The following is a 57,671-nucleotide window of genomic DNA, read 5'->3' as shown; positions in this document are numbered from 1 at the left end:
AGGCAAATAAATCAAATCTAAATTTTATCTCACAACAATATCTTTGAAAGAAACAATAAGCATACTCCAAACTTCTATCTAAATAATAATTGATACTGCGTAAAAGCTTAAGTTAGTTGATGGATTTAGGATAAGAAGCGGTTACCCCCAGAAGGCGGTCGAAAGGCTGGGCTTTAGCGGAGTAATAGCGGAGAGCAGGATGAAGCTCCTGGAAAATTTTAATGCTCGTTCTTTAAATTTTAACTCCTATAAAGCACTTATCGTAAACACCATTCTACTGTTATAAGTTGCAGCTGGAATTGTTACCGAAACTCCTGTAAGTTGTAATTGAATTGGGATATTTGAATATGATGCCAACGCTAATACTGCCACAATTCTGAATAACTCTATATCAACCGTTGTTACTATTTGATATGCTGTTCCACCTGTGATCGAGCATAAAACACAAAGTGTTGTTCCGTCACCCGTTCTTCTTGTATGTAATATTATATTAGAATTCCACGTTGGATTGGGTTCGTAGTGAACTGAAACCTTTCCACTACTCAATAATAGGGGAACACTTGCTGCCAATAATATTTGATTGGTTGCACTTTCATAAGTTCCTGTATAATTTGTTCCTGCCTCTGTGATTGAAGGAACTGTAACCGTCCAATTATTTCCTCCTACCGTTAAAGTTCTTTGTGCGCTTAAATTATGAAATGATATTATAGACAATAAAAATATTGACTTGAAAAATATTACTCGATTAAAAAAAGTAGATGAGATTCTCATTTTTGATATTTTATTCCGTAATTGTGTAGGTAATGACAACCGGAGTATTGGTTCTTGCCGATAAATTCCCGTAAGTATTTGCTAATAAACTTATAGTTAATCTGTGTCCGTTATTTGCTCCGTTTCCTGTAAAAGCTCCGCCAATTCCACTGATTATAGTTTGAGACGTTGTACTTAAAGTTATTTGGGCAGAAGGAATTCCCAAACTTCCTCCTCCACTTCCTGAAGCAGCAGCAGCTTGTATTCTTATGGTAATTCCTGGAAGAACTTGGTTTACTGACGCTGTGATTCTTCTTGTTAATCCACCTTGTGCAATTGCCGAAGTATAATTAATCCATTTTGTTGTATTGGAACTTGGTGCGACAACAGGCTTTCCTGCTTCAGTAGGTGCAGTAAAATTCAAAGTAATTGTTGCTGGTGTTTCAATATCCATCAAAGCCACTACAGGTAACGTTATTCCCACAGTTCGATTTCCAGTTGTTTGTGAAAATAGCTGACAAGAAATAATTAAACCGATAAAGAATGATACTTTAAAATAACTCATTTTTGCTTTTTACTTTCGTTGTAACTTACTTTGATGCTTTCCTGTTGATATTTTATTTCAGAGGATTGTTTAATAACGTTGATGGTTATATTTTTTGTTTCTGCAGATTTTAAATTAAATTCAAACTGATCAATTGGGATTTTATATCTTTTATCTAAGCCGTTTCTGTAAATTTTAACTTTCCAATCTCCTGGACGCAGATATGTAAAGTCAAAAGACTTCCCAATTACAACCATTTTTCTAAAAGTTTGATCCCCATTTGTAGTCTCAATAATCAGATCTTCTTTTTTCTTTTTTGATGTTTTAAGAGGAAGTTGTATGAGACTTATTTTATTTTCCTGTTCTGAATAATCAATTTTTCCCTGAATATTTGCCGCACTTGTTAATCCGAAGTTGAATATATTTTCTTGATTGGTTAATAGCAAAGAAGCTGGAACATTTCGATCCGCAATATCATTAATGTCTGTTGTAGAGCGGTCAATTTCTAAAACATAATCTCCGGGATTTACATTTTTAAATACAAAATTTCCGTTTTTGTCGGTTATCGAAAGATGATTGCCTAAAGTCAATCGAATTCCACTTACCTTTTTTACTCCTAAATTTTTAACATTTCCTGATAAAGTTGTGTATTCTGCAATCTTTTGAGTTGGAACATTCATTTTAAAAGTATAACGAAGCGAAAAAATAAAGTCTTTATTTCCCAATTCTCCGCGCTGTAAATTGTATCTCGCAGAAATATCAAATTCGTGATTGCGAAAAGCTTGTTGATGAAAAAGCAATTCAAAAAGATTTCTATCTGTATAATAATCTTCGGGCATATAATTATTCTGATAAAAAAGGCTGAAATAAGTTTTATCTGAAAACCTGCTTAAAACCCTGGCTCCGTAATAAAATTGCTTTTGGTTTTGTAATTGATATCGAGAAGTGACCGCATAACTTCCATATAAATTAAACGAAGTTTTAAATTTTTCGAAACTAATATTTGCAGTATAAAAACTCGAATTTCCTGAAAATCCGGTTAAATAATTGTCTGTTTTCCCTAATTGTCCTTCTAAATTTAATTGAAAAATTCCGATTTGCTGATCGACTGACAACTTGTAAAATCGTTCTCTATAATCAAATTCTCTTGGCATCAGCCGGTCTTCATATCGTTGTGAACCATTGTACAGCATCAAATTTCCGTTTTTGGAATATTTATATTGAATTCCATATTGCAGAAATTTTCGGTAAGGCGCAGCTAAAAATAAAGTGTCTCGCTGGAAATTTTTTGCATCCTGTACATAATTAGCGGTTAGATAAATCCGTTTCGATAATTGATATTGAAGATTACCGTTAAACGTGCTTGTATTGTTAAAATATCCTGCATATTCCGGACTAGCTCTCATGTACATCGCATTTCCTTTCAGCTTCTCATAGTTTGCAATTGTTTGAAGCATAAACGCAGTTCCATTTGTTTTCTCAGTTTTACTGTAAGATGTTTCTCCTGCAACTTCAAGATTTTTATTAAGCTTAAATTTTCCTGCAAGATATGGCAAGTGTGCATCTGAGTCTAGCTGAAGATTGATAAAACTGAAATTTGCATCTTCAGTTCTAGGAATTTTATATAAATAACCTGCTGTAATTTCTGATTCTTTGGCAATTTTAAGTTTAGAATATAAATTAAATGCCTCTTTAATATCTCTGAAGAACCTCGGATGATTGTAAAATCCACCAAAGCTTATTCTTTTCAAATCGAAACGAATTTCTGCGCCACGACCGTATCTTGCATATTCTGTAAGAAACGAAGACGAATAATTTTTGTCACCGAGATGAATAAATAAATTTTCACGTTTGTAATTCACAAAATATTCTTCATACTGTGTGAAAGAATTAAATTCTACAGGGTTTTTAGATAATGCTCGGAATTCTAAAAGATTTTTATTTTCCTGATCTAAACTTCCTTTTCCATAGATTTCACCCTGAAAACCGTCATCATATTTCCCTCTGTTTTTCATTCCTATAAAAGAAACTGACGCAGAAACCGGAAATCTGTGGAAAATATCATCTTCAATAGGTTTTACTGAAATAATTTTCACATTTGAATATGCCGTTTGATTTTCTTCAGGTCTGTCTTTAGAATAAACAGTTAGATTTAAATTTTGATATTCGTTTTTTCCTAAATCTGATTGGGTAGTTTTGGTAATGGTAACTATTTTTCCTTCTCCGGGAGCTAAAATTAAAGATGCTCCTTCATTTACAACGGCGTTTTTACTTTCTAAAACAAAGTCTTCAGCAATATTTCCATTATTTTTTAAAAGAAAAGTAGAAACAATTTTTTCTCCGGCTTTTACAAATTCAGGAAATTCTAAAGCTGTTAAAGACAATTTTCGGCTTCCGAGAACATAAAAATCTAAAGTTTGTTTAAATTTTTCATTTGTAGATTTTTCAGTTCCAAATAAAATCACAGAGTATTTTCCTTGAGGAGTTTCGGTTGCTATTTTTAAAGGAACAATATAAGCTTTGCTTTCATTGGGCAAAATTGTTATTTCTCCGTTTTTTAAAATAGGATTAATTTGAGGATTCGATGTTTCAACTTTCAAGTTATAGATTTTAGTATCAGAAGTTTTGTTTTCTACAATAAAAGAAATAGAAGTAGATGTTCCCGGTTGTAAACTATCTTTTTTCTGAGAAAAAGTGTGTACAGGGAAGAGTAGAATAAAATATATTATCCATTTTTTAGTCATTCTTTACTTCTAGTTCCACATTGAGTGCAAAAGCATTTTCATCTTCATCAGTTGCAATAAGTACAGCATTGTACTTATTTGGCGGCATTTTGCTGATATCAACATGAAATGATTTTGAGGTTTGGGGCAACAATCCCATTGCAAGACTTGAAAATGTTCCAAGCTTTTCTCCGCTCTTTTTGTTGTAGATTTCTATTGTTGCAGTAGGTTTGCAGTATAAATTTCCTTTGTTGGCAATAGCAATTTTTAATATTTGCCTTCCTTCTTCTTTTTCTATTTTTACACCTTCAAATTTCAAATCTGGTTTTGCTTTTTCAGAATCTATATCGGTAATTATCTGAATGGCATATCGAACAACTGAAGTGATATTAATTCCTTGTTTTTCATTGCTGGGTTTGATATTTTCTACAGGTTCTACAATCACAACACTCCAATAACTTCCAGAATCTGTAATTTGCTTCGGAACAGTAATCTCGTACAATATCTCTGTTTTTTCTTTAGCTTTTAAACTGATAAGATTGGTGTTGAGTTTAATCCAGTTTGTATTGGTTTTTATGTTCGTATTCGGTGCGGTGTAATGAATAGATCCATCAGATTGATAGGTGAAATCCTGTAAAAAGAGTTTTACGCTTTGAGGCTGATTACCTATATTTTCAATTGAAATTTTTCCGTTATAAACTTGTCCGTTTTCAACCTTATGATTGTGTGAAAGACCGTTTAGAATAACAATATTTGCCTGCAAAAAGCAAACTGAGAATAAGAGAGTAATGAGAAAGAGAGTACGCCTTATCATTTTTGATGTAAGTTTTAGGTTTAAAATAAAGACCATAGAAAACCAGGGAGAAACTTTATTGAAAATTTCTCCTTGATTAAAAGTTAAATTTCTGTCAGATTTTAGTTATCCGAAATTGTGTACGTTACCGTTGCAACGGCAGTGGTAGTCGCTTCAAGATCTGCATAGCTCGCAATTCCACCAACAGCAGCCAATGAATAAGTCAAATTATGACCATTGTTTGCACCATCTCCTGTATAAGCACTTCCGATTCCTGAGATAATCGTTTGATCTGCGGCACTCAAAGTTAATTGAGCTGCAGGATTTCCCAAAGTTCCTCCACCTGCTCCCGTTGCACCAGCTGCAGTTACATTGATGTCAATTCCTGGAATCAAGGCATCCAATTGTACCGAAACAGTACGAGTAGCATCAGCAACAGATTTAATGGATGAATAATTCAGCCATAATGTGTTGTCGGTTCCGGTTGGAGTTACAGGAAGTCCTGCTTCAGTTGGAGCTGTAAATCCTAGAGTAATGTTTTTGTTTGCTGCAGGTTCTATATCCACTAGTGCAACTTCGGGTACGGTAATCGAAATAGTGTGATTGTCGGTGTTTGTGTCTTGAGCGTTTAGATTTGCTGAGAAAGCAAGCGCTGCTAAAGACATAGCTAAACTAAATGTTGTTTTTCTCATAGTGTTGAAATTTGGTTTTGTGAAGTTAATAAAAATTCAAATAGATAGGAAATAATTAGCGATAAATTTTATTGTTAGTTATTCATTTACAATATATTATTATGTTTTAAAATAATATTTTGCATAGGTATTAAAAACGAGTGTGTGAATTTTATGACTAAAATCAATATCAAAAAAAATCTTACATAGAAATTTATGTAAGATTTTTTTATATTTTATTCTAGATTAAGACCAATGCGGATCGGTTACTGTAGGTTTTCCGGATTCTATTCTTCCGGCAAAATGCCAACTGTTGTTATCATTTTTTATTTTAATATCATACCAACCTTTTGTTTTGTCGAGATTGAAAATTATTTTTTCTTCAGAGGAATCCAACGCAATTTCTCTCTTTTTTCTTTCATAAAGATTTTCTAGACTTACGGTAAGATTTTCTTTGCCTAAACGGTTAATTTTTAATTCGACCTCATTTTTAGAAACATTATTAAATAACGTTATCTCAATATCTGGTTTTTTATTTCCTTTAAATTTCCGCACAAATCCATTCGGTCCAATAATCTCATAGTTGTAATTTGCAGAAGCTACCTGATGAGATAATTTTTCGTTTGAATAAAGTGCGTAAGAGAAATAATAATCGGGCGTATTAAATTTATTTTTATCATAAATTATCAACGGAACCGCAGTGTCTCTGAGATTAGTCATCGTAATCTCATCATTTTCAAAGTTGACGTTATAGTCGTACGGTAATGGGTTTGATGGTTTCATGCCTCTTTCCTGAATTTCAAGTAATGTGTTGTTGAGATTTTTTTCAGAATACCATTTGAGATTGGGTGTAGGTTTGTTTTTTGCTGAATTAATGGTCTTTGCGTAATCTTTTTGATCCAAATAATTCATTTTTGGAATTTTGCTCTCCGATGTGTTGAAAGCAGACGTCAAATCACCGCAAATTGCTCTTCGCCAATCGCTGATGTTTTCGACAGTTACATCTTTGTTATATTTTTTCTGTATGAATTTTTCTAAAAATTGTAATACCGAAGTATGATCCGAAACCTGAGAATTTACAAAGCCACCTTTCGTCCAAGGCGAAGCAATAATCATCGGAACACGAAATCCTAAACCGACTGTTCCTTCAATTCTTTCGTTCTCACGAAGATCATGAGTCGACATATATTCCTGGTTTTTGTTCACATATTCCGTTCCTTCTTTTCCGTTCATATCAACTGGTTGATTCGGATTTACAGGTGGTGCAAAAGGAATAACGTGATCGAAATAGCCATCATTTTCATCATAATTAATAATGAAAATTGTTTTCTTCCACGTTTCAGGATCTTTAGTTAAAATATTTAAAACCTCAGAAATATACCACGCTCCATACCAAGGCGAACTAGGATGATCGGAAAATCTTTCAGGCGCAACCAGCCACGAAACCAGAGGTAGCTTTTTTTCTTTGACATCTTTTCTGAATTGATGCAAAACATCTCCTTTCGGAACGACTAATCTTTCTCCGTTTTCGTCGGTTCCTACTTCTAAATTCCAATAATCGGGATCGTCAGAATTGATGGTGAAGGCTTTTTCATGAAGATTTTTTTCTTTTTGAGAAAGCTTTGCAAAATTATTGGGATGATATTTAATTAAATCTTCCTCCAGTTCTTTAATTAAATTTTCAAAACGTTCTTTCTGTTTCGGACTCTTTTCAATTTCAGATTTTAAATAAGCAATCAGATTCAGGATATTTTTGTGATAACCTTTCGAGAATTTCACATTAAAATTTGAAAACCATTCAATCGGATTATCGGTGAAATTACTCAACCACGATTCTTCTTCACCGGGCATTCCTTTTGGAAGACTAATTTCGTTCTGATAAATTCGCCATGAAACATTTTGTTCTTCTAAAATTTCAGGAAAACTTTTCCATCTTGCCTGTCGGTTTTTATCGTAATCAATGTTGTCATTAAAAACATTGGCTTTTACTTTTCCGTTTTGTTGCTCACGAATTGTTCCTGACCAAAGAAATAATCGGTTTGGTGTAGTTCCCGTTAAAGACGAACAAAAATATTGGTCAAAAATTGTAAATGAATCTGCTAACTGATAATAAAAAGGTAAATCTTCACGGTTATAATACCCTAAAGTCAAAGGCATTTCTTTGTAATCTTTATTTCCGGAAGCTTTTGCCTGAAGCCATTTATCATACTTCATTCCGTTCAGAGCATGTTGCTGGTCCGACCAGGAATGAGGAAGCGAACTCATCCAGGTAGATTTTGTGTTTTTTAAATCTAATCTTCCCGGAGCTGCATATTTTCCTTCATTATTTTTCTGAAAAAATACCGATTGACCATCTTCTTTTATAAAAGCAGTCTGATCTAAAAATCCGCGAACTCCTTTCAAGGCTCCGAAAGCATGGTCGAAAGATCTGTTTTCCTGCATTAATATCACAACGTGTTCTGCATCATAAAATGTAGATCCAGCTTTTGCTTCAATCGTTAAAGCTTTTAAAATAGCGGGATGCAGCATACTTGATGTTCCCAAACCTGCCATTAAAATGCCCGATTTTTCTAAAAATTCTCTTCTGTTCATCTTGAAAAGTAGTCGTAAGAAAGAAACCGCAAGTTATGATGATAATCTTACGGTTTCTTAAATTAAATATTACAAAATTGTTAGCTTTTTATTGTAACCACCAAGGTTTAGAATTAATATTATCCTGACCTCCGTATTGTGCTGATAAAGCAGTTTGAAGATTAGCGTTATTATAATTGTATTCCACTTGCGGATATCTGAATCTTGAAGGAGTCGTAACTCCGGTTTGCAATGGTAAATTTGGATAGCCTGTTCTTAAATAATCCTGATAAGAAGTCCATTGTGCTTGATGAAACATTGTCATGTATTTTTGAGTAATAATTTTTTCAAGCTGTGTTGGAAGCGTTGCTGAATTATTATAAACCACCAAAGAACTTGCTAAATAATTGTCAACACTAAATCCTGCAAAATAAAGATTCGGATTTTTTACATACGTCTGATAAAATTGAAAACTTGATTTAATTGCATTATCGTAGTGTGTTTTTGCAGATCCCGAAATCCAGCCTCTCGCTGTAGCTTCTGCCAAAATAAATTCAAGCTCAGGGTAACTTAGAATGGAAGAAGGCTCATTGGTGGGATCTTTATAAAAACGCTCATTTACTTTAGAAATATTCTTCGCTGCGACCAAAGCAGCATTGTCAGAATATGGCGAAGTCGGATTTCCGCCGTTGTAACCTGTAAAGTTGGTAATTGGCAAAGCTGCTTCTTTTGCTGACGTAGTCTGCTCAGCAAAAGTAAACAATCTCGGATCTTGTCTGTCTTTAAATAAGTTGATGAAAAAATTTGCCATGTACAAAGCTGAACCATAACCACTGCTGTTGAAAGTAGTATATCGGCTGTCTGCAACGTCTGCAAATTTCAATTCTCCATTATCTGCAATTGAAGTCATCAAAGTCTGGCTTCCTACAATTGAAGCAAACTCGTTGGCAACATTGTAACTTCCAACGGTTGTTTTTTTAGAAAGTGAAATCAAAATTTTCAGCCTGAAAGAATTGATTAATTTTTTCCATTTTGAAGCGTCTCCGTTATAAATAATATCTCCTGCAATCGCATCAGAAGTATTTATTAAATCGTTGGCTTCTTTTAATTCAGTTAAAATTCCGGACATTACCGCTTCCTGACTGTCATATTTTGGCTGAGTGATCCCAAATTCTCCTTTTATTGCTTCAGAATAGGGAATACTGCCAAATTTTAAACTTAAATTATAAAAATGATAGGCGCGGTAAAATTTACCAATCGCCTGATAATTTTTATTGTTGATTCTTTCACCTTCCTGCATCATTTTTACGGTATTCAAAAGATCTTCGCTGTAGGTGTTGAATGATGCGTCATTCCATTTCATGTATTGATAAACGTTTTCTCCATCAGTTCCGATCAGCATTCTCGAAGCATACATATTGTCGCCATTCACTCCGAAAGCCGATTTTGAAATGTAAGTAAGAAGATATTTAGGATCAATATTAGCTTGATCATTTGGGTTTTCGTTAATTTTATCCAGATTGGTTTCGCAAGATGAAAGAGAAAATAATCCAATGGCTAAAATTGCTATTTTTAAAATATTGTTTTTCATTTGTTTTGATTAAAATTTAAGATTAAAACCTACTCCGAACCATCTGCTTGAAGGATCTTGAATGTCATTCCCGGAGCCATTTGTCTGGCTTCCAATCTGGAAATCGGGATCTGAGTAAAGGTTTTTAGATTTTTTCCACATTGCTAAATTATATCCTGAAATATTTGCACTGAAACTTTTCACAAAACTATTAGGGTTCAATAAATGGGTGAAGTCATATTCTAAAACTACCGATCTCAGCTTAATAAAAGTTCTGTCGAAAACATTCGCAAACAATTCACTTTCATCTTCTGTAACTCTCGCCTGATAAGGATAATTTTGCGCCCAATCCTGAAAACTTATTGGTGTAGTATGCGGAGTATACGTATTGGTTGCCGAATTATAATTTACACCATCTGGTACGAAATAATAAGTTCCCGGATTTGCATATTCAATATCTCTGTAAGCTGTTGAGTTTGGATGTTTTCCACCCCACCACATTTTTTCTACAACCTGAGATCTCATTACACCACCGATGCTTCCGTCGATTCCGATATTTAAACTTAATTTTTTGTATTTGAATGTATTGTTAAAACCGAAAGTCCAGTCTGGATTAAAATGTCCTAAGTTTGATGGAGTTGTTGCTCTTGTCGGCATTCCGGTAGTAGGATTTAAAATTACTTTTCCATCCGGAGATTTTTGCCACGTCAAATCATAGTAGCTGTCCATTCTTTCGCCCAACTTAATGTTGTTGTAGTTTGGCATTCCAGCGTAAATTTCCGTTAATGTTTTTTCGTAAGTACTCCAGTTGATTAAAGATCTCCAAGTGAAATTGGTCGTTTTAACAGGAACTAAACCTAATGAAATTTCAAAACCTTTCGTAGTATATTCATTTCCGTTAACGTTTTGAGAGGTAAATCCTGAAGACGGCGTGCTCGGAAACTGAAGTATGTTATCATATTCTAAAGTTCTGAAATACGTTGCATCTAAAGTAATTCTGTTTTTCAACAAACCTGCACTTAAACCGATTTCGTAAGATTTTGTCTGCTCAGGTTTTAAAGAATTTTCATAGTTCAGTGTTCTTGGATAATAGAAAGTAGAATTTCCGTTGAATGCAACTCCGCTATTATTTAAATAATAATTTCTAATCGCATAAGGCTGAAAATCGTAAGCAACTTTTGCCCATGAAGCCGAAACTTTTAATAAATTAATTGCTTCAGGCATGGTAACCAAATTAGAAACAATGGTACTTAATGAAGCCGAAGGATAGAAATATGATCTGTTGGCTTTCGGTAAAGTTGAAGACCAGTCATTACGACCGGAAACGTTGATGAAAAATGCATTGTATAAACCGATATCTAAAGTTCCGTAGGTAGAATAAATCAGTTTTTCTTTTAAATAATCATAATATTTTACAGCACCGATTGAATTGTCTAAAGAATAAAGTTCGGGTGTTTTCAAACCGTCTGTTGAAGCATTATCTACGTCGTTTTTATAATAAAATGTTGAAGCTCCCGCATTGATGGAAAAATCAAAATTGTCTGAAATTTTCTTTTTGTAAGTCGCAAGAACGTCTGAGTTTAAATTCCATGTTTTGGTGTCATTTAAAATATAACCTCCACTTCTTGGCGCGCTGTAATTGAAATAAGAGTATGGACTTAAAATTTCCTGCTTGTTGTGATTTTCAACAATCGAAACTCTTCCTTTTATCGATAAATCATCTGTTGCTTTATATTCTAATCCGGTTTGAGCATTAATGATATTTGTGCGGTTTTGGTTTTTATATTTCTCCGTTCCAAACCAAGGGTTGTTGTACCAAGCGTAGTTCCAATTGGCTTGTGTTTTTCCTTCCTGTCCCGGAACCCAAAGATGATTTTTCAAAGCATTTCCGTCAACATCGCCTCCCATCCAAATCAAAATAGTATACATATGTCCACTTGGGTTGTAGTCATAATTTGGAATGTTTGGCGTAAAGGTTTGGTTGAAATTAAATTTAGTATCAAAAATAAATTTCTTCCCAAAATGATTTTCTGATGCAAAGTTGATTCCGTATCGTTGAAGAGAAGCTTCAGGAATTCTGTCATCATAGTTCATAAAGTTCCCCGAAAGTCGGTAAGAATCCTGATTATGTTTATAGCTGATAGAAAAATTATTATTATTAATCACCGCAGGTTTCATGAAAGTTTTTAAGTTATCATGAAATTTCCAGTCAATTGGAACTCTTTCGTATCTTGATTTATCGTCATAAGCACTTCCTGCAACAGTTCCATACCATTCAATTACTTGTCCGGTCTGTTTATCACGAATTGGACTGTTCCATTGAGCTATTTTTAAACCTGGAGTAAATTTTGGCCCCCAAATCATATCTCCGTCATTCACACCACCATCGGCTCCATCCCAGAATTCGTACTTTCCGTGAGAACCATTTCCATACTCTGTTTGAGTTTCAGGAAGATTGGTAAATCCTGCTGTAACCATTGTATTTTGAGAAAACTCGACTGAGAATCCTTGCTTTTTAGCAGTTTTAGTTGTAATTAAAACAGCTCCGTATCTTCCTCTCGAACCGTAGAGTGCAGATGCTGTTGCTCCTTTCAAAACATTGATATTTCCAATATTATTTGGATCTAAATTTTGAAAAACCTCTTTGTCAACAATTACTCCATCGATAACGTAAACCAAATTGGTATTTCCCCTTAAAGAAAATGCGGGAGCTTGCTGCATTCCTGTCGGATTGGAAACATTTAAACCAGCAACCTGACCAGAGAAAAGGTTTCCGATACTTGGAGTTGTGATGGTTTCAAACTGTTTGGTTCCTACTTCTTGAGTAGAATATCCCAGTTTTTCTTTCTTTTTTTCAATTCCTAAAGCAGTAATTACAACACCTTCAATCTGCTTTTCATTTACTTTTTTAAGAATTACAGAATAATTTTTTCTCGAAGAAACTTCAACTGTGTACAAAGAATAATCTGAAGAATAAAATTCTAAAATATCTTTCGGATTGGCAGAAATGGTAAAATTTCCGTTGTCATCAGAAGTTACAGTTTTGCCTGTATTTTTATCGGTAATATTTACTCCGGAAACTACTGTTCCATCTTCTGATTTTACGCTACCTGTAATGTTGGTTTCCTGTGCGCTGAGATAGAGCGGCAGTAATAATACGGTAAACGTGGCTAAAGTTTTTTTCATTTTCTAAATTTGAGTGCAAATTTAGAATGACACTATTACAGGAATTTTAACATGTCGTTAAGATAAAAACATAATTTCAATATGAGACAATGATAAAAATTAATATAATAATAAACGTGAAAATTGTGGTATGTAAAAGAAATTTTGTTTTTTTATAATATATATAAGCATCGATAAACGCTGAGTTTTTTGCTTAAAATCTACTCAGAATTCCCCAGTGAATTTTTATATCGTTAAACTTGAACGGATTTCCAAATTCGTTACCATTCGACAATTGGAAGCTCATCAAACCAATCGGAATAAAGAAATTGAAACCCAGACCGACACTATAAAGTTTCGGTTTTACGTTGAGCGACTTATTATTGAGCTGTCCATACTGCCCGAAAACATCAAAAAATGCCTGATTTCCGATGAGATAACGATATTCTAAACCTCCGTAATAGTAGAAATCGGCGGCGAGTGAATTTTCATTGAAACCCCGGAGTGAATTCCAGCCTCCAAAACGGTATAATTCGTTGGCAGAGAAATCGATTTTAGAATCCATCATCGCACCTTCAGCTTTGATGTTGAGGAAATGATTTCCGTTGATATGATAGTTGTATTCACCAAAAAAGTAAAACTGATTCTGATTGGCTTTTATGTTTTCGCCCGTATAATTTGTTGCCAGAAAATCATATCCAACATTTATTTTAGACTTGTAAAGAAAAAGATCAATGTCGGTTGGTTCAGTCATGTCGAAGTAAATACCAATCCCTTTTTTGTTGTAATCTTTCCCTTGAATATAAAGACTGTCGATAATTGTTGAGTTCTCAAAAGTTCCTCTCAGACCAATTTTCTGTCGGCTGTTAAGATGATAATAAAACGCAGGTAAAGCTTTCACATTAGCGAAAGTTGAATCTTGTCTGAAGATATTTACTTTCATATTTAAACCCACATTTGAGTTAAATAAATATGGGATATCGGTTTGCAAATCAAAAGTCTGACCTTTATCGGGGTTTCTTTGCCAGTATAAATTCACGGCTTCAAAACCGTTGAACATATTTTTAAAGTTTACATTTAAGGTTCCGTTTAGCGTAAATTTATCAGTTTTATCATTTCCAAAACCTATAACACCGTCAAAAGTATTGGTCTTTTTCTTTTCCATGAAGAGATAAATTTGTGTGGAATCTTTTGTGAAAAGCGTTTGTGGTTGCCGTTCTAAAGTGATGAAAGGGTGACTTTGGAAATTTTTATTGATGGCAATCAGATTTTTGTCATCGTATGTTTTTCCTTTAAATTCTTTCTCTAAATTTTTAATAAATCTTTTCGGGATTCTTGTGTAACCTTTCGCTACAAAACCGTCAATCGTTCGTTTATTATTTTTATTAATGTCGAGTTCTACAATCGGGAAACCGTTTTTCTGACCTTTAAACTGAGATTTTATTCTGCTGAATGCAAAACCGTCATCAATATATCTTTTGTTGATTTTTTTCTTCACTGAATCTAAATTTTTTGTGAAAAATTCTTTTTCAAGTTTAAACCGATCAACAATAGAATCTGAAAGATTGACGTAAGTTTCGTTGAAGTTTTTTCCTTTATCGTAGAAAATTTCTGTGGAATCGCCTTTTACTTTTACCTCTTTCAGGTCGGTGAAAAAATAATTGCTTTGCGCCAAAGAATCAAGAAACTTTACCGCTGAAAGTGAATCTTTTACCTTTTTCTTGACTTTTGTTTCTGTATCAATTAGGAAATAATGTTTCTTTTGCGCTTGTACAAAAACGCAAAATAGTATAAAAAATATGTTTAAAAATAATTTCAATTAATAAAGAAGTTTAATCTTTGTTTGTCATTCCGTAGGAATCTAAACTATCTATTTTAAATTCTTTGTTGAGATTCCTACGGAATGACAAAAGCCTGTTTTATTTAATCGGATTTTATTAAAATAAACATAATAAGTTTAACTGAATCTAAGCCAGTTTATTATATTTCTTCATTAAATTCTCATAAGTTCCTTGTGGAAGAATCCATTTCAAAGGAACCCCGATTTTCTGCCCGAATTTACCAAAATAATAATGAGCTTTCCACCTATTTTTAGTTAAAAGTTGGTCAATATATTCAGCAACTTCCAAAGGTTCGGTTCCATCGCCAACGTGAGAATTCATCAAAGCATACACTTTATCAAACACATTTTTATAAGGTTCAGAAACTTTTGTTTTAACTCTGTTTTCTGCAATATTGGTTTTGATATCTCCCAAATGAAGCGAGCAAACATTTACATTCCAAGGGTAAACTTCGTATCTCATTGCTTCTGTCACTTTATCTAAAGCAGCTTTTGAAGCTGAATAAAATCCGCGGAATGGTAATCCCATTTCACTTCCAATACTGGAAACATTGATGATTTGTCCGAATTTATTTTCACGCATTTTCGGCATTACTGCGCTCATCATTTGTACGGCTCCGACAAGATTTAGATTAAATAATTTTAAAATATCTTCTTTTGAAGAATCTTCCACAGAACCCACCATTCCCATTCCGGCATTGTTGATGAGAACATCGATTTTGGTTTCTGTTTTTAAAACTTCTGCTATGGCATTCTGAACGGCGTTATTATCTGTAATATCAGTCGGGATTGATTTGAAATATTGACTTTCGGTAAACTTTCGGCTCAAACCGTAAACGTTGTGACCTTTCTTTCCGAAATATTCTGCTAACACGAAACCAATTCCTGAAGAAGTTCCTGTGATGATTATAGTTTTATTCAATTTTTTCTAATTTAAAATGTTAAGCCAATATCTTCTCTTTCAATCATTCCTGTATCTTGTAGATTACAAATACAACCTTCTACAGTTTTATAATTACCTTTAATACGTGTTACTTTTCCTTTTTTATCTTTAATAATAATTCCAGCGGTGTAAACTTCGCCTTCTGCATGATAGGTTCTGAATAATAAATAATCATAACCATTATTATTAAATGAAAGATTGTCTATTTCCATTCCAGCATTTTGTATTCCTCCACCTCGCCAATAAGAATTATAATGAAATTTTTTCCAACTTTCTTTCGTTCTTTCGGCAGGAAATTCCATTTCAACTTTATTTTTAGTTCCAAAACGATACTGAATGTATTTATTGTTTTTATCTTTCACCAAAGACATTTTCTTTCCGTTTTTGGTTTCAAATGAATAAATAATTTCTTCATTAGGTAAAAGATATTGAGCCCAAAATGTCAATGGAACTAAGAGATATAGTATGATAAAGAGCTTTTTCATTTAATTTTGATTTAAAATGATCTTCAAATCTTCCCAAAACATCGGATACGATTTTTCTACCACATTTTCATCTTCAATATTTATATCTTTAATCAAAGAAAACGGCGCAAAACTCATCGCCATTCTGTGATCTTGATATGTTTTAATGGAAATGTTTTCCTGAGTTTCATTAAAACTAACTGATTTTATCGTAGAATTTGTAATTTCCGTCTCTGTTCCTAATTTTTGCAACTCATTATATAAAGCCAGCAATCTGTCTGTTTCTTTTACTCTCAAAGTTCCCAAACCTGAAATTTCAAAAGGAATTTTCAAAGCTGAAGCTGTTACGCAAAGTGTTTGAGCAATGTCCGGACAATTATTCATATCCAAAACAATCTTCTCCGGAAACTGAAAACTTTCAATCGGTTGTAGCGTTAATTGATGTTCTTCCTCCGTGAAAATTGTTTTAATTCCGAAAAAATCTTCATAAATTTTTGTAATCGCAGAATCTCCCTGTGTTGATTCTTTGTAAAAACTTTTCAGAAGAATTGTTTCTCTTCCCAATGCGGCGAATGAATAGAAATACGATGCAGAACTCCAGTCACTTTCTACTTCATAATTGACAATTGACGATTGACTATTCCTATCAAAGTTGAAAACTTTTATTGTATTACCTACGAAATTGTTTTTAATTCCGAATTTGGTTAAAATATCCAAAGTCATCTCAATGTAAGACCTTGAAGTCACTTCGCCAACAAGATTGATTTCTAAACCATTTTCCAGTTTTCCGGCAATTAATAGGAGAGAAGTGATAAACTGGCTTGAAATATTTGCGGGAACGTCAACTTTCGTCTGAGTAATTTTTCTTCCCGTAATTTTCAAAGGCGGAAAACCTTCATTTTCTAAATAGTCGATTTCAACTCCCAAATTTTGTAAAGCGGTAACCAAATTTTTGATTGGTCTTTCCTTCATTCTTCCTGAACCCGTCAAAATCGTCGTTTTTCCATCCTGAATGGAATAATAAGACGTCAAAAAACGCATTGCCGTTCCCGCATGATGAATGTCAACAATTTCGGTGTTTTGTTCAGAATATTTTTGTTTTTTTTCAAGGTCTTCACGAACCTCTGCCGAGGTTTCTGAAAGTGCTTTTTTTAGTAATTGTGTGTCCTGAGAATTGGATAAATTCCCGATTTTTATGTTTTGAAACAAACTTTCCAAAATCAACAAACGATTCGAAATACTTTTCGAACCGCTGATTTGTATGGTTTGGTTTCCTTTTAATTTTGATTTTTCTAACTTCTTCATTATTTCTTCTTTTCACATTTTATATGTCAGACAAAATATTAAAAAGCTAATATCTAAATTCTAACATCTATTTTAATTTTTCATTATTCTGATGACGATCTTTATCACGATCAGTTTTCACTTTCATTTTCTTATCAAAAGCTTCCTGTAAATTGACTCCGGTTTGATTGGCTAAACATAAAGTTACAAACAGTACATCTGCTAATTCTTCACCTAAATCTTTGTTTTTATCACTTTCTTTTTCGCTTTGTTCACCGTATCTTCTTGCGATAATTCTTGCAACTTCGCCCACTTCTTCCGTCAACATTGCCATATTGGTGAGTTCATTGAAGTAGCGTACACCAATTGTTTTTATCCATTCATCAACTTGCTGTTGCAGATTTGTAATTTCCATTTTTTTAAGAGACAAGTTAAAAGTTTATAGAATTAAGTTAATTTCATTCATCATTCATCATTCATCATTCATCATTCATCATTCATCATTCATATTACTGATAAGCTCCTAAAGTTGGGTTGGTTGTTCTTGAAGCATTCACAATATCTGTAGGAACCGAATTGGCAATGGTAAGATCACCTTTACCTCTTGCCGGAGAATCTGCTTTTACACGTAAATTCAGTTTAGCGGCAAAATAATTAACGAATTTCGGATCTACATTTTTAATACTTTGAATCACACTATTTGTAGGATTGTTTTCAAATAAAAATCCTGCACCGGAAAGATTGGTGTATTTTATGGAAGAGTTTTTAATCAAATAATTAAATTGATTTAAACCAACGTGTTCTAAATTAATAGAATTATCTCTGTCTGAATAAACAATACTGTTGAGAATATTTAAATTCTGAAGTGCACCATATTCTTTTTGCCCATTATCATTAGTCCATTCATTGGTTGCAAAAATTCCCATTCGGTTAAGACTATGCATCGTTTCAGAATAATTCGCAATTGTTGAATGAATATAAGAATGATTTCCACCTCTGAAAATTCCGATAGCAGATTCTCCGCAATTGTTCATTACTAAATTTTCTGCATTTACCGTAGACCCAACTGCGTAAATTCCGTATTCCTGAAAAGTATGAATGAAAGAATTTTTAATCGTAGCATTGGCTTGTTTCATATCTAAACCTCTTGTTCCTCCGAAAAGTCTTGTATGATTCATTAATAAATTAGAATTTGCCGCCATTCTGATGGAATTCCAGTTTCTCGGAATCGTATCGTAATATGTGTCATTTCTATCTCCGCGGAAAATTACCTGGTCATCTTTTGTTCCATTGATATTTAATGTGGCACCTGTCGCAACCTTCATTCCGCTGTTTTTATGGAAATAAACTTTCGTTCCTGGTTGGATATTAAGATTAATTCCCGGTTCAACTGTCAAATCGCCGTAAATAATTTTCGCTTTATTTTTAGACCAAGTTGTATTTGAACTGATTAAATTTGGGTTTGTTGGCGTTTTGATGAAAAATTCTGCATCCTGAACAACAGAGAATAATGTAACGTGTTGTTGTCCTGCTCCGGTTGTGAACAAAACTCTATCTTCAGCAATTGCTTCCGGCCCTGAAGCTTGAGGAGCAATTTCTACAAAAATATATAAACTGTCTTTTTTTCTTAAAGGGACATTCTGAAAATCATGACCTGGCTTTCCGTCTACATTTATTTTGTATAAAGAAGCCGCTCCCTTTTCAAGATTGATTCTCGGAATCATTACATCTTTATCTTCATTATTAAATACTTTTACAACATAAGTTTCAGATCGTACCTGATGATAAACGGTGTCACAAAACACAGTATCTCTTGAAAATCTCAGTTCCTGAGAAGGTGCGTCAAAAGTAATGTCGTCTTTGTCACACGAAATTGCCAAAAATAGCATCCAAAAAGATAAAAATAGTAATGATTTGAATTTCATATGTAGAAATTTTTGTTTTAAAGGTCATATGTTATCGCTTACTTCTTAGATTTTTGTTATCAAAAAGGAGTTTTAGCAATTTCATAGAAATTAAAATTTATATAAGTTTCAAATTTAACGAAAATACTTTGAAAATCTTATCTTTTAAAAAATGTTGATGTAGTATTTGTATATTTTAAAAATTATTGTATTTTTGCAACCTAAAATTTAGCAGAAGAAATACCATTACTATTTCGAAAGCAAACTTTAATTTTTTAAAAATTTATTATGAAAAACGGAATTCACCCAGAAAATTATAGACTTGTTGTTTTCAAAGATATGAGTAACGACGAGGTATTTTTATGTAAGTCTACTGCAGACACAAAAGACACTATCGAGTATGAAGGAACTGAGTACCCATTGATTAAAATGGAAATCTCTTCTACTTCTCACCCTTTCTACACAGGAAAAACTAAATTAGTTGATACTGCAGGTAGAGTAGATAAGTTCATGAACAAATACAAAAAATTCGCTAAGTAATTTTTTGATTTTACAATATTTAAAGTCTTTCGATTTTTCGGAAGACTTTTTTTTGTGAATTAAAATGATAGAAATTAGAAGTTAGAGTTTAGAAATTAGCTTTACTATTTGTATTTTTGCTTTGATTAGAAATTAAAAATTAAAATCTTGAAGATATAAGCTTTTAAATCTCTAATCTCTAACCTCTAACCTCTGAAAAAATGCAACTCGTATTCTCCGATGCACAATATTGGGAAGATTTTCTTCCGCTTACTTTTACACGCCCGATTGCAGAAATGCGTTGCGGAATTCTTACCTTTTCTGAAAGATGGCAGAAAATTTTAGACTCAACTGAAATTTCGTGGTTTACAGAAATGTATCTTCAACAGAAATTCAGAGATCCGGAAAAAAAGGAAAGTCTTTTTTTAGTTCCGAATTTTTTACCAACAGAAGCGGTTATCCAACAAATTAAAGATTTAAAACAAGGTGAAGCTTTGGTTTATGAAGATGAATTGGTTGCCGCAAAAATTAATATGGAAGGTTTTTCTTTAAATCAGATTGAAAAAATGACTGATATTAAAGAAGAGCTTGTTTTCTATAAAAAACCGACCGATTTATTTACTTATAATAAAGAAGCGATAGATTTTGATTTTGAACTATTGACGAAAGGAAAAGCTTCACAGGAATTATCTTCCACTAATGGATTTTTAGGAAATAAAGAAGATTTGTTCATCGAAGAAGGCGCGGAAGTTGAGTTTTCAACGATTAATACCAAAACCGGAAAAATCTACATCGGAAAAAATGCCGAAGTAATGGAAGGTTGTAATCTTCGAGGTCCGATTGCGCTTTGTGAAAGTTCTAAATTTAATTTAGGAGCAAAAATTTATGGTGCAACTACAGTTGGTCCACATTCTAAAGTGGGTGGCGAAGTAAGTAACATCATTATTTTTGGCTATTCTAATAAAGGTCACGACGGTTTTGTCGGGAATTCTGTGATTGGAGAATGGTGCAATCTCGGTGCGGATACAAATTCGTCCAACTTAAAAAACAATTACGGAAATGTGAAACTTTGGAATTACAGAACAAAAGATTTTCAGGATACAGGATTGCAATTTGCAGGTTTAATTATGGGAGATCACTCTAAAACAGCAATTAATACTCAGTTAAATACAGGAACTGTAATTGGAGTTGCTTCAAATATTTTCAAAGAAGGATTTCCTCCAAATTTAATTGAAAATTTTTCGTGGGGCGGATTTAAAGATGATGAACGTTTTAAATTAGATAAAGCTTACGAAGTTGCTGAAAAAGTAATGGGAAGAAGAAAATTACCTTTAACTGATAGTGACAAGGCAATCTTTAAACATGTTTTTGAAAATTATTAAAAATTTACTGATAAAATATTTGAACCATTAAGATTAAATTAAGTTGTTAAGTTTTTTTAAGGTAAACATCTGAAGATATTCATGAAGCATGCTTCTTAAAGCGAAGTTCAACTTAATAATTCTAAAATTCTTAATACCACTTAATGTTTTAAAATTGATAGATTTTTCGACATAAAAATGAAACTTCAAAAACTTTTTTGAAGTTTTTTTATTTTTAATGTAATATATTTCGATTTCATGTTGTCTTATTAATAGAAACAAAACTTATGACTCACGAAACTTTCAAGAATACGGTATTTATTCTCAGAGATGAGATGTTCCGTTTTGCGAAAAGGTTTGTTATGAGCAGCGATGAAGCCGAAGATGTAGTACAGGATTTGATGATTAAATTTTGGCAGAAAAAAGAAGAGCTGGAGCAGTTTGGAAATTTAAAATCCTATGCTTTAAAATCCGTAAGAAATGAATGTTTGAACCGATTGAAGCATCACGATGTAAAATTAGGTTTTGCGGATTTACAACTTCACCGTTCGGAACTCTACAGTATGGAGGTGAATAATTTGAAGGAACAAATCATTGGTTTTATTAATCAGCTTCCGGAAAAACAAAAAATGGTTATCCATTTGAAAGATGTAGAAGAGTATGATGTGTCTGAAATTTCTGAAATGTTGGAAATGGAAGAAAACGCAGTAAGAGTGAATCTGATGCGAGCAAGACAAAAAGTAAAAGAACAAATCTCACAATTGATGAGCTATGAGCAACGACAAATTTCAAGATAAATATAAAGAAGTCTTCCAAAGTTTAAAGGAAGAAAAAATGAACTGGAATTTTGAAGATTTCCTAAAAAAAGCAGAAGGAAATGATGATGAGGTTTCTGAAGTTCCGATTATCCCAATTCAAGGTAAAAAGCCTTCGTTTCCGAAGTGGTCTTGGATGGCTGCAAGTGTTGTGATACTTTTAAGTCTTGGTTTTATATTTAATTATAATCAAAACAGTGAAATTGTAGATCAGGCAAAATTGGTTGAAAATGAAATTCAGAAACAGAAATCTGATTTTATTAATGAAAATCATAATCATGATGTTCAGGTTGCTGTTCATACTGTAGATTCTGCTACAGGAGCGAAAAGGGATTCCATTTTTATAGAAAATTCTATTGCGGAAAAAGATGTTTTAGATGAAATTCTTTCTAAAAAAAGCAGAATTAAGAAAGAATCGAAGCCGAGATATGTACAAAACGCAGTTTTTAAAAATAATATTTTAAAAGATTCCACAGGATATAAAGATTCTTATGTTATCGTTAACGGAAAACGTATCGAAAACATGGAAGAAGCGATCAATATAACAAAATATTCATTTCAGGTAATGGCAACCAATGTTAATCAGGCGTTGAACGCCAAAGTCATGGATAATGTAGAACAATAGATTATTAACAATAAGATTATGCAACTGATCAGGCTTGTAATCAACTAAAATTAAATTTAACTCATGAAAAAGATACTCATTATATGCACACTTGTTCTTTCACATTTTTTCAATGTTTACGGGCAGAAAAATAAATTAGACCAACTTTTTGATAAATATCAGGAAGTGGAAGGAGTGACTTCCATTAAAATTGCAAAACCTATGTTCGGAATGCTCAGTAATCTTAATATTGGCGATTCAGAATTAGATCAAATTAAACCCTTGCTTTCCAAAATAGACGGACTTAAAGTATTGATAACAGAAAATACGAGAGGAGAATTAGCGAATGTAAATAAAGAAATTTCATCATATTTAAGTAAACTGAATTACAGTGAAATCATGTCTGTGAAAAATGCAGGAAGTAAAATTAAATTTCTATCATCGGAAGCGAAAAATGACGGCACACTCGAAAATATGCTTTTAAGTATTGATAGCGGTGGTGGAGAAAATATCTTGGTCATGCTTGACGGGAAACTTTCTATGGATGATGTCAATAAAATTATTAATTCCAGCGAAGCTAAAACGAATACTACAAGAACTACAATCACAAACAGTTTCACTTCAGACAATACATCTTCTTATTTGAATGGTGAAAATAGAAATGTAGGACAATTTTCAGGATTAGAAGTTAGTTCAGGCGTAAAGATAGTTTTTACACAGGAAAATAATACAAGCGTAAAAGTTTTTGCTGATGCCGATAAACTTCAGAATGTAATCACGAAAGTGGAAAATGGAATTTTAAGAATTTCAATTGATAATAAAGGAACAAAAAATTTAAGATTCAAAAACTTAAGTGTAAATGTTTCCTCTCCAAAAATGGATAGAATTAAAACTTCTTCAGGTTCGAATTTTACCGCAGTGAATGAAATCAGAGAAAGAGAGATGAATGTTGATGCGTCTTCCGGATCTGCGATTGTTGCAAAGTTTCAAATCTCTGGAACATCAAATTTTGAAGCCAGCTCTGGTTCTAATGTGAAAGCTTCAATCAGTTCAGATAAAGTTATGGTGAAAAGCTCAAGCGGATCGAGTGTTACTTTAGAAGGAAATACTGATTATGTATCCATCGATGCGAGTAGTGGTGCATCTTGTAAAGCAGATCAGTTAAGATCAAATACTGCAATTGTAGAATCTACGTCTGGAAGTAGCGCTTCTGTAAATGCAAAAGATAAGTTAACGGTGAAAGCTTCTTCGGCAGGATCGGTGAGATATAGAGGGAATCCTAAAATTGAAGCAAACATCAGCAAATCTTCTGCGGGAAGTTTAAATCAAATCAACTAAAAATCAAAAGCCATGAAAATCTTCAAAAACATTTTTCTCGTTTGTTGTACTTTATTTTTACTGCAATCTTGTATTGTGTCCAGCAAACCGAATATTGCATTCTTCTCAAATTCTGACTATGATTATCAAAATGCCCAGTTTGCAAGTTTTAATGTTCCGTTGTTTTTAGCGAAACCTTATATCAAAAAAGCTTTAAGAGAAGAGGGTGAAAGTGAAGCTGCGATTGCAATGGTAAAGAAAGTTTCAAAAATTAAAATGATGACCGTTGCCAATGGAAGCGAGAAAATGTTGAAAGATTACGCCAATTATTTAAAGAATGAAAACTACGAAGATTGGGCAACTATCAGACACGACGGTGACAATGTAAACATCAGAGTAAGACAAAAAGGAGATATGATTAAAAATATGCTGATTACTGTAAATTCTAAAAAAGATATGGTGTTTTTAGATGTTAGAGGCAGTTTTTCGGCAGACGATATTTCCAAAATGATTAGTATAGCAACGGATAAGTAATTTCATATTCAACATATTTATTTTGTTAAAGTCACTCTATGAGTGGCTTTTTTGCGATTTATAGAATGAATTGTTAAGTTTTATTTAAACTATTAAAAGCAATTTTCGTATCTCATTAAAAAGCCTTAATTTTGCAAGAAAGTAAAGATGTCTATTCATAACAAAATTGTAGAGACAGCCATCACTTTCGATGACGTGCTTCTAGTCCCTGCTTATTCTGAAGTTTTACCTAATCAGGTTTCATTAAAATCAAGACTTACCGATAAAATTACGCTTAATGTTCCGATAGTTTCCGCTGCAATGGATACAGTAACAGAAGCTGATTTGGCGATTGCTTTGGCAAGAGTTGGTGGTTTGGGTTTCATTCATAAAAACATGACTATTGCCGAACAGGCTGCTCAAGTAAACAGAGTGAAACGTTCTGAAAACGGAATGATCTCTGATCCTGTCACGCTTTCAAAAGATCATACTTTAGCAGAAGCTAAAGAGACGATGGCGAAATATAAAATTTCTGGTCTTCCTGTGGTTGATGCTGAGAATACATTAATCGGTATTATTACCAACAGAGATGTTAAGTATCAGGAAAATCTTGACCTTAAGGTTGAAGAAATCATGACTAAAAATAATCTGATTACTTCTGATAAAAATACCAACCTTGAAAAAGCAAAAGAAATTCTTCTTAAAAGTAGAGTTGAAAAGCTTCCTATTGTAGATGAAAACAATAAATTGGTAGGTTTAATTACGATTAAAGATATCGATAATCAGCTTGAATATCCAAATTCAAATAAAGATCAGAAAGGTCGTCTTATTGTTGGTGCAGGAGTTGGTGTAGGTGAAGATACTTTAGACAGAATCGCTGCTTTGGTTGAAGCCGGAGTTGATATTATCGGTATCGATTCTGCACACGGGCATTCTATTGGGGTTTTAAATAAAATCAAAGAAATCAGAAAAACATATCCTGATTTGGATATCGTTGGTGGAAATATTGTAACAGCTGAAGCTGCTAAAGATTTGATTGAAGCTGGAGCAAATGTTTTAAAAGTAGGTGTTGGACCTGGCTCGATTTGTACAACAAGAGTTGTAGCAGGAGTTGGGGTTCCTCAATTATCTGCTATTTATAACGTTTACGAATATGCTCAGACTAAAAATGTAGCCGTAATTGCAGACGGAGGGATAAAACTTTCAGGAGACATCGTAAAAGCTATCGCAAGTGGAGCAGGAGCAGTAATGTTAGGCTCTCTTTTAGCTGGAACTGATGAGGCTCCGGGTGAAGAAATTATCTTCCAGGGAAGAAAATTCAAAACGTATCAGGGAATGGGAAGTCTTTCTGCAATGAAGAGAGGCGGAAAAGAAAGATATTTCCAAAGTGAGGCTAAGAAATTCGTTCCGGAAGGAATTGAAGGAAGGGTTCCAAGTAAAGGGTCTTTGGAAGAAGTAATTTTCCAGTTAACAGGTGGTCTAAGAGCCGGAATGGGATATTGTGGAGCGAAAGATATTGAAGCTTTACAAACTGAAACTAAAATGGTAATGATTACAGGAAGCGGATTGAAAGAATCTCATCCACACGACGTAATCATCACGCAGGAAGCTCCGAATTATTCTTTGTAGAAAAAGAATATTTAAAATAAAATAAATGCCTCTGAAATTTCAGAGGCATTTTAATGTCCAAATCACATGACATATGAAGATTTTTTCGTCAAATTACTAAAGTTTCCCTCAGTAATCTTTTTTGTGTTTTTAAAAGTAATAGTTATTATAAAGTTAAGTTTCTCTTTTTCTACGATGTAAAATTAGAAATGTTTCGTCATATAATAACTACCAATCTTGTAGATGTATTTCTACAACACTATAGATATTTATCTACAAATGAAGGTTTTCAGGGTTTTAATTTGTCTTTGAAATTATCAATTCTAAAATCAGTCAAAGCATTTCCTTTTTCTATTTTTTCTTTAGAATACAATCTGAAATCATTTTCTGTTTTTTCTAAAAGATAATCGTAAGGTCCTACAGCAGAAATAAGTTTTACCAAAACCGGTGAAATTTCCAGACAGATAAAAAGTCCCATAATGAAAGTTGCTGCAGTTGCTATGATTGCCGAGTTTTTCCCTAATTCATCCAAAGCCTGTAATCTGGCCGCAAATCCGTTGAATTTATCTTCAAAAGTTTCTGTCGACTTTCTTTCGGTTTCAAGATTGGTGTAGACTTTTGAAATTTCTTTGTCTAAATATTCTAATCTCGTAGAAACTTGTTTTTGATAGTTTTCCAAATCCTTTCTTCGTTGTTCTTTTAGTTCTTGTTTACGTTTTGCATTGGGTCCGAAACCTTCTTTTCCACTTGTCAAAGTAGACTGTTTCCCCAAAATTTCTTTTTCCAGTTCTACCGCTGCAGAATCATAAGACTTTTGGTATTGAGCAATTTTATCGGAGATTTGTTTTTTTTCTGTATCAAACGGTCCGCTTTGCTGAAGAATTCTGCCGTTCATCTGTTTTTGAAGTTCTGTTTTATTTCGCTGAATAATTGTATTTAATTGCTTGTTGACTTCCTTCTCAAAAATTTTCAGTTCTAATGGTTTAGAAATAATAATTCCTAAGAATGTTGCCAAAATCAATCTCGGAATCGACATTAGTATCTGATTCCACCACGTTCCTGTTTTTTTTATTGAGGAAACAATATATCGGTCTAAATTAAAAATCATTAAACCCCAAAGAATTCCGAAACCGATGGATGCCCAAATATCATCAAAAATCGTGTACATCGCATAAGCTGCAGATAATGTTGCAAAAACAGCTGTGAAAAGTACAATTCCACCGATTCCTGCAAATTTATTCCATTCACTTGGTGTTTTTCTTAAGATATGAATATTTCCTCCTGAACAGAGTAACAGGAATTTCTGAAACCAGTTTATTCTATGATTTGTTTGATTTATAGTTGCTTGTGCGTTTTTCATTATTGAAAATTTATACAAAATTAGTATTAAAAAGAATACCAATGTTACAAATAGTAATATGTTTTACCAAGTAATTTTAAATTGACTTAAAATCACACTATTCTATGGCTTAATTTCTGTAATTTAAAATTGCTTATCTTTAAATACATTCAAAAAAATATTATTATGAAAAACTTATTAATGCTAACTTTTGCTTCTACAGTTTTAATTCTTTCATCGTGTTCAAAAGAAAAAACAATTGATGATGAATTAAAAGAAGCTGCTGCAACAATGAATAAAATGACCCCTCAGATTTTGGGTGAAGGAGTAAGGTTAGACAGTGTTTCCGCAAAAATAAATAGAACTTTGCAATATAATTACACGTTGACTGACGATGTGAAAGAAGAATTGAAACCCGAAGAAATCAGTAATTATAAATCGGCTGCAAAAGAAGAGGCTTTGAAGAGTATAAAAACTTCACCGGATATGAAGAATTTCAGAGAGAATGAAGTTACATTGAATTATGTTTATTACGACAAAAACGGAAAACCAACTACAGATTTTTCGGTTGCACCTTCTGAATATATTGAGAAATAACAAAGATTTATTTCAAGCGATCCGGATTTTGCTTCAAAAAACTATCCCAACCGGAATATGATTTTGTATCTGTAATCGTTCCTGAATTAAAATGATGACAAACCGCAACCGCCAAACCGTCGGAAGCATCAAGATATTTTGTAGGGAATTCTTTTAGATTCAATAGATTTTTAAGCATTCCCGCAACTTGTTCTTTACTGGCATTCCCGTTTCCGGTGATTGCCATTTTTATTTTTTTTGGAGAATATTCTGTAATCGGAATGTTTCTGTGCAGACTTGCTGCCATTGCAACACCTTGAGCTCTTCCCAATTTCAACATCGACTGTACGTTTTTTCCAAAGAAAGGAGCTTCTAAAGCAACTTCATCGGGGTGAAATTCGTCAATTAAGGCTAAAGTTTTATCAAAAATATATTTAAGTTTGGTTTCATGATTTGGGTATTTTTTCAAAATCAATTCATGAATGGAAATCATTTCCATTTTTTCTTTTTTTATTGATATTAAACCAAATCCCATCACGGCTGTTCCGGGGTCAATTCCTAAAATTATTTTCTCTGCTGAAACCATCTTGGCAAAGATACGGCTTTCTTTATTTTAGATTAAATTTTATTCTTGTGACAGTTTCTTTTCGTTAATCGGAACCCACTTTCCATCGTGTCTTAAAAGCAGAATTTTATCAACGGTAAATTTAGTTTTATAATTTTTATCTTTATAAATCTCCCATGCTTTTAAAAAGTTTTCATAAGTGAGATTTCTGTAACCTACCGTCATGTGAGGACTAAAAGAGTATTTCCCGAAACTAAATTTTTCTGTTACATTAAGATAAAGCTGGTTTAAATTTTCATTTTCTTCAGGTTTTATAAACAGAACAAGATTTTTTGGATTGGGAAAACTTCCAAAACCGTTTAACGTTATTTCAAAAGGAGAAACACGAGTGTTGATTTTTTGAAAGGCAATATGAATGTCTTCTTCCAATTCAAGTTCTCTTTCGAAAGGTGGAAATAATGTAATGTGGGCATCATTATTCAATGCTTTAGAATTTTCAAAATTTAATGCTAAGTCTTCTTTAAAAACTCTTACCTCATCAATGATTTTCTGATCAGGGTAAATGGCGATGAAATACATTTTTTTCATTTTATAAAGTTAAGATTTTTAGAATTTTCAAAAATTATTTTAATACATAAGAAAATTATGCATAGATTTGTGAGGTATTAAATTTTTCGAAATGAAAAAAAATAGCCTTTACAAAGGAACGCTTCAGAATATCATTTTAAAATTGCTTTCAAAAGAAGTGAAAATGTATGGTTATCAAATTACTCAACGAGCTAAAGAATTAACGGAAGGTGAATTGGAAATGACAGAAGGCGCATTGTATCCGCTTTTACACAAATTGGAAGCCGATGGAATTATTACTTCTGAAGTTCAGGAAATCAACGGCCGAAGCAGGAAATATTATTTGCTTACCGAAAAAGGGAAAAGACAACAGGCAACGCAGGAAGATGAAATGAGAAGTTATTTGTTTAATCTAAAAACCATTTTTGATATATGATTTCAGCAGAACAAAAATTACAGATTGAGCAATATTTGATTGAAAAGAAAATTCCTTTGGATATTTTAATTGAAGTAGAAGATCATTTTTTGAACCAGATAGAAAATTTTGTTCTTAATGAAAATGTTAGCTTTAATATTGCATTCGACAAGGTGAAAAATCTTTGGAAAGATGATTTAAAAACAGATAAATATTACAATGGGAGGGAAGTCGCTGTATTTGTAAAGAAGATTTCTGAGAAAAAAATAAACAAAATTCTCTTAGAAAGTGTTCTTTTTACCGTTTCTGTTGGATTAGCAATTTACTTTTTTAGTTTAATTGCAACCAAAGAAGTATTTACTGAAATTATCACTTATTTAGCATTTATTTTTCTAGGTCTTCCCGGTTTACATTATTTGTTAAATATCAAGATTTTTAATTTGGCTAAAAATTATAAATCCACAAAATTGAATGTCTTTCAAAATGGAAATTTATTAATTCTTATTGCTGGTCTTATCATCGTTACATCAGCAAGTTCAATTTCCATTACTGCCGGTTTTATTTATGATTTTTATAATAATGTATCTGCAAGAGGATTTTCTTACTTTTTAATATTAATGTGTGTTACTTGGTTTTATTCTTTCGGATTTCTTTTTCAAATTGCTTTTATTAAATCGGCTAAAAAAATCAAAGCTTTTATTAACCTTTAAACTTGAAATATGACTAAAGAAAATTTACAGGAAATAGAAAAATATCTTAAAACTAAAAGTCTTGATAATGCTGTTTTTATTGAAATTTTAGATCATTTTGTAATGCAGATTTCAAGTTTGATGAATAAAGAGGAAATCAGTTTTCCGGAAGCTTTTATTCAGACAAAAATAAATTGGAAGTCTGAACTAGAAATGGTAAAAGCAGATTGGCTTTCGTTTAAGAAAATTGCAAGAATTGAGAAAAGTATTTTAAAAAGAAGATTTGAAAAAATGACTTACTTATCAATTGTGATCTCACTTGTGGGAGGTTTCGCTTTTATGTATTCCGAGGATTTTTATTGGATATTTCAGATCATTTTGTTAAGTATTTACATTCTTTTTTCAGTTTATAATTTTGCTTTTAAGAAAATGAAATTTTCAGAATACCGCTCAATGAGTTTTCATCCTTTGATTTTAAGAAATCTTCTTTTGTTTTTATTACTTATTCCAATAAGTTTTTTACTGGATAAAAATATTTGGGATTCTGTTTTGAATCAAATGATTCTCATTTTTGGAATAAGCATTCAGGTTCAACTTCTTTATTATCGAACTAAAAAAATAAATATTTTACTTTCATGACAACCGAACAAAAAAACGAAGTAAGACAATATCTTTTAGCGAAGAAACTTCCTGTCGATTTGATGATGGAAGTGGAAGATCATTTTATAAGCCAAATTAATGAACAACAAACGGAGAAAAATCTCTCTTTTAATGATGCGTTTAATGTCGTAATCATTTCGTGGCACGACGATTTGAAATTATCTTGGGATGGAAACTGGAGTTTGGAAGATACTTCTGTTTTAGTTAAAAAATCGACAAGACAAAAATTATATCCTATTTTAAAGACATCATTCATTGTTGCTCTGGTTTGCCAAGCTGTTATGTTTTTATCTTATTTAATTATTCCTTTTGATGTTTTTAGAATAGGCTTCGGTATTTTGATTTTATTTATCATGGTTTTTCCGTTCATTATGTATATTAAAGAAAAGAAATATTTTGAACTTCCCAAAAAATATAAAAACATTCGTCTTTCTGCGTATCAGGATTTAGTAACGGTGTTTTTTATTCTGCCGATGTCTTCAGGTTGGTTTTTCAGATTTGTATTTGAGATGAATGATGGTTTTTTAGATTTAAATTTTATGAAAGGAATTTTGGCCAACTGCTTATTTGCCTTCTTTTTCTTTTTTGAAGCAACGATCATCATTGCTCAGAAAAAATATCTTGAGATGATTAAAAACATCATTCCGTATTTACAGGAGAACTTCAAAGTTTCTAATTAATATTTTCTAGCATATCTGAAACCTCTTTAATCTTTAGATGAGGTCTGAAAGCTGCAGATTTGCCTTTTTCTTCATCAGCAATATTAGATAAAATAATGACTGAAGTTTTTGTTTTAGGATAATAAATATTGAGTGAAGGAGCGCCTTTCACATAACCGCTGTGAAAGTATGAAACGGGTTTATTGTCATTCATCATAATTCCCAATCCGTAACCCATAGTTCCGAGAACTGGATGTTGTCTTTCTGTACTTTTAGCCATGAATTTTTTCAAGATTTCTGGTTTAATAATTTTTCCAGAATACAAAGCATTATTCCAGGTGTGCAAATCATCAATAGTCGACAAAACTCCACCTGCAGGAATTCCTATTTCTTTATTGCCTAATCTTTTCGGCATATTTTCGATAACTTTTTGAGTTTTTGAATTTCCAATATACGTTTTAGCAAAATTTTCGCCTTGAAATGCAGTTCCTGTTGAAGAATTTTTCATTCCTACTTTCTTAAATAAATCCAACATATTTTCATCGAATGATTTTCCTGACACGACTTCAACGATTTTGCCTAAAGCATTAAATCCGTCATTGGAATAATTAAAACCAGAGCCACTTTTAAACATCAATTTTTCTCCGAAATTATTTAAACCCGAACTGTGATTTAAAAGTTGTTGAATAGTAATGTTTTCGTACTCTTTTTTCTGGAATTCTTTAAAATATTTTGAAGCTTTATCGTCGAGATTCAATTTTCCTTGTTCCATTTGAAGCAATATTAAAACTGCAGTAAATTGTTTACTGATTGAGGCAATTGAAAAAACGGTTGAATTGTTAATTTCTGTTTTGTTCTCAAAATCTGAAAAGCCATTATTTTTTCGATATAATTCAATACTGTCTTTGAAAACAGCCACACTTCCGTTAAAATGATATTGATTGAAAACCGAATCAAGCTGAGTTTTATATAATTTCTGTTGAAAAACCGAAACTGCAGAATCAGCGATTGCTTTTCTGTTGATTGGCTTTTGAGTTTTAACTTTAGTACAAGAAAATAAAAAAAGAAAAACGGAAATAATAGTTATCAAAAATCTCATAATGTGCTTTTGGTTTCTCTAAAATAAGAAAAAATAAAAACCCCGAAAAGTTTTTCTTCTTTTCAGGGCTCGTAATAATATAAAAGTTTAAATCTTTTAGAATGATTGTGTGTTTACATTCGCTGTATTGGAAGTAGTAAAAGTAGATTTCAAAGTTCCGCCAGTAGTAGAATAAGTTCCACCAGTGTATAATCCCCATCCTGAGCTTCCTCCAACATAACTTCCTCCAGTGTACGTTCCACCGAAATAAACTTTGTATTGGGTGTTTTTCAGTAAAGTTGGTGTGGAAACATGGAAATAATAAACATTATTTTTTGGTTTAAAAGTAACGATTTCAGTTCCCGCAGCATTTTCAATATGAATTAGAGAAGTTGAAGCTAATTGAGCACTTGATTTCAAAAACATATTCGGCTGAGTAGAAGTTGTGCTCGCTGCTTTTGTCATATTTGCATTAGAACCTCCTGCAATTACGGTTCCGCCGTTAATATTAAAACTTCCATTAAAATCGATAGCTTCTTCCGGCTGGCTTGTTGGTCCTGTTGCAATAAGATAACCTCCTGTTACGGTGATGTTGCCGTTGCTGTCTACTGCATCGCTTCCTGCAACAATGATAATTCCTCCCGAAACATTAAACTGACTGTTGTCGTTTTGTTCTGTTCCGCCGCTTACAGTTCCGTAGGTTGCGTTGATTCCGTCATTGGAAGCGGTAACATTTGTTAATCCACCAGAAACATTTATGATTGGGGCTTCAATTCCTTCTCCAACACCAGTAACTGTAGAAATAGCGTTTACCGTATTGGTTCCTCCACTAATGCTTACTGATGTATCCGAATGAATTCCGTCGTCTGTAGAATTGAAAGTGTTATTACCATTTACAATGCTGATTGCTCCGGTTGCAACTAATGTTTTGGGATGGCTGTAATCTGTTCCGGAAACTAAAAATCTTGCTCCGGTTGTTTTAATATTTAAAGTCGGGCTTCCTGTTGCTGTTCCGATAGTTACAGTTCCGTCAGCTTTCAAACCTTTTCCTCCTGTTCCTGAACTTGTTATAGTAATTGAACCTCCTGTAATCGAAAGATTAAGATCAGTTGTAATCGCTGCAGAAGAATAAGAATCTAAAACTCCCGAAATATTGGTGTAGGTTGCTCCGTTTCCGGCATTGGTAATGGTAATTGCTCCACCGTTGATGGTGATATTCTCACTTGCGGAAATTCCTTTTCCTCCATTTGCTGTAGAAGCTAAAGTGAGATTTAATGTTCCTGCATTTAAGATAACATTGGCATCAGTTTTAATTGCTGTGGAATATGACGGATCATAACCACTTCCTGAAGCTGTAAGAACTGCCGCTCCCGAAAGGTTGGCTGTAATATTTCCGCCATCAAAAGTAATATTTCCTTTTGCACTGATTGCTTTAGACTGAGCTCCTGTCAATGTAAGATTGATTGTTCCTCCTGAAATTGAAATTGTATTTGTTCCTGTTTTTACGCCTTTTACATCTGCTGAAGCTAAAGTTGCTGTAATATTTCCTCCAGAAATTGAAATTGCAGCATCTCCTGCATCAATGGCGTCTCCTGTTGCAGTAATATTTACCGATCCGTTACTCATGATGTAACCTTCGGAATGAAATCCATCTGATGCAGCAGAAATCACTTTTATGTTCCCATTCTGAACTTCAATAATTCCTGAGGTAGAAATACCATGTTTTTTAATTCCTTTAATGTTTAAAGTTCCGGTTCCGTTGAAAATAATTTTTCCATCGGTTTGAAGTGTTCCGTTTTTTGTACTTGAAGAACCATCTGTTAAAGAATTTGTGGTTCCGGTTTGCAGATTGAATGTATGAATTTGTCCGCCTGTAATATTAATTGCAGCTCCGGAAGCATTCGCAATGTTCAAATTATTCATCACAAAAGTTGCAGGTAGAGTAGAGCTCATCGTTAAACTTCCTGTTGCGCTTGTTCCTAATAAATTATACTCCAAATTGTTAATCGTTGCCGTAGAAATTACATTCACGGTTCCACCAGAAGCCGTGATATTTACTCCTTGAGTTGAATACGGATTAATAATCGTTGCGTTATCTGTTCCGTTATAAATAATATAAATTTTAGTCAGATTCACAGTGTTTGAAGTAAAAGTAAGACTGTCAATTACTGTTTTTTGAATATCTAAAGTGGTGCTGTTTCCGGATAATTTGAATTTAGAATAATTGGTGTCAAATTTAATGCTGTCAATCACTGAAGTCGACGAACTGTACATATTATTTCCTGAATTATGGGCAATAATATTCTGCTGTGCTCTCAATCCGAAAGATAAAAGCATTGCTATAAAGATGTATAAATGCTTTCTCATTTTTTAATCATTTTAAAGGTTGTATCGTTTGCTTGTACAAAATAGAATCCCATTCTAAGATTACTTACATTGATGTTTTCATCCGGTAAATATGTTCCCTGATGAACGATTTGTCCCGAAACCGAATAAATTTTCACATTTATTTTATCTTTTTTATCAGATGAAATTTTAATAAAATCAGAAGCAGGATTTGGATACAGTTTAAACTTCGATGTGTTCTGTCCGATTTCTTGAGTCGCCAAAGATGTATTGGTAAAAGTAATTTTCCGGATAATGTTAGTTGGAATGGAAACGTTATTTGCCGTAGTCGATGTTTTTATCAAAAGATTGCTTCCTGAAAAGTATAATTTTCCGGAAGTTTCTACGGTGTAATCTTGAGTCGTACCCGTGTAATAAGTGACTTTAATTCCTGTCTGAGCAAAAGAAAATAATGCCGACAACAGTAAGAAAACCAATATCGATTTGCTTAAAAGTTTCGAATTTTTCATTGTTATATTATTTTTAAGAACAAAAGTAAATTCTGTATAAGAATTGAGAAATATTTTGAGGTAAACGATAAAAATGTGTCGGTGAATGAGAAGTTTTTAGTTAAATGAAGAATATGTTGAAATGTTTTTGTTTTTGATTTAATTAATAAATTGCAACTTTGTTGAATAAAATAATATTTCTGTATGATTTATTTGGTAAATTAGAATGCTAATTGTCAAATAATTAAAAATATGAAAACAAAAATCTACTCTCTTTTATTGATAGGAGCAAGTTTGTTCCTAAAATCTCAAACCCCGGAACTGTTATATTACAAATTTGAAGGAACATCCACTAATATTCCGAATCTTGCAACCAGTCCACCTACGGGAACATTAGTTGGCGAAATTGTGGGCAATTTAACGTTAGGAAGCAATACAACTTGTTTAGGAAATGGTTTAATAGGTAGCGGTTCTACAGGAACCTCAAATTATTTTAATACAAAATGGAATCTTGCTCTAAGCGGATCCTGGACGATACATTTAAAATTTAATAATTACACAAGTAATGTAACGACGGTATATTATCTTTTGGGAGATGCTATAACCGGAGGAAACTCTTTTCGTATGTTTACAAATGGTGCTCCAGGTACAGGAGGTGTGAGGTTAACAGCTAACGGAATGTCTAATGTAGATATTCCTGCCGTTTTTTCTACTACTCCGGAATTAGTAGATTTAATATTTGTTTATGACAACAGTTTACAAAATATAAAAGCTTACGTGAATGGTGTCCTTAAAACAACAGTGGCTCAATCTGCTCCTTTGGTTTTTAATGGTGCATTATTTAAACTTGGTACATATGCTACGAATACGGGAATGAAAGCAGGGATGACAATGGATGAATTTGGTCTTTTCAATAGGGCAATTACCGATGCGGAAATTGCTTCACTGAATAACTTCTGCTCTTTAAGTGTTGATGAAGTGAAAAAAGATAATAATTCTAAAATTGCAGTAAAAGATAAAAATTTAATTTTAGGTAAAGGAAGCTTTGGGAAATATTACATTTATGATTTTTCGGGACGTGAAATATTATTAGGCAATGAATCATCGAATACTATCAATATAAATTCATTACAAAAAGGAATTTATATTATTAAGTATGGAGATAACGTATCGACTCGTTTTAAATATTAAATAATACAGTCTTAAGAAAATGCCTTTCAACTAAAAGTGAAAGGCATTTATTTTATAATTTTTATTCTGAAATCAAATCACAAAACCAAAAAATATATTCTCCATTCTCATCATTTTCATCAGACTTTGGTTTTGGGTATGTCTTTTTTACAACTTCCCCAATTTCAAAATCAATTGGATTTTTAAAAATCGGTCCGTCAAAAGTAAACGTATGAAATTCTCCATTTTCTCCGCATGGATCTACATTTTTTGGTAAATCTTTAATGAAATTTTCATCAATAACTCTACCTGCAAAACTTTTATCAAGATAGGTTTCGTTGACGCAAGTCACTATCGTTTTAAATCCTAAATCTAAAAATTCATGGATGAGGTCTGTTGTATTTTTTTTCCAAAGTGGGAAAACGGCTTTCATTCCGATAGTTTCCAATTGCTCTTCTCTGTATTTTCTTAAATCTTCCAAAAAAATATCCCCGAAAATAGAATAAGTTACGCCTTGAGATTTTATTTCGTTCATGATTTTATTCATCAAATCAAGGTATTCCTCCATCGACGGTTCTTTCGGAAGTTCCATTTTAATTAAATTTAACCCTAAACTTTCCGCTTGCTTTTCCAATAAAGACACATGAACTCCATGCATAGAAATTCTCTGAAACTCTTTATTGATACTTGTCAGCAAAGAAGTGATTTCAAATTTGTCTTCTTTTAAAGTTTTATATAATGCAAGAGCAGAATCTTTTCCGCTGCTCCAGTTGAAAATGGCTTTAGGTTTCATAAAAGTCAGATATGATAAATAATTTACTCAACTTGTTTTATTTAAGTGACAAAGTTTTCGATAAACTTTTTAAATTTATACGAATTAAATCAAATTTCCATGAAAAACTTTTTATTAGGTACGGCTGTCCTTTTTTACATAGGAGTTGTCAATCCCGTTTCAGCACAGAAAACTGATGCTCCCAAATTTATCAGCAATACAGAAGGGGTAAAAGAATACAGTCTCAATAACGGGATGAGAGTTCTTTTGCTTGCAGATGCATCACAAAGTAATATGGTTGTGAATATTGTCTACAATGTGGGTTCGAAAGATGAAGGTTACGGTGAAAAAGGAATGGCGCATTTGCTTGAGCACATGCTTTTTAAAAGCACCAAGAATTTAGGTGACATTAAAAAGCAGCTTTCTGACAAAGGCGGACAAGCAAACGGAACAACATGGTTTGATAGAACCAATTATTACGAAATTTTTCCTTCCAATGATGAAAACCTAAAATGGTCTTTACAAATGGAAGCCGACAGAATGATCAATGCAACGATTCTTCAGACAGATCTTGACAAAGAATTTTCTGTTGTAAGAAACGAATTTGAGATCGGAGAAAACAATCCGACGAGAGTGATGATACAGAATGTTTTTTCAAATGGTTATACATGGCATAATTACGGAAACAGCACCATTGGAAGTAAAGAAGACATTGAACGTGTAAAATCACCGACTCTCCGCAAGTTTTACGAAAAATATTATCAGCCGGACAATGCAACTTTGATTATCGCAGGAAAATTTGACGAGAAAAACGCATTAAAGTATATCACAGATTATTTTTCTGTCTTAAAAAAACCGGAACGTAATCTTGGTGGAACATACACTGTAGAACCTGCCCAAAACGGTGAAAAATATTTTGAAATCAAAAGGAATAATGATCAGCAAATCATTGCAGCAGGTTATCATACATCGGCTTTTGCAGACAAAGATTTCGCTGCACTTTCTGCGCTTTATGAAATTCTGACTTCCGATCCTTCAGGGTATTTATATAAAAATTTAGTGGAAACTCAAAAGGTTTCTTCTATTTGGACATTCAGTCCGGTTGTAAGAGATCCGGGAATGGTTTATTTTAATTTTGATGTTCCGAAAGATAAAAATCTTGACGAAACAACAAGTATTGTAAGAACCGAGCTTGATAAAGTCTCTTCTATAAAATTTTCACAGGATGATCTTAAAAGAGCAAAAGCAAAACTGATCAAAGGAATTGAAAATGAAAGAAATAATACCATCGATTTTGCCATCAATCTTACGGAAATTGTAGGAGCAGGAAATTACAAACTTGGGTTTCTTTACCGTGATAATGTAGAAAATCTAAAACTTGAAGACATTAATAGAGTAGCGCAGAAATATTTTAAAAATAATAACCGTACAATTGGTGTTTTTCGTCCTTCATCGAACGAAGAAAGGGTTTTTCCTTCAGAATTCAGAGATCAACAAATTGCAGATTTAGTAAAAGATTACAAAGGAAAAGCTCTGGAAAAAGAACCTGCTCCTTTTGAAGCTTCTATCGCAAATGTCAAGAAAAATCTTACAGAAGGAAAACTTTCCAACGGAATGAAATATGGATTGATCAATAAAGAATTGAAAGGTGACAAAATTCAGGGGACTTTCCGTTTCAGAATTGGGAACGAAAAAGATTTGGAAGGGAAAGAATCAATCGGAAGTATGACGGCTTCTCTTCTAAAAGCCGGAACGAAAACCAAAACAAAAGAGCAGATTCAGGATGAACTCGATCAGATGAAATCTTCTGTCGGAGCCTATGTTTACGGACAAAATTTAATTATCAGCATAGATACTTACAAGCAATATTATCCGAAAGTAATGGCGATTTTGCAAGATATGTTAACCAATGCTACTTTTCCTGAAAATGAATTGACTAAAACCATCACCGAAACAAATACCTGGCTTGAAGGTCAATTGAAAGATCCTAATGCAATTGCGAATAACGAACTGCAAAGATTGGCAGCGCCATATCCAAAAACAAGTATTTTCTATGTTGCTTCACTTCAGGAACAGATTGATGACAATAAAAAAGTAACCAAAGCACAAGTAGAAGATTTCTATAAGAATATTATGGGAGCTACCGATGGTGTCGGAACTTTGATCGGAAGCATTGATGCAAAAACAGCTTCATCAGAATTAGAAAAAACATTTGGGAAATTTACTGCAAAATCGAAATTTACCGAAGTAAAACCAACGTTTTTCGAAACGAAAAAACAGGATAAAAATATCATTACTCCAGATAAAGAAAATGCAGTAGCGCTTGGAACTTCAAGCTTCAAAATGACTCAGGATCATCCTGATTATGCAGCTTTGGTTATGGCAAATGAGATTTTAGGAAGTGGTGGTTTTCTTTCCGCAAGACTTCCGATGAGGTTACGTGAAAAAGACGGAATTTCTTATGGAGTAGGATCATATCTGAATATTCCTGTCTCCAATGATGTTTCTTCATGGAATTATTATGCATATCTAAATCCGACAAAAAGAGATGCTGTAGAGGTTGCGATAAAAGAAGAAGTGAGTAAAGCGATCGCTTCAGGATTTACTCAACAGGAATTAGATTCCAACAAAAAAAGTTATGCCAACGAAAGAACGACAAGTTTGGGAACTGACAATACGTTGATCAATCTTGTGAATACACAATTACTTTACGGACGTTCTTTAGATAAATATGATGAGCAGAATGCAAAAATTCAGAATCTGACTTTGTCTGAAGTCAATGCAGCCTTGAAAAAATATCTTTCTGAAAATAATGTGATCTCGGTTTTTGCTGGGGATTTTAATAAGAAATAAGTTAATATTATATACAAGTGAATCGGCGCAAATTTATTTGCGCCGATTTTTTATATAAATTTCAGAAAGTTATTTTGAAAAAACCAAAAATAAACCATCTTTCGAAACATCATTATAAAGAGCTTTTGCAGTTTTTCCAGAAAAATGAAAGACTTTAAAATTGTTTACACCTAATTCATATAATTCCTCTTCTTCAATCTGATTACCATCTAAAAATATTGTAGGTTCGAGCTTTCTTGAAGAAATGCCTCCTGTTACAAATGCCATTTCATCAATTTCAGAACTCTTGAAAGAGAACTGTTTATTTTTTAATTCTTCTTTAGTTAGAATATATTCTTTGTCATTTATACCTCCGAATTTTAGATGTAAAACATTGTCGTTTTTATGAATATGGAAGTTAGGAACTACTAATTTATAGTTTCCATTTTGATCTGTTTTTGCCGTGAAAAATTTTTCTTTTGTAATTAAAGTTACCTCAATGTTTGATATTGGCTTTCCTGTTTCAGAGTTTGTAAGATTTCCCGAAATAATAAAATCATTATCAGATATTTTTTCTTTTTCTAAATCTTTTTCTCCGGAATCTTTGTTTTCTGAGATTTGAATTAATGGTTTTTCAGAAGTCACAGCATGAGTTTGAATTCCCGTTAAGCTTGCTACAATCGCTAAGCCTGCAACGAGTTTGGGATATCCTTTTCTTTTTTCGTGATTAATAACAATTTTTTCAGATCTTAGAGAGTTTCTATTAGATTGATGCTTGAAAATTCTCCCACAGATTTTCCCGTTTGATTCATCTAAGATTTTAAGTATTTCCTGATTTGATTTTTGAGTTAAATCCAAGACTGTTTTATGGCATAAATCACAAAACTTTCCATCCGAAATATTTTGCATACTATCCCATCTTTCTTCACAAGGATTTTCAATCTGAATTATTTTCATCATTAAAGTTTTATTTAAATCTAAATTACGAAAAAACCTCAAAGAAATTTCTTGAGGTTTTGATTTATAATTTTGAAAACGGTTAGTATTAAAAACTGTCTGCCCGATTACGTTTTTATAATGCTTATTCTGTAATATTTTATTTATTATCCGGCTTTCCAAAATTATTTAGAGCATTGGGTTCAATCTTATTTTTTTCCGCCTCCTGTCTTTTTTGTAATTCTTCAGTATTTCTGTTCATTTCACTTGTTTTTTTGTTATCCATTGGATATGAGTTGCAGCTTTTTAAAAATAGTAAAGCGAAAATAGTAAGGATAGTCAAAAAAGATTTTTTCATAGTTTCTTTAAGTAGAGTTAATTTAAAAAATAACGATAATTCAAAAATACGAAAAACCTCAAAGAAAATTCCTTGAGGTTTAATTATATAATTTTTAAAACAATTAGTAGTAAAAATTGCCTGCCCAAATACGAGCTTACATGTTTCTTCTGTATTTTCCGCCCACTTCAAATAAGGCATTAGTAATTTGTCCTAAAGAACAATATTTCACGGCATCCATCATTACATTAAACAAGTTTTGTTGATTGATGGCAGCGTGTTGTAAAGTTTTCAAGGCAGCTTCGGATTTATCTTCATTAGACTTCTGGAAATTATGAAGCGTTTCAATCTGAACCTGCTTTTCTTCTTCAGTTGAACGGATAACTTCTCCCGGACGAACCGTTGGTGAACCATCTTTTCCAAGGAAAGTATTTACACCGATGATCGGGTATTCTCCGGTGTGTTTCAACCATTCGTAATGCATTGATTCTTCCTGAATTTTTGAACGTTGGTACATCGTTTCCATCGCACCCAAAACGCCACCTCTTTCTGTTATTCTGTCGAATTCTGCATAAACAGCTTCTTCAACCAAATCTGTCAGTTCTTCAATAATAAATGAACCTTGAAGCGGATTTTCATTTTTCGCTAAACCTAATTCTTTATTGATAATCAACTGAATCGCCATCGCTCTTCTTACAGACTGCTCAGTCGGCGTTGTAATCGCCTCGTCATAAGCATTCGTGTGAAGTGAATTACAGTTGTCGTAAATTGCATAAAGAGCCTGTAAAGTTGTTCTTATGTCATTAAAATCAATCTCCTGAGCGTGAAGCGAACGACCCGAAGTTTGGATGTGGTATTTCAACATCTGGCTTCTTTCGTCGGCACCGTATTTCAGCTTCATTGCTTTCGCCCAGATTCTTCTTGCTACACGTCCGATTACTGAATATTCAGGGTCGATACCGTTGGAGAAGAAGAAAGATAAGTTTGGAGCAAAATCATTGATGTCCATTCCTCTTGATAAATAATATTCAACATAAGTGAAACCATTTGCCAAAGTAAATGCCAACTGAGAAACAGGATTTGCACCCGCTTCTGCAATGTGATATCCTGAAATAGAAACCGAGTAGAAGTTTCTTACTTTTTCTGTGATAAAATATTCCTGAACGTCACCCATCAATCTCAAAGCAAATTCAGTAGAGAAAATACAAGTGTTTTGTGCTTGATCTTCTTTTAAAATATCAGCTTGAACCGTTCCACGAACAGTGGCGATCGTTTTAGCTTTAATTTCAGCGTAAGCTTCCGCAGGAATTACTTCATCTCCTGTTAAACCTAACAATTTTAAACCTAAACCATTATTGGATGGTGGTAATTCACCGTTATATTTTGGTCTTTCTAAACCTTTATCGTCAAATTTTGCTTTTAAGGCTTTTTCAACATTCGCTTCAAGATTGTGTTCAGCAATATATTTTTCAACATTCTGGTCGATCGCAGCATTCATAAAGAAAGCCAACAACATCGGAGCCGGTCCGTTGATTGTCATTGAAACAGAAGTCATTGCATTTACCAAATCAAATCCGGAATACAGTTTTTTTGCATCATCTAATGTTGCAATTGAAACTCCTGCATTTCCGATTTTACCGTAAATATCCGGTGGTAGGGCAGGATCCTGTCCATACAAAGTCACAGAGTCAAACGCTGTTGACAAACGTTTTGCATCCATTTCCGCAGAAACATAGTGGAATCTTCTGTTGGTTCTTTCAGGGCCTCCTTCTCCGGCAAACATTCTTGTAGGATCTTCTCCTGTTCTTTTAAAAGGATAAATTCCCGCCGTGTAAGGAAATCCTCCAGGAAGGTTTTCCTGACCTTTCCATTTAATCAAATCTCCCCAATCTGTATATTTTGGAAGAGAAATTTTTGGAATTTTTAAATGAGATAAAGATTCTGTTGAGGTTTCAACTTTAATTTCTTTTCCACGAACGAAATACGAATAAAACTCAGCTTTGAAAGCCTGTTTCGTATCATCCCAATTTTTTAAAAAGTCGATATTTTCCTGTTGAAGATCTTTTTCGGCTTTTTGATATTCAGCATCCAGAGTTTCATTAGAAAGGAATTTTTTAACACCTTCAATATGATACATTTTTCTTGCTAATTCAGCTTGTTTTTCAACATTAGCATCATAGATTCTATTATTTTCAACAATTTCAGATAAATAACGAACTCTTTTTGGCGGAATTATCGTGATATCTTCCGAAACTTCCTGTTCAACAAATCCTTGAAGATTTAAATCAGAATATTTAGCATTAACTTTTTCAATTAATCTGTTGTATAAATCGGTCGTTCCGTGGTCGTTGAACTGAGATGCTTTTGTCGCATAAACCGGCATATCATCCAACGGACTTTCCCACAACAAATGATTTCTCTGAAACTGTTTTCTTACAGCCTGAAGCGCGTCTAAAGCTCCTCTTTTGTCAGATTTATTTAAAGCAACCAAATCTGCATAATCCAACATATCGATTTTTTCCAACTGAGTGGAAGCTCCGTATTCAGGCGTCATTACATACATGGAAACATCGGCAAAATCTGAAACTTCCGAACCTGACTGTCCGATTCCTGAAGTTTCCAGAATGATTACATCAGGATGAGCCAATTTCAATACATTTAAGGCAGAATGAATGAACGGAGAGACAGAAACGTTGTTTTCTCTCGTTGCCATCGAACGCATATAAACTCGCGGATCATTGATCGCATTCATACGGATTCTATCGCCTAAAAGTGCACCTCCCGTTTTCTTTTTCGATGGATCAATTGATATGATCGCAATTTTTTTGTCTGTATTGGAACGTAAGAAACGTCTTACCAATTCGTCTGTCAAAGAAGATTTTCCGGCTCCACCAGTACCTGTGATACCAATGATTGGAATATTTAAGTCTTTTGATTTTTCGTCAATGGCTTTTACTAATTCCGGTTTTTCTTCTGAGAAGTTTTCTACAGCAGAAATGATTTTAGCAATGCTTGTAGAATTTTCAAAACTGATTGAATCTAAATCACTTGCTTCTACATCTTTTCCTGTTGCGAAATCTGATCTTTTCACCAAATCATCGATCATTCCTTGTAAACCAAGTTCACGACCGTCGTCTGGAGAATAAATTCTGTCGATTCCGTAAGACATGATATCTTCGATTTCCTCAGGCAGAATTACACCACCACCGCCACCAAAAATTTTGATTTGCGGAGAGTTTTTCTCTCTTAAAAGGTCGTAGATGTATTTGAAATATTCGTTGTGACCACCTTGATAAGAAGTTAAGGCGATTGCATTGGCATCTTCCTGAATGGCTGTGTTTACAACTTCTTCAGCAGATTTGTCGTGACCAAGGTGGATAACTTCGCATCCTGTTCCCTGAATCACACGACGCATGATATTAATAGCTGCATCATGTCCGTCGAATAACGACGCTGCTGTTACAATTCTTACTTTGTTTGTTGGAGTATATTTTTGGGTTTCCATATAAGTTCTCGAAAATTTTCTTGAATTTTCAAATATAACAATAAATTAAAAACCTTTGTTATTGATTTATCTTGTTGATTTATAGAGGATTGTTGGTTTTGTCGAAATTTAATATTTACCAACTTAACAAACATTCGTTCTGATGATTACAGCTAAATTAAATGGTTGAAACTTATTCAGAATAGCAGTAAATATTTTTATTGTTTGTGAATCAACTGTTTAAAATCTAAAAATTAAATTCTTTATTTTTGCATATTATAATAAGGTATGAAAAGAGCGCTGATTTATTTTGTATTGGGGACTGGAATTATTTTTCTGATTAATTATTTGTTTACGGAAATAAAAGATCTTGGTTTGGAGTTGTATTATTCTATCGCTTTCGGTCTTGCGTGGGGATTAGCTTATTTTTTAGATGACGTAAAATTTTCTCTTCTTCAAAAAATGGGATTGTCTTTTGGGGCAATGGCTATATTAGTTGCTGTAGGTGCTTTGATTTTTAATTTAGAATTGGCAATTCCTTCTATTATTAAATTTTCTACAGTTTTCGTTGCTTATTATTTATTCGCAAGTTTCAGAGGAAGCAAATCATTACGTAATTAATTATCACTGGATATGATGTTAATTATTTAGTGTAAAACCTCTTATTATCTCATTTTATTAAGGTTTAATTTTTATAAATAGTTGATATTTTGGCTATTTTAGAATTGTTAACTTCCTTAAAATCATTATTTTCAAGACTTTAATTCAAAATATGTTTTCAGATTAGAAAAATATGTTTACCTTTGCACACCCTTTTAAGGGAAAATTATGTTTAATCTTTAACTAAAACGTGTGAATACATTAAGTTACAAAACTGTTTCAGCGAACAAAGCTACTGCAAATAAAGAATGGGTTGTAGTAGACGCTGAAGGACAACCATTAGGAAGACTAGCTTCTACGGTTGCAAAGATTTTGAGAGGTAAGCACAAAGCAAACTTTACACCTCACGTAGATTGTGGTGATAATGTTATTGTTTTGAATGCTGGGAAAGTTACTCTTTCCGGAAACAAGTGGAACGATAAGACTTATATCTGGCATACAGGTTATCCTGGTGGACAGAAGTCTATGACAGCTCTTGAACTTCAGAAAAAAGATTCTTTAAAAGTATTGGAAAAATCTGTAAAAGGTATGCTTCCAAAAAACAGATTAGGATCTGCATTGCTTAAAAACCTTTATTTATATGAAGGAACTGAGCACAAGCACGAAGCTCAACAGCCGAAAACAATTAATGTTAACGAATTTAAATAATTAAATTATGTCTATAGTTCACAAAATCGGAAGAAGAAAAACTTCTGTAGCTAGAGTTTATGTAAAGCCAGGAACTGGTAACATTACAGTAAACGGTAAAGAAGCTGCAACTTATTTCTCTACAGACGTGATGGTTTATAAATTAAACCAACCGTTCATCCTTTCTGAAACTGTTGGTCAGTATGACGTTACCGTAAATGTTTTCGGTGGTGGTAATACAGGTCAGGCAGAAGCTATCAGATTGGGTATTTCTAGAGCTCTATGCGAAATCAATGCTGAATTCAGATTAGTTTTAAAGCCAGCTGGTTTACTTACAAGAGACGCAAGAATGGTGGAAAGAAAGAAACCAGGTCAGAAAAAAGCAAGAAAGAGATTCCAGTTCTCAAAACGTTAAGAATTGCTGTAAGCTTAAAGCAATATGCAATAAGCTTTTTGAAAAACTTATTAAATTTTTTTATCTGCTTGAAAGCTTAAAGCTTACTGCCTAAAGCCCAAAGCAAAAATTGCCCGTTACGTTTAGCATCCAAACATTTCTCCCATCTAAAGAAATTGTTGATTGCATAAAAAGCGGAAAGTAAACTAACAAAAACAGAAAACATGGCAAAAGCAAATGTAAAAGACCTTCTAGAGGCTGGTGTACACTTCGGTCACATGACTAGAAAGTGGAATCCAAATATGGCTCCATACATTTTTATGGAGAAAAATGGTATTCACATTGTAGACTTACATAAAACAGCAGTTAAATTGGATGAAGCTTGTAGCGCTTTAGAAAAATTAACTTCTGCAGGTAAAAAAGTTCTTTTTGTAGCTACTAAAAAGCAAGCAAAAGAAGTTGTTGCAAAACACGCTGCTGAACTTAATATGCCTTATATTACAGAAAGATGGCCGGGAGGTATGTTAACAAACTTTGTTACTATCAGAAAGGCTGTTAAGAAAATGAACCATATCGACAAAATGAAAAAAGACGGTACGTTCGAAACTTTATCTAAAAAAGAAAGACTTCAGGTTGACAGACAAAGAGCTAACTTAGAGAAAAACTTAGGTTCTATTTCTGACATGGTTCGTCTTCCTTCTGCAATCTTCGTTGTAGATATCATGAGAGAACACATCGCTGTAACTGAAGCTAAGAAATTAGGTATTCCAGTTTTCGGTATTGTTGATACAAACTCTGATCCAAGAAAAGTTGACTTCGTTATCCCAGGAAACGATGATGCTTCTAAATCTATCGATATGATCTTGAGCGTTGTTTCAGAATCTATCAAAGAAGGTCAGACTCAAAGAAAAGCTGATAAAGAAAAATCTAAAGAAGAAGGTGAAGTAGTTTCTGCTGATAAAGATGCAGATTTCGATTCTGCTGAATAATCTGAAGATTATCTTTAAAATAATAAAACCGCTGAATTTATTCGGCGGTTTTATTATTTTATATTAATTGTTTATTTTTTCTTCTTTCCTTTTGTTGAAATTTTCTTTTTAATTTCAGATTTTTCTGAATCCCTATCTGATCTGTTCTGTGCAAGTAAATCTTTATTATCATCAGATTTTAAAGCTGGGTTTTGAAGAACGATAATAAGACCTTTAGAAATGTCTTTTGAACTTTGATATGGTACATCACAAAGGTTTCCAGAGAATTTATAAGAATCTTTATTCAGAACTATGAAATTTTCTCCTTTTGCTGGAACAGCCAGATTGTAGAACTTCTTTCCGGATATTTCTAAAACCAAATTACAGTCAGAATTATTTTTAAGCAAAAGAATCGCTTCATTATGAGTAATATCTTCATTAAACATATTGTTCAAAAGCTTTTTTGTCTTTTCTTTATGCTCTTCCGGGGTTTCAGACATTAGTTTTTTAAAGATTTCCTGATTGGCTTCGCTGTTTTTTTTACGGCTCAATTGATCGGGTAGTTCTATGAAAACAGGTCTTGCTTCCATAGGTTTTGCGTTTTTGGCACCTTTCGTCCATTCTGCATTTTTCAATGCAATGACACGTTGTTTCAGGATGTTTTTTTTGGGATCTTGTGGATGTGTTTTTCCAAGGTATTCTTCAATCTCAGTAATGTTTTTACTTTTAAGAATATCAACTTTGTCAGCAGTATTACTGGCGCAAGATGAAATAATGAGACTAAAGAAGAAAAAAGTAAAAGTCTTTTTCTTCATCAAAATGTGTTTAAATTAAATCTGAATTTTATTCAGAATATCTTGTTGATTACAAAGATAAATAATTTAACTAATTGGATAACTTTATACTAAAAGAATTTGAAACAAATTTTGTTTTCTGATAAACCGAGTTGCAAAGCATTCCCGAAAGATTATAGTTCTGATTTTTTGGAACCATTGCTGAACCGATTTTATTAATTCCAATTGGGATTTTTTTGAAATAATTATTTCCGCTGATTGTTAAAACCATATTGCAAGTCGATTTGTTTTCTACTGAAATAGATACATTTAGGCTGCTTGAAGAATCATTAAGCAAACTGTTTAAAACTTCTGCAGTTTCCGGTTTATAAGTTTTTAGTAAAGCCTGATATTCTCTTTCTGTTTGTGCGTTAGGATTAATATTTATTCCGCTATTTGGATTGACTGAAGAAGACTTATATATTGGTCGTTTGGAATTATAATTTGTGGTGCTGCAACTATTCAGAAATAGTGTAACTGCAAAAGAAAATAATAAAAGCTTTTTCATGTTGATTTTTTCAAGGTTCAAATTTAAACTTTTTATTAAACTCTAAAAGTTGCTTTATTGTCATAAAAAAAAGCTGCAAAATCATTTTACAGCCTTTAAATTTTATTTTCAAGAAATTAATTAATCTTAAATTTTATATAGGTAATTGTTTTTCCTTTTGCTGAAAACAATTCTTCATAATAAGTTCTAATGTCTCTCAAATGTGGTGTATTCGGATCATATTCCAAAGCTCCGTAAATATCGTGATGAGCAGAAATGATTTCATAACCTGCACCTTGTAAATAGCCTAAAGTATAGCCGTGTAAAAATTCAGAATCTGTTTTTAAATGAACAATTCCGCCTGGTTTTAAGAATTTCTTATATCTTTCAAGAAAATCAGGGTGTGTTAATCTGTGTTTTGTACGTTTAAATTTAATTTGAGGATCGGGAAAAGTAATCCAGATTTCATCAACTTCATTTTCAGCAAAATAATATTCTACCAATTCGATTTGCGATCTCAAAAAAGCGACATTTGTCATTCCGTTTTCTACAGCTTCTTTCGCACCGAACCAAAACCTTGCCCCTTTAATGTCAATCCCGATAAAATTTTTATCTGTGAAAGTTTTTGCAAGTCCGACTGTATATTCTCCTTTTCCACAACCTAATTCTAAAACGATAGGTTGGTCATTTTTAAAGAAATCTTTTCTCCAGTTTCCTTTCAATTCAAAACCACTTAAAGCTTGCTCTCTTGAGGGTTGAATAACGTTTGGTAATATTTTATTTTCAGCGAATCTTCTTAATTTGTTTTTGCCCATGAAATATATATGAAATGCTGCAAAATTACGAAAATTATGGAGCATATAAAGTTTAAATCGGAACGAAAAAAGGGAGACTTTAAAATCTATTTTGAAGAGCTTCCCAAAGCAACCATCAACGGTTTTTGAATAGTTTTTTGCGATGCATATTGTGCTCCACAAACAATACTTGTGAAAAGATAATCACCTTTTTCTACCACAATAGAATTGTCTCCATGAGCAGGAATCGGAAGTCTGTATTTTGTATTTCCAATACCCTCAATTCTTACAATAATATTACAATCAGATTTGTTTTCGATCATCACGATGCATTCTTTCGCATTGGGATCGTTATCAAATAATGAGTTTAAGATTTTTACCGTTTTATTTTTATGTTCAGTAGGGTTTTCTCCCATCAACATATTAAATTCTGAGGCTTCTGTATCTGCAATTACTTTGGTGTTTTTGGTTGCAGTTGTGTTTGTAACATAGACATTCTGCGCTGAACTTGGTGTATAAACAACTGCTGACTGACCAACCTGTAGCTGTTTTTGATATTTTAAAATCTGTTTCTGCTTAATCATTGCATTCATCTCCTCAAAAGAAACTTTTGTAGACGGTCCTCTTTTCAGTCTTGCAAGATTGTCCTGCATTTCTCGTACTTTTTTGTCACCCGGAGGAGCATTTTTGATGTAATCTTTCATAAAATCCATTACTCTTGGTTTGAGTACAGATCTTCGCGGATCATCGGGATGAGCATCTCTCAGAAAAGCATTGATTTCATAAATACTCTTACTTTTAAGAATATTGCTGTAATCTTTGCCTTGTTTCTGCGCTGAAAAGGATACAAATAATAATGTGGTAAAAAGTAAAACTAACTTTTTCATTGAATAAAAGATTTGGTGATGTGGTTTCATAATTCTCTCAAATCTATTTAAAGCTTTAGTGAATTATTAGTTTCATTAAAAATAAACAAATTTTCAAAAAACATCACCGATTAAAGTGTTAAGATTTGTTTTTAGTTAAATATTTAAATCAAAAATGATTCAAAATGTTAATTGATGACTTCCTGAAGATGAGAATTTCTAAGTCTTCGTTGATAAATGGGAAGGTATTTTTCGATAGGTAATTTTACCGCTTCAATATTTCCGGCTTGTAAATAAACTTCAATATTTTCTGAAGTATAAACAAACTGCAAGAAATTATCAATAAGATTTTCCGGAATTTTAATTCTTGTGAAATAATCTTTACCTAAATAATTTTTAATATTGGTAACGGAAGTATGCATTCTTTCATAAGCTACTAAACGCTGTTTTTTCTTACGTTCACCCGAAATAATATCAAAAATACTTTCAAGGCTAAAAGTAAGACCTCCGTCTCTTAAGCCGGCAACCGGAAGTACAGGCGAAGTTCCGTCACCTTTTGGTTCGGGTAAACCAATTACTTTTTTCAGGGCATAAGCTTTATCTTCTTTACGAAGAGAATTCATATCATATCTCAAATTTCCGGTAGGGCGGAATCTGCTGATTACAACTTCCTGAATATCGTGATACGCCACTTTTAGTTCAACCAAATTTTTAGAGTTAAACATTTGTGGAGTAAGCTTTATATCTTTTCTTTCTGTGACAATTGATGTGAAACGGATTACATCTCCGGGATCTGCTTTTATATTGAAATCTCCATTATAAGTTGTAAGAACAGTTTTAAGTGTATTAAGATTGGTGACATAAACCTGATTAAGATACAAAACCGAATTGTCTCTTAAAAATACCTCTCCCGATAAATTTTGCGCATTAATTTTACTTACAAAAACCAACAGCATTATAATAATAAGTTTCTTCATATCTCGTGCAAAATTACATAAGAATTGCGTCAATCTTTATGTGAGATTTATCAATAACAGGTTAAAATTATATTAAACTTTGAATGAAACTGTTAATGTATGTTATAGAAAGTGTTTTTTAATAATATTTTTTAGAATTATTTGTCCCAAAGACTGTTGTTTCTGTGTTTTACCAATAGCCAACTCGAATATTTTACGGTGGTAATATTTCCAAGTTCTGTCCAGCTTAAGAAGTACCAATAAGTTGCTGTAGGAACAGGTCTGCCTTTCATATTTCCGTCCCAGGTAAATTTATTTGAAGGAGTTCCTCGGAATAATTCTGCACCGTATCGGTCAAAAATTCTAAATTCTAGATCCTGTTTATTCATTAATGAAGAATAATCAATTTCATCGTTTCTGCCGTCTCCGTTTGGTGTAATGGTGTTGATGAGTTTAATGATAACGAAGTTTTCTTTTACAATACCACAATTAAGAGTATCTCTCACATAAACCGTATAAGTACCAATAGCAAGATTTGTAAATACATTTGATGTCTGCCAAATAAAACCATCAAGCGAATATTGGTAAGCAGGATTTCCTCCAGTAACTCCAATTGTTACTGTTGTTCCGTTAATGTCGATTGTTTTGATTACAGGTAAAGTTGCTTCTGAAACATTCACGAACTGTCTGTAAACACAACCGTCAAAAGTAAGGTCAACCCAGTAATTTCCTGCACTTACATCAGAAATAGATGGAGTAGTAGCTCCCGTATTCCAAAGATAAGCGGTGAATCCTGATCCTGCATCTAAAATTGTTTTAGTTTTAGGACAGATGGCTTGGTCAGCAAGAATATCAGATTTCTTAGGAGTTTTAAGAGTAATTCTAATTGTTGCAACATCAGGGCAGAAACCTGCTTTTTCAAATCTGATGTAATAAGTATGAAGCCCGGTAAGTGTTACAGCTCCACTTATAGGTGATACATCATTTTGAGCATCGGCTAAAGTTGAGTGATAACTTACTGTAACAAGCGGATCTGTAGTGAATTCATTCAGGAATGTCGATAGATTCATTGGTTTAATTCCATCTAAATCATCATCACAAAAAGTTGTAGAAAAAATATTTTTAATTAAAGTTAGCTTAGTTCCAACGGTGAAATTAACAGGTTGAATCACAGGAGCACATCCATCAGGAGATTCTACACGAATGTAAATTGTTGTATTTGTATTGTAACTCCAGTTATTGGGTAGTGTCGTGTTATTTCCTAAGTTGGCGTCTGTTAATTGAGCATAATATCTTACATTGGTAAAGTAGGCTGGATTATTTAATATTAATTGAGTAATGTTCGATAAAACCACATTTACTGTTCCATCTAAATTTTCATCGCATTGATTACCCATATTTGCAGGTGTCACAATGGCTAAAGGAAAAAGATTTAAAGTAATTTGTGCAATGCTTTTACACCCTGTACTATTTTTTACAACTGCATAAACGATAGTTCCATTAGGAGCAGAATATGTTGTGGGAACGGTAATTAATGCCGTTAAAGTTTCGTTTTGTGCTGTCGTTAGAGTCGGATAATAAGTAATCGTAACCGGATTATTGCTTGTCACAACTGCCGTAGTAAGATTAAATGTTCCAACACCATTTACATTACACGCATTTAATGTTGCATTGTTTGATGTTACAGGTTGAATATTTATGGTCACTGTCACTGTTTCGCAGTCCGGAAAATCAACGTTGTTTCCGCAGAATGTATAAACAAAAGTATCTGTTCCGGCTGCATTTGGATTGGTTGCAGTGTACGTTATAATTCCGTTTGCAGTATTGATAACTGCAGTTCCTAGTGTAGGAGGTGTGGTAATCGATACAGTCGATGCTACTGGAGTTTGTGTAGAAGTCGTGAAAGCCGGAGTAATTGTTTTTACATCACAAATATTGTAAGATGCGACACTTTGTTTTGTACAATTTAAAACTTTGTAAGGTATAGTAATAAGCGGAGCGCAAGTTCCCATTGTAACAGCGCAAGTGTAATTTCCTGATCCAGTAGGAGTATAAGAAGGTGAAGTGGCCCCGATAATAGCAACGCCGCCAACATACCATTGATAAGACTCATAAATAATTGGGTCTACCGTAAGAACAATTCCTGGAACGCAGTCACCTCCGGTTTTTAAAATAACAGGTTGTGTTGGAAATCCTGCAAAAAAACCACCGTAACCTACAGCATCACTTCCTGCTGTAATTCCTGCTGTGATTGCTTTTGTAGAAGTTACTGTGATGGTTCCAGTTGTATTTGGAATACCATAAGTTACCCAATTTAGGGTTCCCGTCATGTCGAAAGGTCCCGTTCCTACAGGAGGGGGAACTCCATTTACAAGAACGGCGGCACCTCTTTCTGTAATTAGATTTAATTTTGTTGGATTTGTAAGTATTCCTGCAGGATTTACATTGGTATGTACAAAGTTTTCATTAATAAATCCGAGCTCATCAATTTGCTTCGGAAGATAACAGTTTAGCCCTGGAATGAAATTGAAACCACCAGTTGCAACTTCATTTCCAGTACTTGCTGCTCCAGCGAGTAATTGATAAACATAAGCATTTTTGCTCGTTACAATATAAAGATTGTAATGACCCGTAGTTCCTTGAAGTTGGTATTTGGTATCGGGAATTACAAAATATTGTCCAGTATTCAAAGTGGCGATTGGTAATCCTTCATTATTGACGTAAACTAAAGTGTTATCCTGTGTCGCAACAACCAAAGCGCCTTCCATACTACTTCCCACATTCCCATTACCTTTTACTAATGCAAATGTATTTCCTAATTGGCTAACTGGTATTGATTGATCCATCAAAATATCAGAACTTGTAGGATTGTTTCCGGCGTATTGACCGTTGAAATTTCCATTGGTAACGTTTATAGGTTTTGTCGCAACAATTTTAGCACCGATAAATCCGTCAAAATTTCCTGTAATATTTCCTATTCCGTCGAGAATATAAGATTGTCCTTTATTTAATGTGAAAGTAAGTGTAGGATTTGTTGCACCACTTGTTCCATTTGAAAACTGTACAGTTGGTTTATAGCCTGAAATTGTAACGGTTGTATTGTCTTCTGTAGCCAAAACGCTCGTCATAAAATTTAGAATACCATTATTTACGGTAATTGGAGCAGTCGCTACATGAAAAGTCGTCCCCGTTGAAGCAATACCTTTTGAAGTAATAATTTCTGCATGATTGAAAACAGAAAATCTTAGATTGGCATAAAAAGGAAAGTCTGCTTTTAAATATAAACCTTTTGTAGTAGTAGTAAAAAGATCTGTTTGTTGAGTTGTGATAATATAATCGCGGAGTACATCAAATCTCTGAGGATTATTTTTACTAATCGTTACAGTACCAATGACCACATTATTATTGTAAATAGTAACTGCGAATGGAGTTGTACGATTTGTAGAAAGGTATAATCGCTGATACGGATTTGGATTTCCTGTACGATCTACCATAGGTGCGAACCAATGATCTCTATCTAATTGAGCGAATGTAGTAGAGAATATATAAAAAATAAGAAAAAAAGATAGAATTTTCTTCATTTTGCACTTGATTTTATCACAAATTTAATAATAAAATACGTTAATAGTTATTAAAATAAACAAAAAACCACGATTTGATATCGTGGTTTTTATAATATTTAAGTGGAAGAATTATTATTCTCTGTTTTTAACTAAAATCCAGCCTGAGAATTTGATTGGTGTTTTAGCTTGTCCATTCTCATTCCAACTGATGCTGAACCAATAGTTTCCTGTAGAAACTCTCTTTTTACCATTGGTTGTTCCATCCCAAGTATAACGATTTTCTTTATTTCCTTGGTGAATTCTGTTTCCGTATCTATCAAAAATGTCGAAAACTAAATTTGGTTTATTAGCAAGAGCTGAGTAATCTAAAATATCATTTACTCCATCTGAGTTAGGGGTAATTACGTTTACAATATTAGGAATTGTAATGCTTACCTCAATCGGAACACATTTGAAAGTATCTCTTACATAAACTTTCACATCACCTCTTGGAAGATCTGTAAATACGTTTGAAGATTGAAAATTATTATTGTTAATTGAATATTCATAAGGTCCTACTCCTCCAACTGCAGTTATAGTAATGCTGTTGTTTGAAACATCAATATTTGAAATTACCGGCTGTTCTGAAGCGTATACTTTAACTTCCTGTTTTGTGGTACAGTCTCCTGTTTTAAGTTTCACCCAATATGTACCAACTCCTACATTAGATATGGTTTGAGTTGTAGCTCCTGTGCTCCATTCATAACTTGAAAAACCTGTACCTGCATCTAATATAGTTCTGTCTTCAATACAAATTACTTTGTCTACAAGAACTGTTGATTTTGTTGGAGGAAATACTACAAGAGTAATCTGAGCAACATTATAACATCCGTTTGCATTGCGTACCCTTACATAAACCACACCATTTGGTGCTGTATAATTTGCAAAATTTAGAATTTCGTTAGTCTGGTTGTGAGCATCCGTTAATGAAGGATAATATGTTTTAATAATACCTGATTGTGTACTTACATTAGCGGTTGTTAGATTAAATAATCCAGTTGCTGTATTACTTTCAAGAAAACAAGTTCTTAATGTTGCAGGATTAACTGTAGGGCTTTCTGCTATTGTTAAAGTAAGTGTAATTTCTTCACAGTCTACAAACTCAGGATCATTTCCGCAGAATTTATATACAATTTTATCATTTCCTACAAAACCAAAGTTTGGAGTATACCCTATAACACCCGTTGTAGGATTCAATATTGCAGTACCATTTGTTGGTTGTGTAATAATTTGTACACTTCCTGGTGTGAAATTTTGTTGAGATGTTGTGAATTCGGGTACAATATTTAAATAACCTTCACAAACTGTTTTTGTTTTTGTTGTTTTTTGCAAACAAGTAAAAACTTTATAGATTGGCGTTGTTGCAGGTATACAAGATCCAACTGTAATAGTTACAGTATAGTTTCCTGCAGTGGTAGGTGTGTATGAATTGGTTGTAGCTCCAGGAATTGCTACCCCATTTCTAAACCACTGATAAGTATCATAACTATCATCAACTTCTAAAACTAAGCCTGGAATACAATCTCCCGTCTGTTTTGCAATAAGTGGAATAGAAGAGAAACCTGCAAAGTAACCACCATATCCTGATGTACTGTATCCACCGTTGATTCCTGCAGTTACAGCTTTATTAGAAGCTACAGCTACAGTTCCTGTCATATTTTCTATACCATATGTTACCCAGTTCGTATTTCCTGTCACTACATATGGTCCTTGTGCTGCAGTTGGAGTTATTGGTGCTCCTCCATTAACGGTATAAGTAACAACAGCACCCGCTTCAGTAAGAATATTTAATTTTACATTAGTTCCGCTTGCTACAACACTTGCTCCACCAGTACCGGAAGGCATTTCGTTAATTTTTCCAATTTCATCAATTTTTCTAGGTAAAAAACAGTTCAATGGCGGAATGTAGTTGAAACCACAAGTTGCACTACTGTTGTCAACAGTTACAAGTTGATATAAATAAACATTTTTTGTAGTACTAATAAACATATTAGCATGCGTTCCGCCCTGTACGATATAATTACTTCCTGAAATTCTATACCATTGACCTTGATTTAAGGTTGCAACAGCAGTTCCAGAACCATTTAAATATACTTGTGTATTATTTTCAGTTGCAATTATAATTCCACCTTCTACATCTGGAGAAGTAGATCTTGTTCTTACCATTGCAAAAGTATTTCCAAGTCTTTCAACTGGAACAGATTGATCCAAAATAGAGTCAGAACCAAGATTACTTACAGTACCAAAATTTCCATTCATGTTACCGTTAGTCAAAGTAATTGGTTTATCAGAAACAATTTTAGCTCCGATAAATGCTTGCATATTTGCAGCAGTTGCCCCGTTTCCAGCAAAAATAAAAGATTGCCCTTTGTTCAATACAAACGTATGGGTGTTTGTTGCAGGTGCACTACCAAGAAATGTTATAGGTGTAGTTGCGCTCCATGTTACAGTAACTGTTGTATTGTTTTCTGTTGCTAAAACTCCCGCAGTAAAGTTGTTACTTGTAGAGGTATAAATTGAAGGAGTTGCCGCTACATAAAATTCTTTACCAATACCGGCTTTACCCTTACTGGTAACGATTTCAGCGTGCGTTGTACTACTTGCCATTCTTA

Annotated in this window: 49 protein-coding genes (1 of these 49 only partly in view); 18 read left to right on the top strand and 31 right to left on the bottom strand. The window is 33.1% G+C overall.

Features of this window, described 5'->3' with window-relative positions:
• Nucleotides 1–246: 246 nt before the first annotated feature.
• The 14 genes from OF897_RS18185 to OF897_RS18120 all read right to left on the bottom strand — a co-directional run bounded on the left by OF897_RS18185 (nucleotide 247) and on the right by OF897_RS18120 (nucleotide 19,243).
• Nucleotides 247–714: a hypothetical protein gene (locus OF897_RS18185; RefSeq protein ID WP_267267094.1), complete on the bottom strand. Its 468-nt coding sequence runs from the start codon at nucleotides 712–714 to the stop codon at nucleotides 247–249.
• Between the two features lie 67 nt (nucleotides 715–781).
• A complete protein-coding gene (locus OF897_RS18180; RefSeq protein ID WP_267267093.1) occupies nucleotides 782–1,315 on the bottom strand; it encodes a hypothetical protein in 534 nt (177 codons plus the stop codon).
• On the bottom strand, nucleotides 1,312–4,038 hold the full coding sequence (locus OF897_RS18175; protein ID WP_267267092.1) for a COG1470 family protein: 2,727 nt from the start codon (nucleotides 4,036–4,038) through the stop codon (nucleotides 1,312–1,314). Before OF897_RS18175 ends, OF897_RS18180 begins: the two co-directional genes overlap by 4 nt.
• Entirely contained in the window at nucleotides 4,031–4,831 is an 801-nt protein-coding gene (locus OF897_RS18170; RefSeq protein WP_267267091.1) for a WxL protein host-binding domain-containing protein, read from the bottom strand. Before OF897_RS18170 ends, OF897_RS18175 begins: the two co-directional genes overlap by 8 nt.
• A gap of 101 nt (nucleotides 4,832–4,932) precedes the next feature.
• Nucleotides 4,933–5,502 (bottom strand): hypothetical protein, encoded by a 570-nt coding sequence (locus tag OF897_RS18165; protein WP_267267090.1) that lies wholly within the window; start codon nucleotides 5,500–5,502, stop codon nucleotides 4,933–4,935.
• Between the two features lie 225 nt (nucleotides 5,503–5,727).
• Nucleotides 5,728–8,073, bottom strand: coding sequence for a phosphocholine-specific phospholipase C (locus OF897_RS18160; RefSeq protein WP_267267089.1), 2,346 nt, complete (start codon nucleotides 8,071–8,073; stop codon nucleotides 5,728–5,730).
• Between the two features lie 88 nt (nucleotides 8,074–8,161).
• A complete protein-coding gene (locus OF897_RS18155; protein WP_267267088.1) occupies nucleotides 8,162–9,643 on the bottom strand; it encodes a SusD/RagB family nutrient-binding outer membrane lipoprotein in 1,482 nt (493 codons plus the stop codon).
• Nucleotides 9,644–9,652: 9 nt separating this feature from the next.
• A complete protein-coding gene (locus OF897_RS18150) occupies nucleotides 9,653–12,808 on the bottom strand; it encodes a SusC/RagA family TonB-linked outer membrane protein (protein WP_267267087.1) in 3,156 nt (1,051 codons plus the stop codon).
• Nucleotides 12,809–13,001: 193 nt separating this feature from the next.
• Nucleotides 13,002–14,606 carry a BamA/TamA family outer membrane protein gene (locus tag OF897_RS18145; protein ID WP_267267086.1) on the bottom strand — a complete coding sequence of 535 codons (1,605 nt, stop codon included), beginning with the start codon at nucleotides 14,604–14,606 and terminating at the stop codon, nucleotides 13,002–13,004.
• A gap of 148 nt (nucleotides 14,607–14,754) precedes the next feature.
• Nucleotides 14,755–15,549, bottom strand: a complete 795-nt coding sequence (locus OF897_RS18140; RefSeq protein WP_267267085.1) for an SDR family oxidoreductase — start codon at nucleotides 15,547–15,549, stop codon at nucleotides 14,755–14,757.
• A gap of 11 nt (nucleotides 15,550–15,560) precedes the next feature.
• On the bottom strand, nucleotides 15,561–16,055 hold the full coding sequence (locus OF897_RS18135) for a hypothetical protein (protein ID WP_267267084.1): 495 nt from the start codon (nucleotides 16,053–16,055) through the stop codon (nucleotides 15,561–15,563).
• On the bottom strand, nucleotides 16,056–17,339 hold the full coding sequence (aroA, locus tag OF897_RS18130; protein ID WP_267267083.1) for a 3-phosphoshikimate 1-carboxyvinyltransferase: 1,284 nt from the start codon (nucleotides 17,337–17,339) through the stop codon (nucleotides 16,056–16,058).
• Between the two features lie 67 nt (nucleotides 17,340–17,406).
• Nucleotides 17,407–17,733, bottom strand: a complete 327-nt coding sequence (locus OF897_RS18125) for a nucleotide pyrophosphohydrolase (protein ID WP_056017526.1) — start codon at nucleotides 17,731–17,733, stop codon at nucleotides 17,407–17,409.
• A 94-nt stretch (nucleotides 17,734–17,827) separates the two neighbouring features.
• Nucleotides 17,828–19,243 (bottom strand): hypothetical protein, encoded by a 1,416-nt coding sequence (locus OF897_RS18120; RefSeq protein WP_267267082.1) that lies wholly within the window; start codon nucleotides 19,241–19,243, stop codon nucleotides 17,828–17,830.
• A gap of 267 nt (nucleotides 19,244–19,510) precedes the next feature.
• Here OF897_RS18120 and OF897_RS18115 point away from each other — a divergent pair, with 267 nt between their 5' ends.
• The 7 genes from OF897_RS18115 (at nucleotide 19,511) to guaB (ending at nucleotide 25,980) form a co-directional block, all read left to right on the top strand.
• Nucleotides 19,511–19,762 (top strand): type B 50S ribosomal protein L31, encoded by a 252-nt coding sequence (locus OF897_RS18115; protein ID WP_056075185.1) that lies wholly within the window; start codon nucleotides 19,511–19,513, stop codon nucleotides 19,760–19,762.
• A 200-nt stretch (nucleotides 19,763–19,962) separates the two neighbouring features.
• Nucleotides 19,963–21,123 (top strand): GlmU family protein, encoded by a 1,161-nt coding sequence (locus OF897_RS18110; RefSeq protein ID WP_267267081.1) that lies wholly within the window; start codon nucleotides 19,963–19,965, stop codon nucleotides 21,121–21,123.
• Nucleotides 21,124–21,389: 266 nt separating this feature from the next.
• Nucleotides 21,390–21,899: an RNA polymerase sigma factor gene (locus tag OF897_RS18105; protein WP_267267080.1), complete on the top strand. Its 510-nt coding sequence runs from the start codon at nucleotides 21,390–21,392 to the stop codon at nucleotides 21,897–21,899.
• A complete protein-coding gene (locus OF897_RS18100) occupies nucleotides 21,874–22,542 on the top strand; it encodes a hypothetical protein (RefSeq protein ID WP_267267079.1) in 669 nt (222 codons plus the stop codon). Before OF897_RS18105 ends, OF897_RS18100 begins: the two co-directional genes overlap by 26 nt.
• Nucleotides 22,543–22,605: 63 nt before the next feature.
• Nucleotides 22,606–23,859 carry a DUF4252 domain-containing protein gene (locus tag OF897_RS18095; protein ID WP_267267078.1) on the top strand — a complete coding sequence of 418 codons (1,254 nt, stop codon included), beginning with the start codon at nucleotides 22,606–22,608 and terminating at the stop codon, nucleotides 23,857–23,859.
• Nucleotides 23,860–23,871: 12 nt separating this feature from the next.
• Nucleotides 23,872–24,372 carry a DUF4252 domain-containing protein gene (locus tag OF897_RS18090; protein WP_267267077.1) on the top strand — a complete coding sequence of 167 codons (501 nt, stop codon included), beginning with the start codon at nucleotides 23,872–23,874 and terminating at the stop codon, nucleotides 24,370–24,372.
• Nucleotides 24,373–24,519: 147 nt separating this feature from the next.
• The gene (gene guaB / locus OF897_RS18085; RefSeq protein ID WP_267267076.1) at nucleotides 24,520–25,980 is read left to right on the top strand and encodes an IMP dehydrogenase; all 1,461 of its coding nucleotides are present in this window, start codon (nucleotides 24,520–24,522) and stop codon (nucleotides 25,978–25,980) included.
• Nucleotides 25,981–26,248: 268 nt separating this feature from the next.
• Here the strand turns inward: guaB and OF897_RS18080 are convergent, their stop codons facing one another.
• Nucleotides 26,249–27,319, bottom strand: a complete 1,071-nt coding sequence (locus tag OF897_RS18080; RefSeq protein WP_267267075.1) for a DUF4407 domain-containing protein — start codon at nucleotides 27,317–27,319, stop codon at nucleotides 26,249–26,251.
• Between the two features lie 165 nt (nucleotides 27,320–27,484).
• Here OF897_RS18080 and OF897_RS18075 point away from each other — a divergent pair, with 165 nt between their 5' ends.
• Entirely contained in the window at nucleotides 27,485–27,895 is a 411-nt protein-coding gene (locus OF897_RS18075; protein ID WP_267267074.1) for a hypothetical protein, read from the top strand.
• 7 nt (nucleotides 27,896–27,902) lie between these two features.
• Here OF897_RS18075 and ruvC read toward each other — a convergent pair whose 3' ends face one another.
• Nucleotides 27,903–28,460: a crossover junction endodeoxyribonuclease RuvC gene (ruvC, locus tag OF897_RS18070; RefSeq protein WP_267267073.1), complete on the bottom strand. Its 558-nt coding sequence runs from the start codon at nucleotides 28,458–28,460 to the stop codon at nucleotides 27,903–27,905.
• A 39-nt stretch (nucleotides 28,461–28,499) separates the two neighbouring features.
• The gene (locus tag OF897_RS18065) at nucleotides 28,500–29,027 is read right to left on the bottom strand and encodes a 2'-5' RNA ligase family protein (RefSeq protein WP_267267072.1); all 528 of its coding nucleotides are present in this window, start codon (nucleotides 29,025–29,027) and stop codon (nucleotides 28,500–28,502) included.
• 91 nt (nucleotides 29,028–29,118) lie between these two features.
• On the opposite strand from OF897_RS18065, the gene OF897_RS18060 reads away from it, so the two are divergent.
• The 4 genes from OF897_RS18060 to OF897_RS18045 are packed head-to-tail and all read left to right on the top strand — an operon-like array spanning nucleotide 29,119 to nucleotide 31,450.
• On the top strand, nucleotides 29,119–29,442 hold the full coding sequence (locus OF897_RS18060) for a PadR family transcriptional regulator (protein WP_267267071.1): 324 nt from the start codon (nucleotides 29,119–29,121) through the stop codon (nucleotides 29,440–29,442).
• Nucleotides 29,439–30,131, top strand: a complete 693-nt coding sequence (locus tag OF897_RS18055) for a hypothetical protein (RefSeq protein ID WP_267267070.1) — start codon at nucleotides 29,439–29,441, stop codon at nucleotides 30,129–30,131. Before OF897_RS18060 ends, OF897_RS18055 begins: the two co-directional genes overlap by 4 nt.
• Before the next feature lie 9 nt (nucleotides 30,132–30,140).
• Nucleotides 30,141–30,749, top strand: coding sequence for a hypothetical protein (locus OF897_RS18050; protein ID WP_267267069.1), 609 nt, complete (start codon nucleotides 30,141–30,143; stop codon nucleotides 30,747–30,749).
• The gene (locus OF897_RS18045) at nucleotides 30,746–31,450 is read left to right on the top strand and encodes a hypothetical protein (RefSeq protein ID WP_267267068.1); all 705 of its coding nucleotides are present in this window, start codon (nucleotides 30,746–30,748) and stop codon (nucleotides 31,448–31,450) included. The genes OF897_RS18050 and OF897_RS18045 overlap by 4 nt, the downstream gene beginning before the upstream one ends.
• On the opposite strand, the gene OF897_RS18040 is transcribed toward OF897_RS18045, so the two are convergent.
• The 3 genes from OF897_RS18040 to OF897_RS18030 all read right to left on the bottom strand — a co-directional run bounded on the left by OF897_RS18040 (nucleotide 31,443) and on the right by OF897_RS18030 (nucleotide 35,362).
• A complete protein-coding gene (locus OF897_RS18040) occupies nucleotides 31,443–32,528 on the bottom strand; it encodes a serine hydrolase domain-containing protein (protein WP_267267067.1) in 1,086 nt (361 codons plus the stop codon). The genes OF897_RS18045 and OF897_RS18040 overlap by 8 nt on opposite strands.
• 96 nt (nucleotides 32,529–32,624) lie before the next feature.
• A complete protein-coding gene (locus OF897_RS18035; RefSeq protein WP_267267066.1) occupies nucleotides 32,625–34,874 on the bottom strand; it encodes a carbohydrate-binding domain-containing protein in 2,250 nt (749 codons plus the stop codon).
• Nucleotides 34,871–35,362: a T9SS type A sorting domain-containing protein gene (locus OF897_RS18030; protein ID WP_267267065.1), complete on the bottom strand. Its 492-nt coding sequence runs from the start codon at nucleotides 35,360–35,362 to the stop codon at nucleotides 34,871–34,873. Before OF897_RS18030 ends, OF897_RS18035 begins: the two co-directional genes overlap by 4 nt.
• Nucleotides 35,363–35,593: 231 nt before the next feature.
• Between OF897_RS18030 and OF897_RS18025 the strand changes: the two genes are divergently transcribed.
• Nucleotides 35,594–36,532 carry a LamG-like jellyroll fold domain-containing protein gene (locus OF897_RS18025; RefSeq protein ID WP_267267064.1) on the top strand — a complete coding sequence of 313 codons (939 nt, stop codon included), beginning with the start codon at nucleotides 35,594–35,596 and terminating at the stop codon, nucleotides 36,530–36,532.
• A gap of 61 nt (nucleotides 36,533–36,593) precedes the next feature.
• Here OF897_RS18025 and OF897_RS18020 read toward each other — a convergent pair whose 3' ends face one another.
• Nucleotides 36,594–37,304 (bottom strand): Dph6-related ATP pyrophosphatase, encoded by a 711-nt coding sequence (locus OF897_RS18020; RefSeq protein WP_267267063.1) that lies wholly within the window; start codon nucleotides 37,302–37,304, stop codon nucleotides 36,594–36,596.
• A 99-nt stretch (nucleotides 37,305–37,403) separates the two neighbouring features.
• Between OF897_RS18020 and OF897_RS18015 the strand changes: the two genes are divergently transcribed.
• Entirely contained in the window at nucleotides 37,404–40,136 is a 2,733-nt protein-coding gene (locus tag OF897_RS18015; RefSeq protein ID WP_267267062.1) for a M16 family metallopeptidase, read from the top strand.
• A gap of 69 nt (nucleotides 40,137–40,205) precedes the next feature.
• On the opposite strand, the gene OF897_RS18010 is transcribed toward OF897_RS18015, so the two are convergent.
• The 3 genes from OF897_RS18010 to OF897_RS18000 all read right to left on the bottom strand — a co-directional run bounded on the left by OF897_RS18010 (nucleotide 40,206) and on the right by OF897_RS18000 (nucleotide 44,893).
• Nucleotides 40,206–41,075 (bottom strand): peptidase associated/transthyretin-like domain-containing protein, encoded by an 870-nt coding sequence (locus tag OF897_RS18010; RefSeq protein WP_267267061.1) that lies wholly within the window; start codon nucleotides 41,073–41,075, stop codon nucleotides 40,206–40,208.
• Between the two features lie 136 nt (nucleotides 41,076–41,211).
• Nucleotides 41,212–41,409 (bottom strand): hypothetical protein, encoded by a 198-nt coding sequence (locus OF897_RS18005; RefSeq protein WP_267267060.1) that lies wholly within the window; start codon nucleotides 41,407–41,409, stop codon nucleotides 41,212–41,214.
• 136 nt (nucleotides 41,410–41,545) lie between these two features.
• Nucleotides 41,546–44,893 (bottom strand): methylmalonyl-CoA mutase family protein, encoded by a 3,348-nt coding sequence (locus OF897_RS18000; RefSeq protein ID WP_267267059.1) that lies wholly within the window; start codon nucleotides 44,891–44,893, stop codon nucleotides 41,546–41,548.
• Nucleotides 44,894–45,160: 267 nt separating this feature from the next.
• On the opposite strand from OF897_RS18000, the gene OF897_RS17995 reads away from it, so the two are divergent.
• The 4 genes from OF897_RS17995 (at nucleotide 45,161) to rpsB (ending at nucleotide 47,542) form a co-directional block, all read left to right on the top strand.
• On the top strand, nucleotides 45,161–45,493 hold the full coding sequence (locus tag OF897_RS17995) for a hypothetical protein (protein WP_267267058.1): 333 nt from the start codon (nucleotides 45,161–45,163) through the stop codon (nucleotides 45,491–45,493).
• A gap of 231 nt (nucleotides 45,494–45,724) precedes the next feature.
• On the top strand, nucleotides 45,725–46,180 hold the full coding sequence (rplM, locus tag OF897_RS17990; protein WP_066674809.1) for a 50S ribosomal protein L13: 456 nt from the start codon (nucleotides 45,725–45,727) through the stop codon (nucleotides 46,178–46,180).
• A 7-nt stretch (nucleotides 46,181–46,187) separates the two neighbouring features.
• Entirely contained in the window at nucleotides 46,188–46,574 is a 387-nt protein-coding gene (gene rpsI / locus OF897_RS17985; protein ID WP_267267057.1) for a 30S ribosomal protein S9, read from the top strand.
• Between the two features lie 203 nt (nucleotides 46,575–46,777).
• On the top strand, nucleotides 46,778–47,542 hold the full coding sequence (gene rpsB / locus OF897_RS17980; protein WP_066674803.1) for a 30S ribosomal protein S2: 765 nt from the start codon (nucleotides 46,778–46,780) through the stop codon (nucleotides 47,540–47,542).
• A gap of 71 nt (nucleotides 47,543–47,613) precedes the next feature.
• Here the strand turns inward: rpsB and OF897_RS17975 are convergent, their stop codons facing one another.
• The 7 genes from OF897_RS17975 to OF897_RS17945 form a co-directional block, all read right to left on the bottom strand.
• On the bottom strand, nucleotides 47,614–48,336 hold the full coding sequence (locus OF897_RS17975) for a DUF6759 domain-containing protein (RefSeq protein ID WP_267267056.1): 723 nt from the start codon (nucleotides 48,334–48,336) through the stop codon (nucleotides 47,614–47,616).
• Nucleotides 48,337–48,406: 70 nt separating this feature from the next.
• Nucleotides 48,407–48,862, bottom strand: a complete 456-nt coding sequence (locus OF897_RS17970; protein ID WP_267267055.1) for a DUF6759 domain-containing protein — start codon at nucleotides 48,860–48,862, stop codon at nucleotides 48,407–48,409.
• 116 nt (nucleotides 48,863–48,978) lie between these two features.
• The gene (gene trmB, locus OF897_RS17965) at nucleotides 48,979–49,656 is read right to left on the bottom strand and encodes a tRNA (guanosine(46)-N7)-methyltransferase TrmB (RefSeq protein ID WP_267267054.1); all 678 of its coding nucleotides are present in this window, start codon (nucleotides 49,654–49,656) and stop codon (nucleotides 48,979–48,981) included.
• Nucleotides 49,657–49,742: 86 nt separating this feature from the next.
• Entirely contained in the window at nucleotides 49,743–50,522 is a 780-nt protein-coding gene (locus tag OF897_RS17960) for a DUF6759 domain-containing protein (protein ID WP_267267053.1), read from the bottom strand.
• A 167-nt stretch (nucleotides 50,523–50,689) separates the two neighbouring features.
• The gene (locus OF897_RS17955) at nucleotides 50,690–51,478 is read right to left on the bottom strand and encodes a hypothetical protein (protein ID WP_267267052.1); all 789 of its coding nucleotides are present in this window, start codon (nucleotides 51,476–51,478) and stop codon (nucleotides 50,690–50,692) included.
• Between the two features lie 137 nt (nucleotides 51,479–51,615).
• Nucleotides 51,616–55,038 carry a T9SS type B sorting domain-containing protein gene (locus OF897_RS17950; protein WP_267267051.1) on the bottom strand — a complete coding sequence of 1,141 codons (3,423 nt, stop codon included), beginning with the start codon at nucleotides 55,036–55,038 and terminating at the stop codon, nucleotides 51,616–51,618.
• A 114-nt stretch (nucleotides 55,039–55,152) separates the two neighbouring features.
• A protein-coding gene (locus OF897_RS17945; RefSeq protein ID WP_267267050.1) for a T9SS type B sorting domain-containing protein crosses the window boundary here: on the bottom strand, nucleotides 55,153–57,671 show its 3' portion. 331 nt of this gene lie beyond the right edge of the window; 2,519 of the gene's 2,850 nt are visible here — the last part of the coding sequence; the start codon falls outside the window, past its right edge; it ends in the stop codon at nucleotides 55,153–55,155.

It is taken from the genome of Chryseobacterium formosum (genome assembly GCF_026460885.1).
GTDB lineage: Bacteria > Bacteroidota > Bacteroidia > Flavobacteriales > Weeksellaceae > Chryseobacterium > Chryseobacterium formosus.
The sequence above is the reverse complement of the archived record's forward strand: the minus strand, read 5'-3'. Positions and strand labels throughout refer to the sequence as shown.

Excerpts from the sequence above, each read along its gene's own strand:
- OF897_RS18180 (WP_267267093.1), bottom strand. The coding sequence starts at position 1,315 with ATGAGTTATTTTAAAGTATCATTCTTTATCGGTTTAATTATTTCTTGT.
- OF897_RS18175 (WP_267267092.1), bottom strand. The coding sequence starts at position 4,038 with ATGACTAAAAAATGGATAATATATTTTATTCTACTCTTCCCTGTACAC.
- OF897_RS18170 (WP_267267091.1), bottom strand. The coding sequence starts at position 4,831 with ATGATAAGGCGTACTCTCTTTCTCATTACTCTCTTATTCTCAGTTTGC.
- OF897_RS18165 (WP_267267090.1), bottom strand. The coding sequence starts at position 5,502 with ATGAGAAAAACAACATTTAGTTTAGCTATGTCTTTAGCAGCGCTTGCT.
- OF897_RS18160 (WP_267267089.1), bottom strand. The coding sequence starts at position 8,073 with ATGAACAGAAGAGAATTTTTAGAAAAATCGGGCATTTTAATGGCAGGT.
- OF897_RS18155 (WP_267267088.1), bottom strand. The coding sequence starts at position 9,643 with ATGAAAAACAATATTTTAAAAATAGCAATTTTAGCCATTGGATTATTT.
- OF897_RS18150 (WP_267267087.1), bottom strand. The coding sequence starts at position 12,808 with ATGAAAAAAACTTTAGCCACGTTTACCGTATTATTACTGCCGCTCTAT.
- OF897_RS18135 (WP_267267084.1), bottom strand. The coding sequence starts at position 16,055 with ATGAAAAAGCTCTTTATCATACTATATCTCTTAGTTCCATTGACATTT.
- aroA (WP_267267083.1), bottom strand. The coding sequence starts at position 17,339 with ATGAAGAAGTTAGAAAAATCAAAATTAAAAGGAAACCAAACCATACAA.
- OF897_RS18125 (WP_056017526.1), bottom strand. The coding sequence starts at position 17,733 with ATGGAAATTACAAATCTGCAACAGCAAGTTGATGAATGGATAAAAACA.
- OF897_RS18120 (WP_267267082.1), bottom strand. The coding sequence starts at position 19,243 with ATGAAATTCAAATCATTACTATTTTTATCTTTTTGGATGCTATTTTTG.
- OF897_RS18115 (WP_056075185.1), top strand. The coding sequence starts at position 19,511 with ATGAAAAACGGAATTCACCCAGAAAATTATAGACTTGTTGTTTTCAAA.
- OF897_RS18110 (WP_267267081.1), top strand. The coding sequence starts at position 19,963 with ATGCAACTCGTATTCTCCGATGCACAATATTGGGAAGATTTTCTTCCG.
- OF897_RS18105 (WP_267267080.1), top strand. The coding sequence starts at position 21,390 with ATGACTCACGAAACTTTCAAGAATACGGTATTTATTCTCAGAGATGAG.
- OF897_RS18100 (WP_267267079.1), top strand. The coding sequence starts at position 21,874 with ATGAGCAACGACAAATTTCAAGATAAATATAAAGAAGTCTTCCAAAGT.
- OF897_RS18095 (WP_267267078.1), top strand. The coding sequence starts at position 22,606 with ATGAAAAAGATACTCATTATATGCACACTTGTTCTTTCACATTTTTTC.
- OF897_RS18090 (WP_267267077.1), top strand. The coding sequence starts at position 23,872 with ATGAAAATCTTCAAAAACATTTTTCTCGTTTGTTGTACTTTATTTTTA.
- guaB (WP_267267076.1), top strand. The coding sequence starts at position 24,520 with ATGTCTATTCATAACAAAATTGTAGAGACAGCCATCACTTTCGATGAC.
- OF897_RS18080 (WP_267267075.1), bottom strand. The coding sequence starts at position 27,319 with ATGAAAAACGCACAAGCAACTATAAATCAAACAAATCATAGAATAAAC.
- OF897_RS18075 (WP_267267074.1), top strand. The coding sequence starts at position 27,485 with ATGAAAAACTTATTAATGCTAACTTTTGCTTCTACAGTTTTAATTCTT.
- ruvC (WP_267267073.1), bottom strand. The coding sequence starts at position 28,460 with ATGGTTTCAGCAGAGAAAATAATTTTAGGAATTGACCCCGGAACAGCC.
- OF897_RS18065 (WP_267267072.1), bottom strand. The coding sequence starts at position 29,027 with ATGAAAAAAATGTATTTCATCGCCATTTACCCTGATCAGAAAATCATT.
- OF897_RS18060 (WP_267267071.1), top strand. The coding sequence starts at position 29,119 with ATGAAAAAAAATAGCCTTTACAAAGGAACGCTTCAGAATATCATTTTA.
- OF897_RS18055 (WP_267267070.1), top strand. The coding sequence starts at position 29,439 with ATGATTTCAGCAGAACAAAAATTACAGATTGAGCAATATTTGATTGAA.
- OF897_RS18050 (WP_267267069.1), top strand. The coding sequence starts at position 30,141 with ATGACTAAAGAAAATTTACAGGAAATAGAAAAATATCTTAAAACTAAA.
- OF897_RS18045 (WP_267267068.1), top strand. The coding sequence starts at position 30,746 with ATGACAACCGAACAAAAAAACGAAGTAAGACAATATCTTTTAGCGAAG.
- OF897_RS18040 (WP_267267067.1), bottom strand. The coding sequence starts at position 32,528 with ATGAGATTTTTGATAACTATTATTTCCGTTTTTCTTTTTTTATTTTCT.
- OF897_RS18035 (WP_267267066.1), bottom strand. The coding sequence starts at position 34,874 with ATGAGAAAGCATTTATACATCTTTATAGCAATGCTTTTATCTTTCGGA.
- OF897_RS18030 (WP_267267065.1), bottom strand. The coding sequence starts at position 35,362 with ATGAAAAATTCGAAACTTTTAAGCAAATCGATATTGGTTTTCTTACTG.
- OF897_RS18025 (WP_267267064.1), top strand. The coding sequence starts at position 35,594 with ATGAAAACAAAAATCTACTCTCTTTTATTGATAGGAGCAAGTTTGTTC.
- OF897_RS18020 (WP_267267063.1), bottom strand. The coding sequence starts at position 37,304 with ATGAAACCTAAAGCCATTTTCAACTGGAGCAGCGGAAAAGATTCTGCT.
- OF897_RS18015 (WP_267267062.1), top strand. The coding sequence starts at position 37,404 with ATGAAAAACTTTTTATTAGGTACGGCTGTCCTTTTTTACATAGGAGTT.
- OF897_RS18010 (WP_267267061.1), bottom strand. The coding sequence starts at position 41,075 with ATGATGAAAATAATTCAGATTGAAAATCCTTGTGAAGAAAGATGGGAT.
- OF897_RS18005 (WP_267267060.1), bottom strand. The coding sequence starts at position 41,409 with ATGAAAAAATCTTTTTTGACTATCCTTACTATTTTCGCTTTACTATTT.
- OF897_RS18000 (WP_267267059.1), bottom strand. The coding sequence starts at position 44,893 with ATGGAAACCCAAAAATATACTCCAACAAACAAAGTAAGAATTGTAACA.
- OF897_RS17995 (WP_267267058.1), top strand. The coding sequence starts at position 45,161 with ATGAAAAGAGCGCTGATTTATTTTGTATTGGGGACTGGAATTATTTTT.
- rpsI (WP_267267057.1), top strand. The coding sequence starts at position 46,188 with ATGTCTATAGTTCACAAAATCGGAAGAAGAAAAACTTCTGTAGCTAGA.
- rpsB (WP_066674803.1), top strand. The coding sequence starts at position 46,778 with ATGGCAAAAGCAAATGTAAAAGACCTTCTAGAGGCTGGTGTACACTTC.
- OF897_RS17975 (WP_267267056.1), bottom strand. The coding sequence starts at position 48,336 with ATGAAGAAAAAGACTTTTACTTTTTTCTTCTTTAGTCTCATTATTTCA.
- OF897_RS17970 (WP_267267055.1), bottom strand. The coding sequence starts at position 48,862 with ATGAAAAAGCTTTTATTATTTTCTTTTGCAGTTACACTATTTCTGAAT.
- trmB (WP_267267054.1), bottom strand. The coding sequence starts at position 49,656 with ATGGGCAAAAACAAATTAAGAAGATTCGCTGAAAATAAAATATTACCA.
- OF897_RS17960 (WP_267267053.1), bottom strand. The coding sequence starts at position 50,522 with ATGAAAAAGTTAGTTTTACTTTTTACCACATTATTATTTGTATCCTTT.
- OF897_RS17955 (WP_267267052.1), bottom strand. The coding sequence starts at position 51,478 with ATGAAGAAACTTATTATTATAATGCTGTTGGTTTTTGTAAGTAAAATT.
- OF897_RS17950 (WP_267267051.1), bottom strand. The coding sequence starts at position 55,038 with ATGAAGAAAATTCTATCTTTTTTTCTTATTTTTTATATATTCTCTACT.